The organism is Pseudomonas sp. LAM2023 (assembly GCF_016620375.1).
GTDB classification, from domain to species: Bacteria; Pseudomonadota; Gammaproteobacteria; order Pseudomonadales; family Pseudomonadaceae; genus Aquipseudomonas; species Aquipseudomonas anuradhapurensis.
This window is the reverse complement of sequence record NZ_JAENHV010000017.1, coordinates 1-57,671: the sequence shown is the minus strand read 5'-3', so window position 1 is coordinate 57,671 and position 57,671 is coordinate 1. Positions and strand designations below refer to the sequence as shown.

The window sequence follows — 57,671 nt, the reverse complement described above, 5'->3', positions numbered from 1 at the left end:
CCAGTGCTTTGCTCCGGCGCTGGCAGGGCTGCCACGGGAAGTCCCCAAGGACTTTCGCTTGGCCCCGGGCGTGTTCCCCAGCGTCCGGGGTTTCTTTTTGGGTGGCCGCAGCAGCCCTGTCAGCGGTCTTTGAAGAAGCGCTTGCTGTCTTCCAGGTAGCCTTCCTGTAGTGCCGGGTCCAGCCAGCGCGCATAGTGTGCCGGCAGTACCTCCTGGCGCAGGGCAGGCAGCAACTGGTCGATATGCGCAATGGCGGTGCGCCCCAGCTCGGTGTCCGAGCACCCTACATGCAGAAACTGGTAGCGGGGCACTCCCTGCACCGGATAGAACCGATAGTCAGCCAGTGACCCGCCTTGCTGCTGGACCAGATAGCGCACTTCGTGCCAATAGCCAAGCACCAGGCGCAAGCGCCCCAGTTGCTGCATCTGCAGCAGGTTGGCAGTGGCGTCGTTGCCGTAGTGGCGGCTGAGGGCGCTGTCGGGCAGCTGGCGCAGGATGGCGTCGATCTGCGTGCCGTAGCTGCGTTCGGCAACCACGCCCAGCTGCAGCGTGGTCTTGCTCAACAGGCCATGCAGGTCCACCTGCTGGCCATCAAGGTAGGGAGCCACCAGCGCCTGGCTGTCCTTGCGCAGCACCAGGCCGCCGCTGAGCACGCCCAGAGCAGGCATGGAAAAGCGTACATACCCGGCGCGCTCCGGTGTCCACAGCAAGGTCGGATCGCAGGTGAAGCTGTTGGGGTCTTGCAGCATCTGGATACCGCGGGCGCGGTTGACCCGCACGATGCTGTGGTCGTATTCGGGCATCTGGCCGATGAGCAGTGGCAACAGCTGGTCGATCACCCCCTGGCCTTTTTCCGGCCCTTCGAAAATGGTGAACGGTGGCAGGTCGCGCACCAGCCAGAACAGGCGCTCCTTGGCGCTGGCCGGTTGCCACAGCAAGGCCGGCAGCAGCCCGCACAGCAGGACCAGGTGACGTAGGCGGCGGGCAGCGCGCATGGGGGGCAGGGCCAGGTCAGACCGTGCCGGCTGAACGCAGGCTGGCGATGGCGGCTGCGTCGTAGCCCAGGGCGCCGAGCAATGCCTCGGTGTGTTCGCCCAGTGCCGGGCCAACCCACTCGGCCGAGCCGGGGGTATCCGACAGTTTGGGGACAATGCCGGGCATGCGGAACGGCTTGCCGTCCGGCAGTCTGGCGTGCAGGAACATTTCCCGCGCCAGGTACTGCGGGTCGTTGAACATGTCTTCGGCCGAATAGATGCGGCTGGCCGGCACTTCGGCGGTGGTCAGCACCTGCATCAGTTGCTCCAGCGGCAGGCTGTTGGCCCAGCGGTCGATCACCCCGTACAGCTCGTCGCGGCGCAGGTCGCGGCCATCATTGGTGGCCAGGCTCGGGTCGTCGGCCAGGTCGGTGCGGCCAATGGCCTGCATGAAACGCTTGAAGATGGCATCGCCATTGGCGCCGATCTGCACATGCTTGCCGTCGGCGCTGGTATGGATGGAGGAGGGCGTGATGCCCGGCATGATGTTGCCGGTACGTTCGCGGATGAAGCCGAACACATCGAATTCCGGGACCATGCTTTCCATCATGGCGAAGATCGCCTCGTACAGCGCCACATCCACCACCTGGCCGTCACCGCCGTTGACCTCTCGGTGGCGCAGGGCCATCAGCGCGCCGATCACGCCCCACAAGGCAGCAATCGAGTCACCGATGGAAATGCCGGTGCGCACCGGTGGGCGATCGTCGAAACCGGTTATATAGCGCAGGCCGCCCATCGACTCGCCGACGGCGCCGAAGCCTGGCTGGTCCTTCATCGGCCCGGTCTGGCCAAAACCCGACAGGCGCACCATCACCAGGCGCGGGTTGAGAGCATGCAGCACGTCCCAGCCCAGGCCGAGTTTTTCCAGCACGCCCGGGCGGAAGTTCTCGATCAGGATGTCAGCCTCGGCCAGCAGCCGCTTGAGAATCTCGCGGCCCTCGGGGTGCTTGAGGTTGAGGGTGAGCGACTGCTTGTTGCGGGCCTGTACGAACCACCACAGCGAGGTGCCCTCGTACAACTTGCGCCATTTGCGCAGCGGGTCGCCGCCATCGGGCGATTCGACCTTGATCACCTCGGCGCCGAATTCGGCGCAGATGCGCGAGGCGAACGGCCCGGCGATCAGGGTGCCAAGTTCGATGACTTTGAGGCCGGCGAGGGGTTTGCTGGGCGTAGGCATGGGGCATCCGTGGCAACTGGGCAGAGCCGTGGTTTTATCATAGGTCGCAAGCGGCAGATACTGCCGCGGCGCAACCAAGGGCAGGATCGGTTAGACTGTGCCACTTTTCTTGCGCAAGAAGCCCGTCGACCATGGCCCAGCCGTCCACCACCTACAAATTCGAACTGAACCTGACCGACCTCGATCGTGGCGTGTACGAGAACGTCCGCCAGACTATCGCCCGCCACCCTTCGGAAACTGAAGAGCGCATGGCCGTGCGCCTGCTGGCCTATGCGCTGTGGTACAACGAGAACCTGGCCTTCGGCCGCGGCCTGTCCGACGTCGACGAAGCGGCCCTGTGGGAGAAGAGCCTGGACGATCGCATCCTGCACTGGATCGAAGTGGGCCAGCCGGATGCCGAGCGCCTGACCTGGTGCTCGCGCCGCACCGAGCGTACCAGCCTGCTGGCCTATGGCAGCCTGCGGGTGTGGCAGAACAAGGTGGTGGACGCGGTCAAGGGCTTGAAGAACCTGAGCATCGCCGCCGTTCCGCAGGAGGTGTTGGCAACCCTCGCTACCGATATGCCGCGTACCATCAAGTGGGACGTGATGATCAGCGAGGGCACGGTATTCGTCACCGATGACCGCGGCCAGCACGAAGTGCAGCTGGAGTGGCTGCTGGGTGAGCGTGGCTGAAGCACTCCATGCGTATCGAACCTCGCCCGCTGCCGCCGACCCTGCCATTTCTCGGTAACCTGCCACCCTTGCTGACCCGCCTGTACGCTGCCCGCGGCGTGCAGAGCGAAGCCGAACTGGACAAAAGCCTGGCGCGCCTGCTGCCGTTCCAGCAGCTCAAGGGTATTGAAGCCGGTGTCGATCTGCTGGTCGAGGCCATCGACCAGCGCCAGCGCATTCTGATCGTTGGCGACTTCGATGCCGATGGCGCCACCGCCAGTACGGTCGGCGTGCTGGGCCTGCGCCTGCTGGGCGCGGCGCATGTCGATTACCTGGTACCCAACCGCTTCGAGTATGGCTACGGCCTGACCCCGGAAATCGTCGCGGTGGCGCTGCAACGCCAGCCGCAACTGCTGATTACCGTGGACAACGGCATTTCCAGTGTCGATGGGGTGGCGGCGGCCAAGGCGGCGGGGCTCAAGGTGCTGGTCACCGACCATCACCTGCCGGGCGAGCAGTTGCCCGCGGCCGACGCCATCATCAATCCCAACCAGCCGGGCTGCAGCTTCCCGAGCAAGGCGCTGGCCGGGGTCGGGGTGATCTTCTATGTGCTGATGGCCCTGCGTGCACGCCTGCGCAGCCTTGGGCGCTACGAGACGCAGCCACAGCCGAACATCGGCGAACTGCTCGACCTGGTCGCCCTGGGCAGCGTCGCCGACGTGGTGCCGCTGGACGCCAACAACCGCATCCTGGTGCACCAGGGCCTCGAGCGTATCCGCGCCGGCCGTGCCCGCCCGGGGCTCAAGGCCATTCTCGAAGTGGCCCGCCGCGACCACCGGCGTATCACCTCGACCGACCTCGGCTTCATCCTCGGCCCACGGCTCAACGCTGCCGGGCGCCTGGACGACATGAGCCTGGGCATCGAATGCCTGCTGTGCGAGGACGCCGCCCTGGCCAAGGACATGGCCCAGCAGCTGGACGACCTGAATCAGGACCGCAAGTCCATCGAGCAGGGCATGCAGCGTGAGGCACTGGCCCAGCTCAAGGACCTGCCGATCGAGTCGATGCCCTACGGTCTGTGCCTGTTCGATGCGGACTGGCACCAGGGGGTGATCGGTATCCTGGCCTCGCGCCTGAAGGAGCGTTACCACCGGCCGACCATTGCTTTCGCCGATGCCGGCGAGGGCATGCTCAAGGGCTCGGCGCGTTCGGTGCCGGGCTTCCATATTCGCGATGCGCTGGATGCCGTGGCCGCGCGCCATCCGCAATTGATCAGCAAGTTCGGCGGCCACGCCATGGCCGCCGGGTTGTCGTTGCCCGAGGCTAATTTCCCGGCATTTGCCCAGGCGTTCGACGAAGAAGTGCGGCGTCACCTGGTTGAAGACGACCTGACCGGCCGCCTGTTGTCGGATGGCAGCCTGGCAGTGGAGGAATTCCACCTCGACCTGGCCAAGGCCCTGCGCCATGCCGGCCCTTGGGGCCAGCATTTCCCCGAGCCGCTGTTCCATGGCGTGTTCCAGCTGGTGGAGCAGCGCGTGGTGGGCGAGCGGCACCTGAAGGTGGTGCTCAAGAGCGAGTGCGGCTCGGTGCGGCTGGATGGCATCGCCTTTGGTATCGACCGCGAAGTGTGGCCGAACCCGACGGTGCGTTGGGTTGAACTAGCGTACAAGCTGGACGTGAACGAGTTTCGTGGCAATGAAAGCGTGCAGTTGATGATTGCCCACATGGAGCCGCGCTGACCGTACCGACGCTATCGTCCCTCGAATTTTCAGGGAACCTTCCCCCCAAGCATTCTGGTCTAGTCTGAATATTGACCGGACCCGGGCCAGGGACTTGCAATTGAGTGTCCGGGCCGGATCACCATTGGAGTCCTTGGGAGGTGCCCTCATGAGCCTGCTGCTCGAGCCTTACACCCTGCGTCAGCTGACCCTGCCCAACCGCATCGCCGTTTCGCCGATGTGCCAGTATTCCGCTGTCGATGGCCTGGCCAACGATTGGCACCTTGTTCATCTTGGCAGCCGCGCCGTGGGTGGCGCAGGCTTGGTCATCACCGAAGCGGTGGCGGTGACCGCCGATGGCCGCATCACCGCCGAAGACCTCGGCCTGTGGGACGATGCACAGATCGCCCCGTTGCAGCGCATCACCCGCTTCATCACGGCCCAGGGCGTTGTGCCCGGCATCCAGTTGGCCCATGCCGGGCGCAAGGCCAGTACCTATCGGCCTTGGCTGGGCAAACAAGGCAGCGTCAAGCCGGAAGAGGGTGGCTGGCAGCCGGTAGGGCCATCAAGGATCGCCTTCGACCCGCAGCACACCACGCCTCGCGAGTTGAACCACGACGAAATCCAGGGCGTGATCGACGCTTTCGTCGCCTCGACCGAGCGTGCCCTGAAAGCCGGATTCAAGGTCGTGGAAATCCACGCCGCGCATGGCTACCTGCTGCATCAGTTCCTGTCACCACTGAGCAACCAGCGCCGTGACGAGTACGGCAGCTGTTTCGAAAACCGCATCCGCCTGACCTTGCAGGTGGTCGAGGCCGTGCGCAAGGTGTGGCCGGCCGAGCTGCCGCTGTTCGTGCGGGTGTCGGCGACCGATTGGGTCGAGGATGGCTGGAACCCGGATGAAACCGTCGAACTGGCGCGCCGCCTGCGTGGCCTGGGTGTCGACCTGATCGACGTGTCCTCCGGCGGCACCTCGGTCAATGCCGAGATCCCCACCGGCCCCGGCTACCAGACCCGTTTCGCCGAGCGTGTGCGCAAGGAGTCGGAAATCGCCACCGGCACCGTGGGCATGATCACCGAACCGGCCCAGGCCGAGCACATTCTGCGCACTGGCCAGGCCGACATCATCTTCCTTGCCCGCGAACTGCTGCGCGACCCGTATTGGCCGTTGCATGCCGATGATGACCTGGGCGGCAACAAGGCCACCTGGCCCGCTCAATATCAGCGCGCGACCAGCCGGGCCAACCCGATTCACGAGTCGGATTTACGGGATTAGCATCGTCGGAGTGTGGTGGTGGGCGGAAATAATCGGTAGGGCTGATATCGAGCGCCGCGCGGGCGGCGCTCGATCTCGCAGGCGCCAAGAATCCAGCGACCTACCCCAAAGTTCCCTCAATGCTTGATCATCACATGCCGCACGCAGGTGTAGTCTTCCAGCCCATACATCGACATGTCCTTGCCATACCCCGAATGCTTCTGCCCGCCATGGGGCATTTCGCTGACCAGCATGAAGTGGGTGTTCACCCAGGTGCAGCCATACTGCAGGCGCGCCGCCAGGCGGTGGGCGCGGCCGGTGTCGCGGGTCCATACCGATGAGGCCAGGCCGTAGTCGGAGTCGTTGGCCCATTCCAGCGCCTGCGCTTCGTCGCTGAAGCGGGTGACCGAGACCACCGGGCCGAACACCTCGTTACGCACGATCTCGTCGTCCTGCAGGGCATCGGCCAACACCGTCGGCTCGAAGAAGAAACCGTCACCCTCGATCGCCTTGCCGCCGGTCACCAGGCGAATATGCGGCTGGGCGATGGCCCGCTGTACCAGGCCAGCGACCTTGTCGCGGTGCTGGGCGCTGATCAATGGCCCCAGCTCGGTATCTTCGGCTTCCTGCAGGCCGGGCTTGAGGCTGGCCACCGCTTCACCCAGGCGCTCGACGAAGCGCTCGTAGATGCCGTCCTGCACATACAACCGGCACGCGGCCGTGCAGTCCTGGCCGGCGTTGTAGAAACCGAAGGTGCGGATGCCGTCGACGGCCGCGTCGAGGTCGGCATCGTCGAACACCAGTACCGGCGCCTTGCCGCCCAGTTCCATGTGCATGCGTTTCACGCTGTCGGCGGTGGCACTGATGATGCGCGCGCCGGTGGGAATCGAGCCGGTCAGCGATACCATGCGTACCTTGGGGTGGGTGACCAACGGGGTGCCGACGGTCTGGCCGCGGCCGAAGAGGATGTTCAGCACCCCGGGCGGCAACAGGTCCCGGGCCAGTTGGCCCAGGCGCAGGGCGGTCAGCGGGGTCATCTCGGAGGGCTTGATCACCACCGTGTTGCCCGCGGCCAGGGCCGGGGCGATCTTCCATGCCAGCATCATCAACGGGTAATTCCACGGCGCGATCGAGGCGACCACGCCCAGTGGGTCACGGCGGATCATCGAGGTGTGCCCCGGCAGGTATTCGCCAGCTGCCGAACCGCCCAGGCAACGCGCGGCACCGGCGAAATAGCGAAACACATCGGCGATTGCCGGGATCTCGTCATTCAGCGCCGCGCTCAACGGCTTGCCGCAGTTCTGCGATTCCAGCCGGGCCAGTTCATCGCCATGCGCTTCGATCGCGTCGGCCAGCGCCAGCAACGCCTGCGAACGCTCCTTGGGGCTGGTTTGCGACCAACTGTCGAAGGCCTGGTCGGCGGCGCGTACGGCGCTGTCCACCTGCGCCTCGGTGGCTTCGTTGATCTGCGCCAGGGCGCTGCCCAGCGCCGGGTTGAGTACGGTCCAGGCCGGGCCTTCGCCAGCGACCAGCTGGCCATTGATCAGCATCTGCGTTTGCATCGGGGGACTCCTCCAGGGTCATTTGCCGCTGCCCGCGACGCTTTCGCCGCCACGGGTCAGGTAATAGGCGCCAAGGATTGGCAGCATGGTCACCAGCATCACCAGCATGGCGACCACGTTGGTCACCGGCACGTCACGCGGGCGGCTGAGCTGGTTGAGCAGCCAGATCGGCAGGGTGCGTTCGTGGCCGGCGGTAAAGGTGGTGACGATGATCTCGTCGAACGACAGGGCAAAGGCCAGCATGCCGCCGGCCAACAGCGCCGAGCCGAGGTTGGGCAGGATGATGTAGCGGAAGGTCTGCCAGCCATCGGCGCCCAGGTCCATCGAGGCTTCGATCAGGCTCTGCGAAGTGCGCCGCAGGCGGGCGATGACGTTGTTGTAGACGATCACCACGCAAAAGGTGGCGTGGCCGACCACGATGGTGAACACCCCGGGTTCCAGGCCCAGGCTCTTGAACGCCGAGAGCAGGGCGATACCGGTGATGATGCCGGGCAGGGCGATGGGCAGGATCAGCAGCAGCGAAATGCTCTCCTTGCCGAAAAAGCTGCGCCGATACAGCGCCGCCGAGGCCAGGGTACCCAGTACCAGGGCGATCAGCGTGGCCAGGCAGGCTACCTGCAGCGACAGCTGGATCGCCTCCAGCACATCGGGCCGGGCGAACGCCACGGCGAACCACTTCAGGGTAAAGCCCTTGGGCGGGAAGCTGAACGCCGCATCTTCGGTGTTGAAGGCGTACAGGAAGATGATCAGGATCGGAAAGTGCAGGAACAGCAGGCCGCCCCAGGCGGCCAGGCGCAGCCCGATCGAAGCTTTGTCAGAGTGCATCGAAGGCTCCCAGGCGCTTGACCAAGGACAGGTATACCGCGATCAGCACGATCGGCACCAGGGTGAAGGCGGCGGCCATCGGCATGTTGCCGATCGCCCCTTGCTGGGCATAGACCATGCTGCCGATGAAGTAGCCAGGCGGGCCGACCAGCTGCGGCACGATGAAGTCGCCCAGGGTTAGCGAGAAGGTAAAGATCGAGCCGGCGGCAATACCCGGGATCGACAGCGGCAGGATCACCTGCACGAAGGTTTGCCGAGGCCGCGCGCCGAGGTCTGCCGAGGCCTGCAGCAGGGAAGGTGGCAAGCGTTCCAGCGAGGCCTGGATGGGCAGGATCATGAATGGCAGCCAGATATAGACGAACACCATGAAGCGCCCCAGGTGTGATGTCGACAGGGTACTGCCGCCCACCCCCGGCACCGCCAGCACGGTTTGCAACAGGGCATCCAGGTGCAACTGCTGGACGAACCACTGGGCCACGCCACCCTTGGCCAGCAGCAGGGTCCAGGCGTAGGTCTTGACGATGTAGCTGGCCCACATCGGCATCATCACCGCGATGTAGAAAAATGCCTTGGTCTTGCCGCTGGTGTAGCGCGCCATGTAATAGGCGATGGGGAAGGCCAGCACCGCGCTGGCCAGCGACACCGCCAGCGCCATGCCCAGGGTGCGCAGGATGATGTCGAAGTTCGACGGGTTGAACAGGGCGGCGAAATTGCCCAGGGTCAGCTCCGGGCTCACCGCCATGGTGAAGTCGTCGAAGGTATAGAAACCCTGCCACAGCAGGTTGAGCAGCGAACCCAGGTAGATCGCGCCGAACCAGGTCAGTGGCGGCACCAGCAGCAACGCCAGGTACAGGTTGGGGCGCCGGTACAGCAGGTTGGACAGCTCGCGTAGCGTACCCATGTCAGCGGCTCCCGCTTTCCTGCAGCACGGTCATGGCTTGCCGTGGCCAGTGCGCCTGTAGCCGTTGCCCGGGTTGCCAGGCCTGTGCCTGCACCTGCCAGCGGTCATTGGCCTGGCTGACCGCCAACAGCTGGCCACTGTCGAGCTGCAGTTCGTAACGGGTGGCGCTGCCCTGGTACTGGATATCGCGCAGCACGCCACTGACCTGCACCGCCTGCTCGCCTGCAACCGGGTCACCCAGGCGGATGTGCTCGGGACGGATGGAGAACGGCGCCGGGCTGCCGTTGAGCGCCATCGCCAGTTCGCCGCGCAGCACGTTGGAGGAACCGACGAATTCGGCGACGAAGGGCGTGGCCGGTTGCATGTACAGGTTGCGCGGTGTGTCGACCTGCTCGATGCGGCCGCGGTTGAACACCGCCACCCGGTCGGACATCGACAGCGCCTCGGTCTGGTCGTGGGTGACGAAGATGAAGGTGATGCCCAGCTGGCGCTGCAGCTTTTTCAGTTCGCCCTGCATCTGCTCGCGCAGTTTCAGGTCCAGCGCACCCAGGGGTTCGTCCAGCAGCAACACCCGTGGCCGGTTGACCAGGGCGCGGGCCAGGGCCACGCGCTGGCGTTGCCCGCCGGACAGTTGTGCCGGCTTGCGTGCGCCGTAGCCGGCCAGGGCTACCATCGCCAGCGCTTGTTCGGCGCGAGCGTGGCGTTCGGCCTTGGCCATGCCTTTCACCTTCAGGCCGTAGGCGACGTTGTCCAGTACGTTCATGTGCGGGAACAGGGCATAGTCCTGGAACACCGTGTTGACATCACGCACGTACGGCGGCACGCCAGCGGCTTCGACGCCGTGGATGCGGATCGAGCCGCTGGTGGGCTGCTCGAAACCGGCGATCAGGCGCAGGCAGGTGGTCTTGCCCGAGCCTGACGGGCCGAGCATGGAGAAGAACTCGCCATCGATGATGTCGATGTTGACCTGGTCGACGGCCTTGACCTCGCCGAAGGTACGGGAAACCTGGGTGAACTGGACGGCTAGGGGCATGCGTGGGCTCCAGGCATCAAAGTTTCTCCTGTGCCGGCCTCTTCGCGGGCACGCCCGCTCCCACAGGTATTACACAGCCTTCAAGGCCGGTGCCCTACCTGTGGGAGCGGGCATGCCCGCGAAGAGGTCGGCCCTGACATTCAGACAACTTCAGCGGCCACCCATGATCGCGATGTAATCCTGGGTCCAGCGGCTGTAAGGCACGAACTTGCCGCCCTGGGCCTGCGGGGTTTTCCAGAAGGCGATCTTGTCGAAGTTGTCGAAGCCGTTGGTCTTGCAACCGTCCGCCCCCAGCAGTTCGTTGCCACTGCAGGCGGCCGGTACCGCCGGCAACGAGCCGAACCAGGCCGCCACGTCACCCTGCACCTTCGGTTGCAGCGACCAGTCCATCCACTTGTAGGCACAATTGGGGTGCTTGGCCTCGCTGTGCAGCATGGTGGTATCCGCCCAGCCGGTCGCCCCTTCCTTGGGAATGGTCGACGCCACCGGCTGTTTCTCGGCCTTCAGGCCATTGACCATGTAGCCCCAGGAGCTGGTCGCGACCACGCCTTCGTTCTTCACGTCGCTCATCTGCACCGTTGCGTCATGCCAGTAGCGGTGTACTAACGGTTGCTGCTGGCGCAGCAGCTCGAGCACGGCCTTGTACTGGGCTTCGTTCAGTTCGTACGGGTCGTGGATGCCCAGCTCCGGCTTGGCGGTTTTCAGGTACAGCGCCGCATCGGCGATGTAGATCGGCCCGTCGTAGGCCTGCACGCGCCCCTTGTTCGGCTTGCCGTCGGGCAGGTTCTGCGGCTCGAACAGCACCCCCCAGCTGGTGGGCGCCTGCTTGAACACCTCGGTGTTGTACAGCAGCACGTTCGGCCCCCACTGGTATGGCGTGCCGTAGACCTGCTTGTCGACCACGTACCAGCCTCCGTTCTGCAAGCGCGGGTCGATGTGCTTCCAGTTGGGGATCAACGCGGTATTGATCGGCTGTACCCGCTTGCCTGCGATCAGCCGGAGCGAGGCATCACCGGAAGCGGTGACCAGGTCATAGCCGCCCTTGGTCATCAGGCTGACCATCTCATCCGACGTAGCGGCGGTCTTGACGCTGACCTTGCAGCCGGTTTCCTTCTCGAAACCGCTGACCCAGTCGTAGGCCTTGTCGCTTTCACCGCGCTCGATGTAGCCCGGCCAGGCGACGATGTCCAGGCGCCCTTCGCCAGGGCCCAGGGCCTTGGGCGGTTCGGCAGCCTGCAGGCTGGCGCTGGCGAGCACGGCACCGGTGATGGCGCCGAGCAATGCGGTCTTGTGCACTGACATGGTGTTCCCTCTTCTTGGAGATCTTGTTCGGGGCAGTCATCAAGCAAGCCGTGAAGCATTTGTTATAAGCGTAGTGCGCGTGCGCGGGGTATTGGCGATATCGAGTCTAGTTGGCTTTTTGCCAGCCAATGCAACATCCGGAAGCAAATCCACGGTGGCGTACGTTTGCCCAAGCCTTACTCTGGCGTATGAATTTTCTTGCGTGGAGAGCCGCGAATGAACACCCGCAACCTGCTCGATCAGCTCCTCAAGTCCGGCCAGCAACTGCTCGACAAACAGGGCGCTACCGCTAAGCCCGGCAGCGCTGCCGGTGGGCTTGGCGGGCTGTTGTCCGGTGCCGGTGGTGGCTTGTTGGGCGGCGGTGCCCTGGGGCTGTTGCTGGGTAGCAAGAAGGCCCGCAAGTACGGCGGCAAGGCGCTGACCTACGGTGGCCTGGCCGCGCTGGGCGTGCTGGCCTACAAAGCCTATGGCAACTGGCAGGCCAACCAGCGGCTGGCCGCCAGCGAGCCCCGTACCGTCGACCGCCTGCCGCCGGCCCAGGCCGAACAGCACAGCCAGGCCGTGCTGCGGGCGCTGGTGGCGGCGGCCAAGTCCGATGGCCATATCGACGAGCGCGAGCGGGCCCTGATCGAGGGCGAGTTCAGCCGCCTGGACAGCGACCGCGAACTGCAGCACTGGCTGCACGATGAATTGAACAAGCCGCTGGACCCGGCCGAAGTGGCCCGAGCCGCGCAAACGCCGGAAATGGCGGCCGAGATGTACCTGGCCAGCGTGATGATGGTCGACCAGCAGAACTTCATGGAGCGCGCCTACCTGGACGAGCTGGCCCGCCAGCTGCGCCTGGACCCGAGCCTGCGTCAGGAGCTGGAAAGCCAGGCAAGGCTTGCAGCAGGCTGATATCGAGTGGATGGGGCTGCATGCACGCCCCGCCAACGGCCGGTCTACCGCACGCCTTCCATTCAGCCGCAAAAGCATCGGACGCCTGAGCTATACTTCGGCGATTTTTCCCGCTCGTTGCGAATTCCTGAGGGCTGAATGTGAAGAACTGGACCTTGCGCCAACGGATCCTGGCAAGTTTCGCCGTGATCATCGCCATCATGCTGCTGATGATCGTGGCCGCCTACTCGCGGTTGGGGGCCATCGAAACCGCCGAAGAAGCGGTGGGCAGCGACAGCATTCCAGGGGTTTACTACAGCTCGATGATCCGCAGCGCCTGGGTCGACAGCTATGTCACCAGCCAACAACTGGTGGGCCTGTCCAACCACCGCGCGATCACCTCGGCCGACATGGAGCTGTTCAGAGGTTTCGAGGAGCGTCTGAAGCAGCACATGGCGAGTTACCAGGCCACGATCCAGACCAAGGACGACCAGACTCGCTTCGATTCCTTCGTGCAACTCGAAGAAAACTACATGAAGATCGTCGGCCAGGTACTGGACGCCTATCGTCAGCATGACTACGACGGCGCCCAACGGCTGATCAACGAGGTGCTCACCCCGACCTGGGTCGATGGGCGCAAGCACCTGACCGAAGTCATCGAGGAGAATCGGGCTGCGGCCGAATCCGCCACCAACGACATCGTCAATGCCGTGAGCACGGCCAAGGGCAGCATGGTGGTTTCGCTGTTGCTGGCCATCATCGCCGCGGGCGTGTGCGGCTTGCTGCTGATGCGTGCCATCTCGGCGCCCATGCAGCGTATTGTGCATGCCCTGGACAAGCTGCGCTCAGGCGACCTGAGCATGCGCCTGAGCCTGGAGCGCAAGGACGAATTCGGCGCCATCGAAGGCGGCTTCAACGAAATGGCCGAGGCCCTGGCCAACCTGGTGGCCCAGGCGCAGCGCTCGTCGGTACAGGTGACCACTTCGGTGACCGAAATTGCCGCCACCTCCAAGCAACAACAGGCCACTGCCACCGAAACGGCCGCCACCACCACCGAAATCGGTGCCACTTCGCGGGAAATCGCCGCCACCTCGCGTGACTTGGTGCGCACCATGACCGAAGTGACCTCGGCGGCCGACCAGGCCTCCAGCCTGGCCGGTTCCGGTCAGCAGGGCCTGGCGCGGATGGAAGAAACCATGCACCAGGTGATGGGCGCCGCCGACCTGGTCAACGCCAAGCTGGCCATCCTCAATGAAAAGGCCAGCAACATCACCCAGATGGTGGTGACCATCGTCAAGGTCGCCGACCAGACCAACCTGCTGTCGCTGAACGCGGCCATCGAGGCGGAAAAGGCCGGTGAATACGGCCGTGGCTTCGCCGTGGTCGCCACCGAAGTGCGTCGCCTGGCCGACCAGACCGCCGTGGCCACCTACGACATCGAGCAGATGGTGCGCGAGATCCAGTCGGCCGTGTCGGCTGGGGTCATGGGCATGGACAAGTTCTCCGAAGAAGTGCGCCGTGGCATGTTCGAGGTGCAGCAGGTGGGCGAGCAGCTGAGCCAGATCATCCACCAGGTGCAGGCCCTGGCGCCGCGCGTGCTGATGGTCAACGAAGGCATGCAGGCCCAGGCCACCGGTGCCGAGCAGATCAACCAGGCGTTGGCCCAGCTCAGCGATGCCAGCACCCAGACGGTCGAGTCGCTGCGCCAGGCCAGTTTCGCCATCGATGAGCTGAGCCAGGTGGCCGCTGGCCTGCGTGGCGGCGTGTCGCGCTTCAAAGTCTGACGGCGATGATCGACATGCAACCGCGCGCTGCGCGGGAGGACAACGCCAAGGGGGTGTTGTACCTGCAGTTTCGCATTCAGGAACAGCGCTTTGCCCTGAGCGTGCACGAGGTGATCGAAGTGCTGCCGCGCCAGCCGCTGAAACCGATAGCCCAGGCGCCTGGCTGGGTCGCGGGCGTGCTTGCCCACCGTGGCCAGCTGGTGCCGGTGGTCGACCTGGCGGCATTGAGCTTTGGCCAGCCGGCGGCGCAACGCACCAGTACCCGGCTGGTGCTGGTGCACTATCGAGGCGACCTGCAGCTTGGCCTGATCTTGGAGCAGGCGACCGAAACCCTGCGCTGCCACCCCGACGAGTTCCAGCCCTATGGCGTGGACAGTGGCGAAGCGCCGTACCTGGGGCCGGTACGCCAGGATGAGCAGGGCTTGCTGCAGCGCATCGAGGTCAACGACCTGCTGCCCGACGTGGTACACCAGTTGTTGTACCCGGGCGAGCCGACAGGGATGCCGACATGAACGAACAGCATTTCTTCCGTTTCCTGCGCGAACGTATCGGCCTCGACGTGGAGTCGGTAGGGGCGTCCATGGTCGAGCGTGCGCTGCGTCAGCGTTGCGTGGCCGTGAACGCCACCGACCTGGACGACTACTGGCTGCGCCTGCAGCAATCGATGGACGAGCAGCAGGCACTGATCGAGGCCGTCATCGTCCCGGAAACCTGGTTCTTTCGTTATCCGGAGTCCTTCAGCGCCTTGGCCAGCCTGGCGCAGAAGCGCCTGGCCGAGCTTGCCGGGGCGCGCCCACTGCGCTTGCTCAGCCTGCCATGCTCGACCGGCGAGGAACCCTATTCGCTGGCCATGGCCTTGCTCGACGCCGGTATCGCACCCGCTGCGTTCCTGATCGACGGCATGGACATCAGCCCCAGTTCGGTGGCCAAGGCCGGGCAGGCGGTATACGGGCGCAATGCCTTCCGTGGCAGCGACCTGAGCTTTCGCGAGCGCTACTTCGATGCCGTCGATGAGGGCCACCAACTGCATCAACGGGTGCGTGAGCAGGTCAGCCTGCAGGTGGGCAACGTGCTCGACCCGGCGCTGAGCAGCCGCGATGGCCTCTATGACTTCGTGTTTTGCCGCAACCTGCTGATCTATTTCGACCTGGCCACCCAGCAACGGGTGTTCGAGGTGCTCAAGCGCCTGCTGCACCCGCAGGGCGTGTTGTTCATCGGCCCGGCCGAAGGCAGCCTGCTGGCGCGCCTGGGTATGCGCCCACTGGGCATTGCCCAGTCATTCGCCTATGTGCGCCAGGACGGCGCTGACTCTGCACCGGTTGCCGCACCGGCGCCGCCGCCGCGCCGCCGGTTGCCAGCGCAGCCGACGCCAGGCTATTCGCTGCCGAGTGCCGCGCTGCCACGGCCCGTGCGCGTGCTGCCCGCAGCGGCCAGGCCCGCGCCGGTGCGCGAGCACCAGGGCGAGCAGGCAAGTGAAGTGCTGGCCAACATTGCCCGCCTGGCCAATGCCGGCGCCAGCGAGCAGGCCCGCGCCGAATGCCAGCGTTACCTTGCCCAGTTCGCGCCGTCGGCGCAGGTTTACTACTGGCTGGGGCTGCTCAGCGATACCGAGGGCGATGCGCAGCAGGCTCTGAGCCACTATCGCAAAGCGCTGTACCTGGAGCCGCAGCACCCCGAGGCGCTGGTGCACCTGGCGGCCTTGCTGGCGGCCCAGGGCGACCTGGCCGGTGCCCGGCGCCTGCAGGAGCGGGCCGCGCGGGCGGGACGGGAGTCTGAACGATGAAAGGTGAGTCCGCGATGCAACTGCTCGCCGAAGATGATGCGCACATCGACGACTGCTGGAACCGCATAGGCGTGCATGGCGACAAGCAATGCCCGCTGCTGGCGCGGCACGTGCACTGCCGAAATTGTGAGGTGTATGCCGCCGCCGCCACACGCCTGCTCGACCGCTACGCGTTGATGGATGAGCAGCATGCCGTGCAGGCAGCGCCGGCCGAGGAAACCTCGGGTTGTTCGATGCTGCTGTTCCGCCTGGGGGAGGAGTGGCTGGCGCTGGCCACTGCCTGCCTGGCCGAGATCGCCCCGTTGCAGGCGGTGCATTCGCTGCCGCACCAGCGCTCGCGGGTGCTGCAGGGCGTGGCCAACGTGCGCGGTGCGCTGGTGCCCTGCCTGTCGCTGGCCGACCTGCTGGGCGTGCAGCCCGGCAGTACCGAGCAACGCAGCGGCCGGGCGATGCCACGCATGCTGATCCTGGCCGCCGATGGCGGGCCGGTGGTGATGGCGGTCGAGGAAATCGACGGTATTCACCGGCTCGACCCGCAGCTGCTCGGCAGCGGCCAGGATGCCACCCGCTTCACCGCTGCGGTCCTGCAATGGCGGGGCCGCAGTGTGCGGGTACTGGACGATCAACATTTACTGTCTGCCGTGCAGCGGAGCCTGTCATGACCCCAGAGCAAATGCGCGACGCATCGTTGCTCGAACTGTTCAGCCTGGAAGCCGAGGCGCAGACCCAGATACTCAGTGCCGGCCTGATGGCGCTGGAGCGCAACCCTAAGCAGGCCGACCAGCTCGAGGCTTGCATGCGTGCGGCGCATTCGCTGAAGGGGGCGGCGCGGATCGTTGGGGTGGACGCAGGCGTCAGCGTCGCCCATGTCATGGAAGACTGCCTGGTAGCCGCGCAGGAGGGCCGCCTGCAACTGAGCGCCGAGCATATCGATGCCTTGCTGCAAGGCACCGACCTGCTGATGCGCATCGCCACGCCTGGGGATACCGGGGCGCAAGCGATCCTGCCGGTGTTCCTGGCGCAAATGGCCTGCCTGCTCGACCCGGGGGGCGCAGCCATGCCTGCCGTAGCGCCCGCCGCCCCGGCACTGCCGCAGGCGCCTGCGCCTGCCCAGCAGAGCGAGCCGCTGCCCGCCGCGCCCCTCGAGCCAGACCTCGAGGCCGAGCCCGAACCGCTGGCGCGGCGCAAGGCGGGCAAGCGTGCCGGCGAAGGTGCGGAGCGGGTGCTGCGGGTCACTGCCGATCGCCTCAACAGCCTGCTCGACCTGTCCAGCAAGTCGCTGGTGGAAACCCAGCGGCTCAAGCCTTACCTGGCCACCCTGCAGCGCCTAAAACGCATGCACGGCCAAGGCATGCAGGCGCTCGACGGCCTGCGCATGCAACTGGAGGACAGTGGCCAGAGCAGCGAGGTGCTCGAAGCCTTGGCGCAGACCCAGCGCCTGCTGGCGGAAACCCAGCAGATCCTGCAGCAGCAGGCTGCCGACCTGGATGAGTTCGGCTGGCAGGCCAGCCAGCGCGCACAACTGCTGTACGACACGGCGCTGGCTTGCCGGATGCGGCCGTTTGCCGATGTATTGGCCGGCCAGAGCCGCATGGTCCGCGACCTTGGACGGTCGCTGGGCAAGCCGGTGCGGTTGCTGGTGGAAGGGGAAAAGACCCAGGTCGACCGTGATGTGCTGGAAAAGCTCGAAGCACCGCTGACCCACCTGTTGCGCAACGCCGTCGACCATGGCATCGAACAGCCCGAGCGGCGCCAGTTGGCGGGCAAGCCGGAGGAGGGCGTGATCCGCCTGCGCGCCTCGCACCAGGCCGGCATGCTCAGCCTGGAGCTGATCGACGATGGCGCCGGCATCGACCTCGAACGCCTGCGCAGCAGCATCGTCGAGCGTGCCCTGTCACCGGCCGACACCGTGGCGCGGATGAGCGAGGCGGAGTTGCTGACGTTCCTGTTCCTGCCCGGGTTCAGCCTGCGCGACACGGTCACCGAGGTGTCCGGGCGCGGGGTCGGCCTGGATGCGGTGCAGCACATGATCCGTGAGCTGCGCGGCTCGATCGAACTGACCCAGACAGCCGGGCAGGGCTGCCGTTTCCACCTGCAGGTACCGTTGACCCTGTCGGTGGTGCGCAGCCTGGTGGTCGAGGTGGGTGGCGAGGCCTACGCCTTCCCGCTCGCCCACATCGAACGCACGCTGGACGTGGCTGCCGACGAGATCGTGCAGATCGAAGGGCGCCAGCACTTCTGGCACGAAGGCCGGCACATCGGCCTGGTCGCAGCCAGCCAGTTGCTCAACCGCCCGGCCGGGCAGGCCGAGGAAAGCCGGCTGCGGGTGGTGGTGATTCGTGAGCGCGAGCAACTGTACGGCGTGGCCGTGGAGCGGCTGGTGGGCGAACGCGTGCTGGTGGTGATGCCACTCGACCCGCGGCTGGGCAAGGTGCAGGACATTTCTTCCGGCGCGCTGCTCGACGATGGCTCGGTGGTGCTGATCATCGATGTCGAGGACTTGTTGCGCTCACTGGACAAACTGCTCAGCACCGGCAGCCTGGAACGCATCGCACGCGGCAGCAGCGGTACCCGGGGCGTAGCCCGCAAGCGCATCTTGGTGGTCGATGATTCGCTGACCGTGCGTGAACTGCAGCGCAAGTTGCTCGGCAACCGTGGCTACGACGTGGCCGTGGCGGTGGATGGCATGGACGGCTGGAACGCCTTGCGTGGCGAGGACTTCGACCTGCTGATCACCGACATCGACATGCCGCGCATGGACGGCATCGAGCTGGTCACCCTGGTGCGTCGCGACCAGCGCCTGCAGTCGCTGCCGGTGATGGTGGTGTCCTACAAGGACCGCGAGGAAGACCGGCGGCGTGGCCTGGACGCCGGCGCCGACTACTATTTGGCAAAGGCCAGTTTCCACGACGATGCGTTGCTGGATGCTGTGGTGGAGCTGATCGGGGGGGCGCAGGGATGAAGATCGCCATCGTCAACGACATGCCCATGGCGGTCGAGGCACTGCGCCGGGCGGTCGCCTTCGAACCGGCGCACGAGGTGATATGGGTGGCCGGCAATGGTGCCGAGGCGGTGCGGCTGTGCGCTGAAGCATTGCCAGACCTGATCCTCATGGACCTGATCATGCCGGTGATGGACGGCGTCGAGGCCACCCGCAGGATCATGGCCGAAACCCCCTGCGCCATCGTCATCGTCACGGTCGACCGCAAGCAGAACATGCACCGGGTGTTCGAGGCCATGGGCCACGGCGCACTCGACGTGGTCGACACGCCGGCGCTGGGGGCGGGCGACCCGCGCGAAGCGGCAGCGCCACTGTTGCGCAAGATCCTCAACATAAGCTGGCTGATCGGCCAGCAGAATGCCCCGGCCGCACGCCCGGTCGCCGCGCCTGTACGGGCGCTGTCGCAGCATCGCGGGCTGGTGGCGATCGGCTCGTCCGCCGGCGGCCCGGCGGCCCTCGAGGTGCTGCTCAAGGGCCTGCCGGCGGCGTTTCCGGCGGCCATCGTGCTGGTCCAGCATGTGGACCAGGTGTTTGCCGCAGGCATGGCCGAATGGCTCAGCAGCGCAGCCGGCTTGCCGGTGCGCCTGGCCCGCGAAGGTGAACCACCGCAGCCCGGCCAAGTGTTGCTGGCCGGCACCAACCACCACATCCGCCTGCTACAGAACGGCCAACTGGCCTACACTGCCGAACCGGTCAATGAGATTTACCGGCCCTCGATTGATGTGTTCTTCGAAAGCGTGGCGCGTTACTGGACTGGCGATGCGGTCGGTGTGCTGCTCACCGGCATGGGCCGCGATGGCGCCCAAGGCCTGAAACTGATGCGCCAGCAGGGCTTCCTGACTATTGCCCAGGACCAGGCCAGCAGTGCGGTGTATGGAATGCCCAAAGCTGCCGTGGCCATCGATGCCGCGGTGGAAGTCCGCCCGCTGGAACGCATCGCCGGGCGCTTGATGGAAATTTTTGCAAAATGACGAAGTGTATTGAATCACGCCGCCAGGTCGGTAGTGATCGGGTGAACAGCCATGAATGACTTACCGATCGAAGGTTTCACCACCACCAACGAAAACGCGGCGATGGTACTGCTGGTCGACGACCAGGCCATGATCGGCGAGGCGGTGCGGCGTGGCCTGGCCAACGAGGACAACATCGACTTCCACTTCTGCGCCGACCCGCACCAGGCGGTGGCCCAGGCGGTGCGCATCAAGCCTACGGTGATTCTCCAGGACCTGATCATGCCTGGCCTGGACGGGCTGACCCTGGTACGCGAATACCGCAACAACCCGGCGACCCAGGACATCCCGATCATCGTCCTGTCGACCAAGGAAGACCCGCTGGTCAAGAGCGCGGCCTTTGCGGCCGGGGCCAACGACTACCTGGTCAAGCTGCCGGACACCATCGAGCTGGTAGCGCGCATTCGCTACCACTCACGTTCCTACCTGACCCTGCTGCAGCGCGACGAGGCCTACCGTGCCTTGCGCGTCAGCCAGCAGCAATTGCTCGATTCCAACCTGATGCTGCAGCGGCTGATGAACTCCGATGGCCTGACCGGGTTGTCCAACCGCCGCCACTTCGACGAATACCTGGAGCTGGAATGGCGCCGCGCCATGCGTGAGCTGCAGCAGTTGTCGCTGCTGATGATCGACGTGGACTTCTTCAAGGCCTACAACGACAGCTTCGGCCACCTGGCCGGGGACGAGGCCTTGCGCCAGGTGGCCGAGGCGATCCGCGGCGTGTGCTCGCGGCCGACCGACCTGCCGGCGCGCTATGGCGGCGAGGAGTTCGTCCTGGTGCTGCCCAACACCTCGCAGGGTGGAGCGCGCCTGGTGGCCGAGAAGCTGCGCCAGACCATATTGGGCCTGGGTATCCCGCACACCGCGCCGACGGCCGACTCCTACCTGACCGTGAGCATCGGCCTGGCAACCCAGACCCCGGCCATCGGCAGCCATAGCCGGCAGTTGATCTCTGCCGCCGACAAGGGCCTGTACCTGGCCAAGAATGGCGGGCGCAACCAGGTGGGTATCGCCTGAGCGGCTCGCCATACCCTGTAGGAGCGGCCTGGTGTCGCGATGGGGCGCGCAGCGGCCCCCTGCGATATCTGCTGCAAAACTGAAATCCTTGGGGCCGCTGCGCGCCCCATCGCGACACCAGGCCGCTGCTGCAACGATATTTGCGCCTATTCGGCTGCCCGGCGGGTCTGCCGCCCTGCGGCGGACTCGGTTATACTCGCAGGCTTTTCACCGAATTCGCACGAGAGCCGCCCGCCCATGGAAATCCAACCGATCCTGAACACCATCAAGGACCTTACCGAGCGTTCCCAGTCCATTCGGGGGTATCTTTGACTACGATCACAAGCATGACCGCCTGATCGAAGTCAACCGCGAGCTGGAAGACCCCAACGTCTGGAACAAGCCCGAGTACGCCCAGGCCCTGGGCCGCGAACGGGCCATGCTGGCCCAGGTCGTCGAGACCCTGGACAAGCTGTCCGGCGGCCTGGCCGACTGCCAGGACCTGCTCGACATGGCCGTCGAGGAAAATGACGAAGGCGCCGTCGGCGACGTCGTGACCGAGCTGGAAGGCCTGGAAGAAAAACTGGCCCAGCTTGAGTTCCGTCGCATGTTCAGCGGCGAGATGGACATGAACAACGCCTACCTGGACATCCAGGCCGGCTCCGGTGGTACCGAGGCGCAGGACTGGGCCAACATCCTGCTGCGCATGTACCTGCGCTGGGCCGACAAGCGTGGTTTCGACGCCACCATCATCGAGCTTTCCGAAGGTGAAGTCGCCGGGATCAAGGGCGCCACCGTGCACGTCAAGGGCGAGTACGCCTTCGGCTGGCTGCGTACCGAAATCGGTGTGCACCGCCTGGTGCGCAAGAGCCCGTTCGACTCCGGTGCCCGTCGCCACACCTCGTTCTCGGCGGTATTCGTGTCGCCCGAGATCGACGACAAGGTCGAGATCGAGATCAACCCGGCCGACCTGCGCATCGACACCTATCGCTCCTCCGGTGCCGGTGGCCAGCACGTGAACACCACCGACTCGGCGGTACGTATCACCCACGTGCCGACCAACACCGTGGTGGCGTGCCAGAACGAACGCTCCCAGCACGCCAACAAGGACACCGCCATGAAAATGCTGCGGGCCAAGCTGTACGAGCTGGAAATGCAAAAGCGCAACGCCGCCTCGCAGGCGCTGGAAGACAGCAAGTCGGACATCGGCTGGGGCCACCAGATCCGCTCCTACGTGCTGGACGACTCGCGTATCAAGGACCTGCGCACCGGTGTCGAGCGCAGCGACTGTCAGAAGGTCCTGGACGGCGACCTCGACCAGTACCTGGAAGCGAGCCTCAAGCAGGGGCTGTAAACCGCACACAACTGCCGCGGTACCCGGCCTGGGGCCTGTACCGCGTGCCCTGCCCGACAGGGGCACCGAACACCTGATGGAAAGAATGACGAAATGAGCGACCTCAAGACCGACGTGCAAGACCTGCAACAGGAAGAAAACGCCCTGATCGCCCTGCGCAAGGAAAAGCTTGCCGCCGAGCGCGCCAAGGGCAATGCCTTCCCCAATGACTTCCGTCGCGACAGCTACTGCAACGACCTGCAGAAACAGTACGCGGACAAGACCAAGGAAGAACTGGAAGCTGCAGCGATTCCGGTCAAGGTCGCTGGTCGCATCATGCTCAACCGTGGCTCGTTCATGGTTATCCAGGACATGACCGGGCGCATCCAGGTCTATGTCAACCGCAAGACCCTGCCCGAAGAAACCCTGGCCGCGGTCAAGACCTGGGACCTGGGCGACATCATCAGCGCCGAAGGCACCCTGGCCCGTTCCGGCAAGGGCGACCTGTACGTCGAAATGACCAACGTGCGCCTGCTGACCAAGTCGCTGCGCCCGCTGCCCGACAAGCACCACGGCCTGACCGACACCGAGCAGCGCTACCGCCAGCGTTACGTCGACCTGATGGTCAACGAAGAAACCCGCCACACCTTCCGTGTGCGTTCGCAGGTGATCTCGCACATCCGCAAGTTCCTCATCGAGCGCGACTTCCTCGAAGTCGAGACGCCGATGCTGCAGACCATCCCTGGCGGTGCCGCGGCCAAGCCGTTCGAAACCCACCACAACGCCCTGGACATGGCCATGTTCCTGCGTATCGCGCCGGAGCTGTACCTCAAGCGACTGGTGGTTGGTGGCTTCGAAAAAGTCTTCGAGATCAACCGCAACTTCCGTAACGAAGGCGTTTCGACCCGGCACAACCCTGAGTTCACCATGCTCGAGTTCTACCAGGCCTACGCCGACTACCGCGACAACATGGACCTCACCGAGGAACTGTTCCGCGAACTGGCCCAGCTGGTACTGGGCAGCACCGACGTGCCGTACGGCGACAAGGTGTTCCACTTCGGCGAGCCGTTCGCCCGCCTGTCGGTGTTCGACTCCATCCTCAAGTACAACCCGGAACTGACCGCTGCCGACCTGCAGGACGTCGACCGTGCCCGCGAGATCGCCAAGAAGGCGGGCGCCAAGGTGCTGGGCCACGAAGGCCTGGGCAAGCTGCAGGTGATGATTTTCGAAGAACTGGTCGAGCACAAGCTGGAGCAGCCGCACTTCATCACCGAGTACCCGTTCGAAGTGTCGCCGCTGGCCCGTCGCAACGACGACAACCCGGCGGTCACCGACCGTTTCGAGCTGTTCATCGGTGGCCGCGAGATCGCCAACGCCTATTCCGAGCTGAACGATGCCGAAGACCAGGCCGAGCGCTTCCTGGCCCAGGTGGCCGAGAAGGACGCCGGTGACGACGAAGCCATGCACTACGACGCCGATTTCGTACGTGCCCTGGAATACGGCATGCCGCCGACCGCAGGTGAAGGCATTGGTATCGACCGCCTGGTGATGTTGCTGACCAACTCGCCATCGATCCGCGACGTGATCCTGTTCCCGCACATGCGTCCGCAAGCCTGAGCCGTTTGAATCAGCCGCCTTTCGAGGCGGCTTTTTCTTGCCTGAAGCTTTATGTTGTCTGTACCGGCCTCTTCGCGGGCGCGCCCGCTCCCACAGCTCCTGACTGTTGTGGGGCCCCTGTGGGAGCGGGCGCGCCCGCGAAGAGGCCGGCACAGACGAAACACTGTCCATGAGGTACCCCCGTGACACCCGCAATGCCTCACCAGGGCGCCGCCGGCATCGCCACCGCCGTCGCCGAAAGCGTGCAATACCAGGGCCGCAAGACTGCCCGCCAAGGCAGCGAACAGCGCCGCCAGCTGATCCTCGACGCCGCCATGCGCATCGTCGTGCGCGATGGCGTGCGCGGGGTGCGCCACCGCGCGGTGGCCGCCGAGGCTGGCGTGCCATTGTCGGCCACCACCTATTACTTCAAGGATATCGAGGACCTGCTCACCGATACCTTCGCCCAATACGTCGAGCGCAGCGCCGCCTACATGGCCAAGCTGTGGGCCAACACCGAGGTCGTGTTGCGCCAGTTGCTCGCCCAGGGCGACGGCAGCCCGCAGGCGCGGGCACGGCTGGCCGACGAAGTGGCGCGCATGACCGCCGACTACGTGCAACGCCAGCTGTTGAATCGCCGCGACTACCTGATCGCCGAGCAGGCCTTCCGCCAGGAGGCGCTGCTGTGCCCGCGACTGGCCGAACTGGTGTGCGCCCACGACCAGATCCTGTTGCATGGCACCCGGCAATTGCTGCAAGTGGTCGGCTCTCGGCAACCGGAACAGGACGCCCAAATGTTGACGGCGATTATCGAGCAGATGGAATATCAGGGCCTGCTCAAGGACGCGAACGCGCAAGCCGATGGGCAGATGCTCGCTATGCTTACCCGATACCTGCAGCTGGTGCTGGCATCGGCGTGAGCCGAGACTGACTTTTCAAGGAGAACCGGATGAAAGCCTGGCGTGTGGTGCTGTTGACTCTGTCATTCCTGCTGCTGGGCGGTTGTCTGGTGACCTTCCACGAGCCGTTGCCCAGCAACCAGGCGGCGCCCAAGGCGCTGCTGGGCAAGTGGAGCAGCAAGGATGCCTGGGGCGAGCCGCTGAAGCTGGTGATCAGCCGCAGTAGCGGCGATGCCTACAAGGCGGTGGCCACGGCCAAGGGCAAGGCCCCCGAGGAATACGTGTTCACCGTGTCGCGCCACGGCAACCGCTGGTACCTGTCGGCTGGCGTGCCCAAGCGCCTGGGTGGCAACTTCCTGATCGGCGGTTTCGATATCGTCGATGGCAAGGAACTGGTGATCTACAACCTGGATGTCGAGCAGGTGCAGCAGGCGGTGGACAACAAGGAGCTGATCGGACGCAGTACCGAAGTGCCGGAAGACAACGGTGACGGCGTGCTGATCGACAGCCCGGCGGCGCGGGTGCTGGCCTACCTGGACGACCCGGCCAACTCCGACCTGTTCGTCGAAGTGGCGCGGTTCCAGCGCTCGGGCAAGTAATTACCTGTGCCGGCCTCTTCGCGGGCTTGCCCGCTCCCACAGGTACAGCGCCGCTCTCGACTGTGGCGCCGTTCCCGTGGGAGCGGGCAAGCCCGCGAAGAGGCCGGCACAGGTTTCTTGTACTAGAAAGGAGTCCCCGGTGGACGAATACCAGCAAACCATCCGTGCCCTGTCCGACCGCATCGTCGCGGCGCAGACCCCGATCCGGGTCCTGGACGCGGTGAAGTGGGACGACAACATTCGCCAGGGCTTCCTCAAGGCCAAGGGCAAGGAGCCGCCGGCGGTCGACCATGCCTACTACCAGTCGCGCCCGCTGTCGTTCGATTCCAGTGCGGTCAAGGCCGAGTTCCAGGGCATCGAGCGCGACATCATCCGCCAGCTTGGCCAGTTCAACCCGGTCGGGCAGATCATGAAGCGCATGTGCCGTGAATACCGCATGGTGATCCGCATGCTCGAGGCGCGCGGCACCGAGGACTTCGGCCTGATTTCCCAGGAGCTGTACGGCGCGGCCTCGGATGCCTTCCACGCCGGTGATCCGACCCTGGCCGACCTGGGCCTGATGCTGTCGGACTACCTGAACAACATCGATGGCCGTGGCGACCTCAAGGACGAACCGAAGAACCTCACTGCCAAGGAGGCCGTGGCCATTCTCCAGCGCCGGCTGAACACAGTGTTCGGCGAAGCGGAGGAAACCATCCGCGTGTTCGAGTCCGACGGTATCGTCGCGGACGCCGCGGCCGGGGCGGACTACATCAAGGTGCGCGCCGACGCCATGTTCAACGCCCGTGACGTACGCGCCCTGGAGGTGCACGAAGGGCTGGTGCACGTGGGCACCACGCTCAATGGCCTGAACCAGCCGATCTGCACCTTCCTGGCCAAGGGCCCACCCTCGTCGACGGTGACCCAGGAAGGCCTGGCCATCCTCATGGAAGTGATCGCCTTCGCTTCGTACCCCAGCCGCCTGCGCAAGCTCACCAACCGCACCCGCGCCATCCACATGGTCGAGGAGGGCGCCGATTTCATGCAGGTGTACGGCTTCTTCCGCGAGCAGGGCTTCGAAATGGCGCAAAGCTACAGCAACGCCAGCCGGGTATTCCGTGGCTCGGTGCCCAACGGCCTGCCATTCACCAAGGACTTGTCCTACCTCAAGGGCTTCATCATGGTTTACAACTACATTCAGTTGGCCGTGAAGAAGGGCAAGCTCGAACAGATCCCGCTGTTGTTCTGCGGCAAGACCACCCTGGAAGACATGCGCACCCTGCGCCAACTGGTCGAGGAGGGCCTGGTCGAGCCGCCCAAGTACCTGCCTGAACAGTTCCGTGACCTCAACGCGCTGTCAGCCTGGATGTGTTTCTCCAACTTCCTCAACCACCTGAGCCTGGACCGTATTGAAGCCGACTACGCGAACATTCTCTGAGCGCTGCCGCCTGCTGGCCCTGGGCTTGGCCGCACTGGCCGTGGCCGGGTGCAGCAGCTTGCTGTTCTATCCCGAGCCTGGCCAGCCGTTCACGCCGGAGCGGGCCAGGCTCGAGTACCGCGATGTCACCCTGACCACGGCCGACGGTATCCGCTTGCACGGTTGGTGGTTGCCGGCCAAGGCCGGGGTCGCGGTCAAGGGCACGGTGCTGCACCTGCATGGCAACGGTGGCAACCTGCCGGGGCACCTGGGCGGCAGCTACTGGCTGCCGGAGCAGGGCTACCAGGTGCTGATGATCGACTATCGCGGCTATGGCCTGTCCCAGGGCGAGCCGAGCCTGCCTGAGGTGTACCAGGACATTGCGGCGGCCATGGCCTGGCTGGACCAGGCGCCTGAGGCCAAGGGCAAGCCGCTGGTGCTGCTGGGGCAGAGCCTTGGCGGGGCGATGGCCATCCACTACCTGGCGGCGCACCCCGAGCAGCGTCAGCGCTTCAGCGCCCTGGTGTTCGACGGGGTGCCGGCCAGCTATCGCGCGGTGGGGCGCTTTGCCCTTGGCACTTCCTGGATGACCTGGCCGTTGCAGGTGCCGCTGTCGTGGCTGGTGCCGGATGGCGACAGCGCGATCCACTCGATCGAGCAGCTGAGCAGCCCGCCCAAGCTGTTCTTCCACAGTATCGACGACACCCTGGTGCCGCTGGACAACGGCATTCGCCTGTACCAGCACGCGCCACCGCCACGGGTGCTGCAGCTGACCCGCGGCGGCCACGTGCAGACCTTCGCCGACCCGACTTGGCGCCAGGTGATGCTGCGTTTCCTCGACGACCCTGCCCATTTCAACGGCCTGCGGCGGCTGGCCGAAGTGCCCAACTACCCTGACGAGAAAAACAAGCAATGAGTGAAGAACGCAACGCCATCCCGCTGATCCTGACCGGCATCGGCAGCATCATCGTGACGGTGGGGGCCTTGTGGTATTACGGTTACCTGCATTTCGCCAAGCCCGAAGATGCCCTGTTGCTGCAGGACTTCACCATGCTCAAGACCGTCCCCGGCGAGGACTACAAGGTTTCGCTGGACCCGGCAGCGCAGGTGGCGCAGTGCGTGGACGGGGTGCTGGTGCTGTTTGACACCCAGCAGAAGGGCCTGACCGGCGTGCTGGTCGACAACCGCAAGCGCGCGGTGCGTTGCATGGGCGAAGAAACCCCGCAGCAGGTGCAGTGATCCTCGATCTTCATTGCCTGTGCTGGCCTCTTCGCGGGCACGCCCGCTCCCACAGGGATCGCGCAAAGCTCGGAACTGGCGCCGTACCTGTGGGAGCGGGCGTGCCCGCGAACAGGCCAGTTCAGGCAAAAGAAAGCCCCGCTTCGATCGCGGGGCTTGTCAGTCCAGCTAGCCAGCCTTACTGCTGTACCTGGCTCACCGAACGCGGGGCCACCGGCTGGTTGTCGTTGGAGATGGTCACCTCCACCCGACGGTTCTGCGCACGCCCCGAGTTGCTCGAGTTGTCCGCTACCGGGTACTCCTTGCCATAACCCTGGGAAACGATGCGTGCCGGGTCGACGCCGGCACGCACCAGCGCCATGCGCACGCTGTTGGCGCGGCGTTCGGACAGGCTCTGGTTATAGCTGGCCGAGCCAACGCTGTCGGTGTACCCCTCGACAATCACCTTGCGCTCCGGGTTTTCCTGGAGGAACTGCGCCAGCTTGGTGATGTTCGGGTAGGCATTGCTCTTGAGTTCGGCCTTGTTGAAGTCGAACAGCACGTCGCCGAAGGTGACCAGGGTGCCGCGATCGGTCTGCTTGGCGTTGAGGCTTTCCTGCAGCTTGGCGATCTGCGCATCGCGGGCATCCAGCTTGGCCTGGGCACGCTGCGCCGAGGCGTTCTTCAGCTCACCTTCGGCAGTACGCAGGGCGATGGTCTGCTTGGCCACTTCGACGCGCTGGTTGGTCAGGTAGGCCAGCTGGTCGACCTTCTGCTCGTCTTCACGCTCCATGTAGGCCTTGTCGGCCTTGTTCAGCCAATCCTGGGCGTCCTTGGTTTCCAGCGCCGCGACCTTGCTCGACTGTGGGTCGCTCTGCAGCGCGGAGAAGTTGCTGCGGGCCGCTTCCAGGTTGGCATTCGGGTCGTGCGAGCAGGCAGCGAGGCCGACGCTCAGGGCCAGCAGGGCGGGAATCATGACGTGGTTGCGCATAGTGTTCATCCTTTGATCGTGTGCGAAGGCAGAGGTTGGCGGGGCAGGGCTCACTGAGCGCTGCGCAGGCCTTCCTCACGTACGTCCTGAACGCCCTGGCGGGCATCCTGCACGGCCTTCTGGGCCTTGGCCGCCTGTGCCTTGCGTTCGGCGAGGCGGGCGTCCCACTCGGCCTGCTCGGCCAGGCGCTTGGCTTCGTCGTACTTCTTGTCGTGCATGGCGATTTCGGCCTGCTTGAACTTGTCCTGGGCCGCCTTCATTTCCACGGCGGCGAACTCGGTGCCGCCAGCGCTGACGGCAGCGTTCACGGCAGACTGGGTCACCGCATACTGCTCGGTCGGCGGGTTGCCTGCACAGCCGGCCAGGACCAGGCTACTGCCCAGGGCCAGCGCGGCCAGCCTGAACCCGCGCACCTGCGTGGATGACGGTTTGCTAATGCGGGATTTGTTGATGGTCAGTTCCATTGGATCACTCCTGTTTACGACGTTGTCCGTAGCAGTCCATCGCTATTCCCTGACCTCCGCGCGCTTCAGCTCAACGGTGCACAACGCCGGTGTGCAGGGTTTTAGCGTGATGGCTATTGGCTGTGACTGAGTCGTTTTTCGGATAGTTCAGAAAAAAGTGCCGTTTCAGGCAACTATTTCTGACTGATCGGTCAGCGCGGGTGTGACCGGAACTTTCTGTTGCGGCCGCAGTATCCCGGGCCTGAGCAGGCCCGGAACAGGCTGCAGGGGTTATTTTTCACTGTCGTCCGCAGGGTTGCTCAGGATGTGCAGATGCTGCCGTGACAGCGAAAGGAAACGCGGGGTAGGGCCGATGTCTTCGGAAAGCGGGACTACAAAGGAAAATTTTTGCGGTCGATGTAAGCCAGCAAAGACCAGCTTAGACCAAGTCTGTGGAGGGCAGTGGTCTCATCAGGGTGACAAGCTCAGCACCGTTTCGTGGTGTGCCTGAGCGTTCGATGTTAAAACGCCTGTATAGGATTCCCCCTGAATGATGGCGAGCTACGAGCGATGGCACCAAGGAAGAGCAAGGCGGTTGAGGTCGTGGGAGAAGGGCCGAGCGTTGGCACCCGTGATGACTTTTCCGAAACCACCAAAATCGAGCTACTGGTAAGAGCTGCAAACCTGTGTTCGCGTTGCCGTGTCTTCACGGTCGGCTCAACTCATGCTGGTGACAGGAAAAACAGCATTGGAGTCGCTGCACATATTTGTGCCGCTGCTTCTGGACCGGGGGCTAAACGGTTTGACCCAAACCAAACCAAAGCCGAAAGAAAACACTTCGATAACGGCATCTGGATGTGTTATTCGTGCTCCAAGCTGATCGATAACGAAGAAACCTTCCATACGGCTGATCGTTTAAGAGAAATGAAGGCTGCTCATCAAGCCTACGTTTCGTCTTTGGTTGGCGTAATTCCGATGGCACCGTTTGAGGCTGAAAACAAAATTCGTGCGGGGATTCTTGAAACAACCATCTCCCTGATTACTAAGGCAGGTAGTCCGGCAAATTTCGATGTCTCGGCGGTCGTTGATGGCTATGAGCAATCAATAAATAGTATCGATCCAAACTTTAAGGTTGTAGTCACTGCTACAAGCGGTTCTGTCGTTCATGAGCTGATACCGATCACTGATCCTGCACCAGAAATCCAGCTAGTTTTTAACGATGATGAGGCCAATGCTTCTGCTGATCGAGCATGGAAAAATATGACTGAGGTGGGTGAGCCTATTCACATACCTACGAAGGATTTCAAATTCGTAGGATCTAAACTATTTGAACACCTAAATGAAAGGATTGCCGGGGGGACGCTGACGCTCATCCCCAGTAAACGCCGACTTGATACATGTATCTATTTTGTCAGTGATGAAGCGGAATTTGAGCTTGCTAGTACTGACTCATTCATGGGGAAAGGGTCAAAAAAATTCGATATTGAGGGTTCTGCATTAGACGGTTTTTTTACCTATCGTTACTTGATTCATAATCGCTACAAGGTAAACGCAACCTATACATTCGATGTGGCTGGTTGGCTGGGGCAGCCAATCAACAATCTCAGACATTATCATAGGATTAAAAAAGCTTATGATTTCGTTATGAGGTATCCGAGTTCTAAAGTCTCTATTGAGATAGTGCTGAATGGAAATCCTATGCGTCTATGGGATGGGGTGTATAGTGATTTTACTGAATTGTTCGCTCGACTGAAAAAAATTGTAGAGGTTGCTGAGTGCTCCAAAGCTATTGCTTCGAAAATTTCAAGTCAGCTCAGATTGAAGACCTTAGATTTAACATTGCAGGATGAGCGATACATTGAGCTATATGCACAGCTTTTCAAAGGTGATGTTATTCGAAAGCTTGATTATGGCGAAAATATATTTACTGCTCGTGTTGATGCTAGAGAAAGTAAGGGTATCAGAACGTTTTGCTCCGAAGACGAGCCTGAAGTTATCATAGCCAAATCACCAACAATAGATTTCTTTGGTAATACTATTAGATTGCCTAAAATGTCGAAAAAAGTATCATGTTTTGATTTGGTTTTCTTCTCAAGCATTAAAGAGGATGACTTTCAATCTCTGTGGTGTATTGGTAGAGCGAATCATTCCAGTGAATCGGTCATTTCAGTTGCTGCCGATGAGAATCCGCTGCTTTGCGATGATGGGTTAGTATTTGATGAATAAGGTCAAGGAGTGATTTAATGTCGGTTAAAAAGGTCAAAACAGCCCTTGTAGATTTTGTTAAAGGCGAAAAGGATAGGGCAATTGTTCTGAAAGGGGATTGGGGAACGGGTAAGACCCACCTTTGGAAACAAGTCGTGCTTGAAAGCCGGGATTCGTTCCGTAAACGTAATTATTCTTATGTTTCTCTCTTTGGGCTGAACAGCCTGAAAGACTTGAAAAGGTCGATCTACGAGAACAAGGTTTATCGGGAACGTGCCCATATCGCTTCTGATGAAAGCTCATTTGAAGAGAATCTTAAAGACATTTCAGGTCGATTTGCGGGGTGGATGCGTAAAGGTTCATCGCTGTTCAATGATGCATCAGCGATGGGCGTTAAAGGAATTGGCCCAATCGTTGAGAGTCTTCAGTTCCTCCGCGTTACTGATACGCTGGTCTGTCTTGATGATTTCGAGCGGAAAGGTTCTGGGCTACACGATAGAGAAGTACTAGGTCTAATCTCCCTGTTGACAGAAAGCAAAAACTGCCGCGTTGTGATGCTGCTAAACGATGGAACGCTAAAATCTGGCGATGATTTTTTCTCATATCATGAGAAAGTCTTTGACTATGAAGTGACATTCAATCCAAGTGTTGACGAAGCGGTTGATTTGGTTTTCGATTTTGATGATGAATTGCATGAGGTGATTGCCAAGAATTCTGCGAAGCTAAAAATCAATAATATTAGGTTGCTCAAGAAGATTGATTACTTTGTTGGGCTGCTCAAGCCAACCTTGAAAGGTGTTAATGCTCAAGTTGTTGAGCAGGCTCTACATGTTTTGCCGCTGGCTATTTTGGCAAAATACGGTGGTGGCTCTACTAAGGTTGATATTGATTTTATATTGGCTTATGAGGGTGGTTATGTTGGTGCTTCTCTGCCCGGAGACGAGGTGGATGAAAGTGAGGTGGAGAAGCGGAAGTCTATTGAGGAGAAAAACAAGTATCTCGAAGAGTATGGGTTTACTCGGTGTGATGAATTTGATGTTGCTGTGATTGACTTGGTGGCAAAAGGTTACGTTGATGAAGAATCTTTACGTAGCGTTATCTCGGCTTTGGAAGCTAAAATAAAGCACGATTTAGAAATTTCTTTGTTGAAGAAAGCTTGGGATGTTTTCCATTCTTCATTTTTTGATAATGAAGGTGAAGTTTTTGCTGCTTTTGAATCGGCGATTGATAAGGCTCTTTTAAAGTTCTCAATCAACGATTTGGATTCGGTTGCGTCAGTGTATTTTGATGTAGGGCGGCATGATAGGCTTAAGGAAATAGTTGACAAATACTTTGAGGGTGTCGCGTTCTCTGATGATGTTCGTGAGAAGAGCGATATTTTCCGCTGGCCTGAGAATGTCTACATTCAGAAAAAACTGGATGAATATTTTGATGGTCTGGTTGTGGAACGCAGTTTGGCAGATTTGATTGAGCACGCTTATAGCGTCACTAGCTTCAACAGTACCGATGTTAGAAATAGCGTTGCCAAAAAAACTGAAGCCGAATTCTATGATTACTTTAGTAATCTTGACGACTATAATTTGACTAATTACGTAAGGATGTGTCTCAAATGTGGTCAGGTAAGCTCACCTGATGATGTTATTCAAGACTCATTTAATGAGATTTTTGTGAAGACCTATCGTTGTTTAATTAAGTTGTCGGAATTGTCTCTGTTGAATAAAGCAAGGATGAGTAAATTCAAAGGATACGAAAAGCTGTATTCTCAAATCGAGGCGGAAATGAGTTCTCGAAACGCTGATGATTGATATTTAGTGGTTAGGGTTGTTCTCGAAGTTTTTTTGAGAGGCTTTGTTCAGCTTCCACGAATGCAGGTGTCTTGCCAGCATCTGCATAAACCTCTTCACCTTCCTCGATTCTGATGACTTGAGAGCCTTTCTCGTAGGGAATAGCTTGCTCTGCTTCCTGTATAGCAGATTGCAAAAGGCTTTCTGTGATGGTGGCCTCATCGAGTCCATACGCCTGAGCGAAAGCCTTGATTTTGACAAGGTCGTGCTTTCTGAGGGTCAGGGTGTATTCCACCCGATCAGCAGCCTCCTGAGATTTGCTTTCCCACCGTTCGAGCATCTTTTTGAAGGTGTCCATGGCTTACCTCTCTATATATGCAGTGATTCCAAAGTCAGATCGACAGAGCGGCTTACGGTTCGGGCCGGCCCCCAGCAAACCCAAGGGGTACGTGGCCTAAGCCGGTTTTCGTATTTTTCCTATTGTGTGCTCGCTTTCCTCGTACAACGGGTCGCCTTCTTCGTCGGTGGCGATGACCTGGCGGCCTTGCACGTAGGGGAAGCTGGCTTCCAGCTCTTCGAGGGCGGCAGCGACCAGTTCACCGAGCAGTTCCTCTGCGGTGCGCTTGGGGTACATGTCGATCAGCGCGGCCAGGCGCGCTTCGGATTCCAGGTCCAGGTGCAGGACATGGCCGGTGCGGCTGAGGGGGCCGGCGGCATTCTGTTCCCAGTGCTGGGCAAGTTCACGGATTTTCATGATGGCCTCTGTTTACGCCTGCTGGTGTGCATGGCATGGGAGTGCTGTGCTTTCACTTTAGTTTGCTTTGCCCGACCACGGCTTGCCATTGCCGCCCGGCTGTGGGCACTCTTCGGCAGAGGTGCCCACAGCTGCGGCGGAGAAAGGCCAATGACCGATATCGATGTGCGTTTGCGAGAAGATGTCCATATGCTGGGTGAGCTGCTTGGCGAAACCATTCGCCAGCAGCATGGCGAGGCGTTCCTGCAGAAGATCGAGGACATCCGCCACAGTGCCAAGGCTGACCGCCGCGGTGCTGCCGAACAACTGAGTTCGACCCTGGCCGACCTGGCCGAAGAAGACCTGTTGCCGGTGGCCAGGGCCTTCAACCAGTTTCTCAACCTGGCCAACATGGCCGAGCAGTACCAGCTGATCCGCCGCCGTGATACCGATCAACCCGAGCCGTTCGAAGCCCGGGTGCTGCCGGAGTTGCTGGCGCGCCTGAAACAGGCGGGCCACAGTGACGATGCCCTGGCCCGGCAGTTGGCCAAGCTTGATATTCAGCTGGTGCTCACCGCGCACCCCACCGAAGTGGCGCGCCGCACCCTGATCCAGAAGTACGACGCCATTGCCGGCCAATTGGCCGCCCAAGACCACCGCGACCTGACCGCAGGCGAACGCCAGCAGGTGCGCGAGCGCCTGCGCCGGCTGATCGCCGAAGCCTGGCACACCGAGGAAATCCGCCGCACCCGGCCGACACCGGTGGACGAGGCCAAGTGGGGCTTCGCGGTGATCGAGCACTCGCTGTGGCACGCCATCCCCAGCCACTTGCGCAAGGTCGACAAGGCCCTGCTGGAGGCCACCGGCCTGCGCCTGCCGCTGGAAGCCGCGCCGATCCGCTTCGCCTCGTGGATGGGCGGCGACCGCGATGGCAACCCCAACGTGACCGCAGCGGTCACCCGCGAAGTGCTGTTGCTGGCGCGCTGGATGGCTGCCGACCTGTTCCTGCGCGACATCGATGCACTGGCCTCGGAGTTGTCCATGCAGCAGGCCAATGCGGCGCTGCGCGAGCGGGTCGGCGACAGCGCCGAACCCTACCGGGCCGTGCTCAAGCAACTGCGCGAGCGCCTGCGGGCAACCCGGGCCTGGGCGCATGCGGCATTGGCCGGCAGCCAGCCGGCCGGTGCCGACGTGCTGGTGGACAACCGCGAGCTGATCGCACCGCTGGAGCTGTGCTACCAGTCCCTGCACGAATGCGGCATGGGCGTGATTGCCGAAGGCCCGCTGCTCGACTGCCTGCGCCGCGCGGTTACCTTCGGCCTGTTCCTCGGCCGCCTGGACGTGCGCCAGGACGCCGCCCGCCACCGTGATGCGCTGAGCGAAATAACCGACTACCTGGGCCTGGGCCGCTATGCCGACTGGGATGAAGAGCAGCGCATCGGGTTTCTCCAGGCCGAGCTGAACAACCGCCGGCCACTGCTGCCGGCACATTTCCGGCCCCAGGCGGATACCGCCGAGGTGTTGGCCACCTGCCGGGAAATCGCCGCTGCGCCGGCGGCCTCGCTGGGCTCCTACGTCATCTCGATGGCGGGTGCCGCCTCGGATGTGCTGGCAGTACAACTGCTGCTCAAGGAGGCCGGCCTCACCCGGCCCATGCGCGTGGTGCCGTTGTTCGAGACCCTGGCCGACCTCGACAACGCCGGCCCGGTGATGCAGCGCCTGCTTGGCCTGCCGGGCTATCGCGCCGGGTTGCGCGGGCCGCAGGAAGTGATGATCGGCTATTCCGACTCGGCCAAGGACGCCGGTACCACCGCCGCGGCCTGGGCGCAGTACCGGGCCCAGGAAGAGCTGGTGCGCATCTGTACCGAGCACCAGGTCGAGCTGTTGCTGTTCCATGGCCGCGGCGGCACGGTTGGCCGCGGCGGTGGCCCGGCCCATGCGGCCATCCTGTCGCAGCCACCGGGGTCGGTGGCGGGGCGTTTCCGCACCACCGAGCAGGGCGAGATGATCCGCTTCAAGTTCGGTTTGCCGGGCATCGCCGAGCAGAACCTCAACCTGTACCTGGCCGCCGTGCTCGAAGCCACCTTGTTGCCACCACCGCCGCCGCAGCCGGCCTGGCGCGAGGTGATGGACCAGCTGGCCGCCGATGGCGTCAAGGCCTATCGCAGCGTGGTGCGTGACAACCCCGACTTCGTCGAATACTTCCGTCAGGCGACGCCGGAGCAGGAACTCGGGCGCCTGCCGCTGGGTAGCCGCCCGGCCAAGCGTCGCGCTGGTGGCATCGAAAGCCTGCGGGCGATCCCGTGGATCTTCGGCTGGACCCAGACCCGCCTGATGCTGCCGGCCTGGCTGGGCTGGGAAACGGCGCTGAGCAACGCCCTGGCCCGCGGGCAGGGCGAACTGCTGGCGCAGATGCGCGAGCAATGGCCGTTCTTCCGCACCCGCATCGACATGCTCGAGATGGTCCTGGCCAAGGCCGATGCGCAGATCGCCGAAGCCTACGACGAACGTCTAGTGCAACCGCACTTGCTGCCGTTGGGCGCGCACCTGCGCGACCTATTGTCGCAGTCGTGCCAGGTGGTGCTCGGCCTGACGGGGCAGCCGGTGCTACTGGCGCACAGCCCCGAGACGCTGGAATTCATCCGCCTGCGCAACACCTACCTGGACCCGCTGCACCGCCTGCAGGCCGAGTTGCTGGCCCGCTCGCGCAGCCGCGAAGCCGCTCTGGACAGCCCGTTGGAGCAGGCCTTGCTGGTCACGGTGGCGGGCATCGCGGCGGGCCTGCGCAATACCGGCTGAGGGCCGGCGCAGGGTATCCCGGGGGCATGCCAGGCATGCCATGCAGCTGCACGAGGAGGGCGGTTGCGCCGGGCGCAACCGCCAGCCAGGCAAGCCGTAGGTGGCGCATTCCTGCAACTTTGGGACGCTTGTCTGGCTGCCGGGCGCTGTGTATCTTGAGCAGCCTTCTGACCGATTTATGGTCATACCCGATTTTCCGGACTTGGCCCTGGTCGCCGAATCCATTGAATTTCATAAAAAAATTTGAGGAGCACGAGATGCGCGTAATTCTGCTGGGAGCTCCCGGGGCCGGTAAAGGTACTCAGGCAAAGTTCATCACCGAAAAGTTCGGTATCCCCCAGATTTCCACCGGTGACATGCTGCGTGCCGCCGTCAAGGCCGGTACCCCGCTGGGCCTGGAACTGAAGAAAGTCATGGATGCCGGTCAGCTGGTCTCCGACGAGTTGATCATCAGCCTGGTCAAGGAGCGCATCGCCCAGCCTGATTGCGCCAAGGGCTGCCTGTTCGACGGCTTCCCACGTACCATCCCGCAGGCCGAAGCCATGGTCGCTGCCGGTGTCGACATCGACGCCGTGGTCGAAATCGCCGTGGACGACGAGGAAATCGTCGGCCGCATGGCTGGCCGTCGCGTGCACCTGGCCTCGGGCCGCACCTACCACATCCAGTACAACCCGCCGAAGGTGGAAGGCAAGGACGACGAGACTGGCGAAGAGCTGATCCAGCGCGACGACGACAAGGAAGAAACCGTTCGCCATCGCCTGTCGGTCTACCACAGCCAGACCAAGCCGCTGGTGGACTTCTACCAGAAGCTGTCGGCTGCCAATGGCGGCAAGCCGAAGTACAGCCACATCGAAGGCGTCGGTTCGGTCGAAGCCATCACCGCCAAGGTCCTGGCAGCCCTGAGCTGATCAGCGCCTGACGCACCCGACCACGGCCCGCTTGCGGGCCGTGGTCGTTTTCGGCTGAGGCCGCACGGCGGCCCTTTAGGGACACGACGCCGCCACTGTTCTATACTGCCGCTCTTTTTTCTTCGCACCTGGATACCTGTTCGATGACCACCCTGCTGGCCCTGGATACCGCCACCGAAGCCTGTTCCGTCGCGCTGCTGCATGACGGCAAGGTAACCAGCCATTACGAGGTGATCCCGCGCATGCATGCGCAGAAGCTGCTGCCGATGATCAAGCAGTTGCTGGCTGACGCTGGCGTGGCCCTGAATGCGCTGGATGCCATCGCCTTTGGCCGCGGCCCGGGTGCGTTCACCGGTGTGCGTATTGCCATTGGCGTGGTCCAGGGCCTGGCCTTCGCCCTGCAGCGCCCGGTGTTGCCGGTATCCAACCTGGCCGCCCTGGCCCAGGGCGCCTTGCGTGAGCAAGGCGTGCAGCAGGTGGCTGCCGCCATCGATGCGCGCATGGACGAGGTGTACTGGGGGTGCTACCAGGCCACGGCGGGCGAAATGCGCCTGGTCGGCCACGAAGCGGTGTTGCCACCCGGACAGGTGGCGCTGCCGGCGGGCAGCACTGGCGAGTGGTTCGGTGCCGGTACCGGCTGGGGCTATGCCGAGCGCCTGGCAGTGCAAGTGGCGGCGAGCAATGCCGGTGCCTTGCCCAATGCCGTGGATATCCTCAGCCTGGCCAGCTTCGCCTGGGCGCGCGGGGAGGCGATCGCCGCCGACCAGGCGCAACCGGTGTACCTGCGCGACAACGTGGCGACGCCAAAAAAATTCTGAGTGCTGTTCGTCGGTTAGCGCCGACAGCCGAAAACCTTTTGCGCGATCTGTGGTCCAGTTATCACTCGAGCATTAGCGATGGATTCCTGATGCTGCTAAATTGCCATCATCGATCCTGAGTGCTGATGCCATGCGTATCGACGGTTTTACCCCGCAGTCCTACCCGCTCAAGCGCACGCCACGCAAGGCTGCAGTGCGTGACGAGGCCATCGAAGACGCCGAGCTGGTCGAGGAGGCAGAAGCCACCCCGCAGGACGCCACTGCACGCCGCCGTAGCGGTGGCCTGCCGGCCCGCCAGCAGGACATGATCTTCCCCCGTGCCCGCGACCGTCGCACCGCCACGGCGCTGGCCAGCTACCTGAGCACTGCCGGTTTTACCGACTGGGACATGGATGTACTGGGGCTGGACCTGTACATTTGAGGGATGACGCCATCCCCCCTGCCTTATTTTCTCGGTTGTCCGTCCTGGAGCGAAAACGCCTGGCGCGACTACCTGTACCCCGCCGACGCCAACAGCAATGAAATGCTTGGCTTCTACAGCCAGGTGTTCAACGCGGTCGAGGGCAATACCACGTTCTATGCACGCCCGGCCCCCGGCACCATCGCCCGCTGGGCGCAGGTCATGCCCGCACATTTTCGCTTCACCGCCAAGTTTCCCCGGGATATCAGCCACGCCAGCGACCTGCGTGAGCAACTTGAGCCTGCCTGCGACTTCACCCGCCTGATGGCCCCGTTGGGCCAGCGTGTATCGCCGTACTGGCTGCAGTTGCCAGCGCAGTTCGGCCCCGCACGGCTGGCTGAGCTTTGCCAGTTTCTCGATCAGGCTGGGGTGCCGGTGGCGGTGGAAGTGCGCAACCAGGCCTTCTTTGCCAAAGGTGAAGAAGAGCGGCTGCTCAACCGCCTGTTGCACGAGCGTGGCGTGGAGCGCATCTGCCTGGACCCGCGTGCGCTGTTCAGTTGCACCTCGCGCGACCCGGCAGTACTGCACGCGCAGGCGAAAAAGCCCAAGGTACCGCCACGCCCCGCAGCGTTCAGCCAGCACCCCCAGGTGCGCTTCATCGGCCATCCGCAGCTGGAGGCCAACGAGGCGTTTCTCACCCCCTGGGTGGCCAAGGTGGCCAGCTGGATCGAGGAGGGCCGCAGCCCCTACGTGTTCCTGCACACGTCGGACAACCGCCTGGCTGCTGCCCTGGCCCAGCATTTTCACCAGCGCCTGATGCGCCGCCTGCCAGGCCTTGCCGCGCTACCGGAATTGCCGCGTGCGCCCGAGGTCGAACAACTGGGGCTACTATGAGCACTCCCTGACTGCCGGAGGTTGAACCATGGATGTGCAAACCCTGCGAGCCGAAGCCTTCAAGGCTTTGCATGAGCGTGACAGCGCTTTCGTCATCCCCAACCCCTGGGATGCCGGCTCTGCCAAGCTGCTGGCCAGCCTGGGCTTCGAAGCGCTGGCGACCACCAGTGCCGGCCTGGCTTTCAGCCTGGGCCGACCCGACGCCGAAGGCGCCTTGAGCCTGGACGATACGCTCGGCAATGCCGGCGAAATCGTCGACGCTACGGCATTGCCAGTGGCGGCGGACCTGGAAAACGGCTTCGGCGACCTGCCGGAAGATTGCGCCCAGGCCATTCTGCGCGCTGCCGAAGTGGGCCTGGTGGGCGGCTCCATCGAAGATGCCAGTGGCCGTGGCGATGTGCCGATCTATGACCTCGGGTTGGCAGTAGAGCGTGTGCGCGCAGCCGTGCAAGCCGCGCGTAGCCTGCCGTTCCCGTTCACCCTGTGCGCCCGCGCCGAGAACCTGTTGCACGGCCGCCTGGACCTGGACGACACCATCCAGCGCCTGCAGGCCTATGCCGAAGCCGGCGCCGATGTGCTCTATGCGCCCGGGCTGCGCACTGTCGAGGAAATCCGTGCGGTGGTGCAAGCCGTTGCGCCACGGCCGGTGAACGTGCTGATGGGCATGCCAGGCGTGCCGCTGAGCGTCAACCAGCTGCAGGACCTGGGCGTGCGCCGTATCAGTGTCGGCTCGTCGCTGGCCCGCGCCGCGCTGGGGGCGTTCCACCGGGCCGCGCTGGAAATTCGCCAAGAGGGCACGTTCGCCTACGCTGAGCAGGCATTGCCGTTCGCCCAGCTCAACGAGCTGTTCCGCCGCTGATGCGGGCAGCGCTGGCGCTGCTGGTCGGCCTGCTGGTGCTGGTCGGGCTGGCCTGGCAGTTGGGCTGGCGGCTACCGTCGGTGTGGAACCCCTGGGCTCCGCTGGACGTGCGCCAGCCGCCCAACCTGCTGACCCCGTACAAGCTGTCACGCCTGCGGGATGACCCGCTGCTGTGTCGCCAGGCGCTGGCAACCAGCCGCCTGCGCTACCGCGCGCAAGCCGACAGCCCACCGTCGGCCGACTGCCCGCTGCATGACGTATGGCGCATCGAAGGCGGCCAGGCGCGGCTCAGTAGCAGCTTCCTCGCCAGTTGCCCGCTGGCAGTGGCCTACGCGCTGTTCGAGCAGCACGGCTTGCAACCGGTGGCGCAGCGGGTGTTGGGCCAGCCGGTGACGCAGGTCGATCACCTGGGCAGTTTCGCCTGCCGCAACCTGTACCATCGCAAGCAGGGCAGCCTGAGCCAGCACGCCACGGCCAACGCCCTGGATATCAGCGGTTTTCGCCTGCAGAACGGTCAGCGTATCGTGCTGGCGCGTGACTGGCAGGCGGGCGGGCGCAAGGCGGACTTCCTCCGCCAGCTACAGCAGGCGGCCTGCGACAGTTTCAGCACGGTATTAGGGCCAGACTACAACGCGGCGCATCGTGACCACTTTCACCTGGACATGGGGCGCTGGCAGGTGTGCCGTTAGCCTCGGGCGCTCAGGCGTGTACGCGCACGTTGTTCAGCACCACCGGGCGCGCCCAGTGCAGGTCGAACGCCAAGTCGGTCTGCTGTTTGGCCAGGGTGCTGTCGTCGAACGGTTCAGGCGCCGGGTCCAGCAGGTCGGTCTCGAATTCGGCGATGGGCAGGAACAACGGCCGCGGGGCAGGGCCCGGGCCTGGTTCGGCAAGCGGCTGGCCCTGGCTCATCACCACCGGGCGTAGCCAGCTGTTGCTGATATCCAGCTGACGCTGCTGCTCGATCAGTTCGACCGCGCTGAATGGCTCGGGAGCGGGCGGCAGCAGGTTGGCTTCGAGTTCGGCCTTGGGCAGGAACAACGGCTCGGGCGGTGCCACCACGGTGTCATGCACCGGGCAGGCCCGCTGGGCGTCGATCAGCGCCAGGGCGCGGGCGCCACCGATGGGTTCGCCGCTGTCCTGGTCGTAGCGGACGAACGACTGGCTGACGCTATCCGCTGGCTCTTCCTGCTGCTCGGCCATGGCCCGGGCAAAAAAATCCTGCCACAGGTGGCTGACGCCCCCGAGTGCCTGGGTATTGTGCTGACTGTAGTTGCCGACAGGCGACAGGTAGGTCAGGCCAATGGGAAGAGTATCTGTCATGGCAGTCGCGCGCGTTGTGCTCTGGCAGAATAGCGGAATATTGCCTGTATCGGCCGTGATGGCCGATACCTTAATGGCTGGGTTCAATTTTCAGGTGTGAATGATGGAAGAGCAGGGCACAGGTATCCGGGTCGAGGCACTGTCGGCGGAATTCGAGGCGCAAGCTGCGGTGTGGGCCGAACGCCTCGGCTTGCCGCTGCACGACGAGGCCGCCGGCTTTGCCGTGCAGGTCGGCGTCGATGGCCTGCAGATCCAGCAGTTGGGCCCGCAGGCCCCGGGCCCGGTACGGGTGGACTTCGTCGAGGGCCAGGCTGCGCACCGGCGCCAGTTTGGCGGTGGCACCGGGCAGATGATCGCCAAGGCCGTGGGTATTGCCCAGGGGGTACGGCCGCAGGTACTCGATGCCACGGCCGGTCTGGGCAAGGACGCCTTCGTGCTGGCCAGCCTGGGTTGCCAGATGACCCTGATCGAACGCCAGCCACTGATTGCCGCGCTGCTGGAGGACGGCCTGGCGCGGGCCCGGGCCGATGAAGAGGTGGCACCGATCGTCGGCCGTATGCGCCTGCTGACCGGTAATGCCATCGAGCGCATGCGTGCCTGGGAAGGGGAGGCGCCGCAGGTGATCTACCTCGACCCGATGTTCCCGCACCGCGACAAGAGCGCCTTGGTGAAGAAGGAAATGCGCGTGTTCCGGCCACTGGTGGGCGACGACCTGGACGCCCCGGCCCTGCTCGAAGCGGCCCTGGCGCTGGCCAGCCACCGGGTGGTGGTGAAGCGCCCGCGCAAGGCGCCGATCATCGACGGGCCGAAGCCGAGCCACAGCCTGGAGGGTAAGTCGAGCCGGTACGACATTTACCCGAAGAAGGCGCTGAAGGCCTGAACCCAAGGGCTGCAATACCCCTGTAGGAGCGGCCTTGCGTCGCGATGGGGCGCGCAGCGGCCCCCGGTCTACAGCTTCGCCACAAACACAGCCGGGGCTGCTTAGCAGCCCTTCGCGACCAGGCCGCTGCGCTGGGTATCAGGGGCGAAACGCCCGCAAGAACACCCCGACCACCTCGCGCACATGGGCCTCGGCCTCGTCGCCCTCCAGCGGCCCCGCACAGCCCAGCAGCAAGCGGTAGTCCGGCGCGCCCTTGACCAGGCAGAAGAAATGCTCCGCCGCGCGCCGCGGGTTGTCGACACGTAGCAGCCCGCGCTCATGCGCCCCGCGCAGCAGCGCTTCCATCCCGGCCAGTACGCGCTTGGGCCCGGCCTCATAGAAATACTCGCCGAAGCTGGGGTCCAGGCTGCCCTGGGCCATGATCAGGCGACACAGCTTCACGGCTTCATCGCTGCTGACCAGCGCCTGGAAACCGCGGGCGATAGTCAACAACACCTCATCCACCGCTGCCCCCTCGGGGTATTCGAACAGCAGGTCGGGCAGCTGCAACTGACAAGTGGCCATGACCGCCGAGCAGAACAAGGTCTGCTTGTCGGTGAAGTGGCTGTACACGGTGAGTTTTGAAACACCTGCCGCCGCAGCGACCGCATCCATGCTGGTGTTGGCATAACCAAGGCTGAGGAACAGCGCCTTGGCTGCCTCGAGAATCGCCTCGCGCTTGGCCAGGTCCTTGGGCCGGCCCGGGCCTATGGGTGCGTCGTGGGACATGGGAACCCGCATTTTTTCAAAAGGTTGCTCATCTTACCGGCTCGAACGGCTTGCGGCTGCAGGTAAAACCCTGGAACAGGAAAGTCATGCCATGCGTCGATGTCTGGTTGATATCAGATTGCAAGCCTAATAGCATCATCGGCCGTTTTTGCCCTACCGCTTTGCTTTCGAAGGATCGAACATGCTTTCCCCCTCCCTGCGCCCGCGTGCCGTTGGCCGGCTCGCATGCGCCCTGTTGGCCATTTTCGTGGGTGCCGCCAGTGCAGCGCCGATGGGCACACCCGGCGACCAGGACCTGATTCGTGAGCGCCAGAACCGCCTGCTGGAAGAGCAGCAACGGCGTCTGGAACAGTTGAAGGAGCTGCCTGGCAAAGGCACCGAAACGGCCGCGCCGGCCAAGCCCGTCGACAGCCGTTGTTTTCCGATCAGCGATATCCTGCTGGACGGCGCCGATGCGCTGTCTTCCTCAGAGCGCGAGCGCCTGCTCAAACCCTATCTCGGCCAGTGCCTGGGTGTCGCGCAGCTGAACGCGCTGCTCAAGGACATCACCGACCTCTACATTGGCAAAGGCCTGGTCACCAGCCGCGCCTACCTGCCCCAGCAGGACCTGTCCAGCGGCCACCTGAGAGTCATCGTGGTGGAGGGCCGCCTGGAAGGCCTGAAACCGGCAGCAGGCAGCAAGCTGTCGGCGCGCGAACTGGGCATGAGCTTTCCTGGCCGGGCTGGCGACCTGCTGGACCTGCGCCAGATCGAGCAAATGGTCGATCAGCTCAACCGCCTGCCTTCCAACCAGGCGCAAATGGAGTTGACCCCGGGCAAAGCGGTGGGTGGCAGCGAGGTGGTCGTGCGCAATAGCCCACAAAAGCCTTGGCGCGTGGGCCTGTCGCGCAGCAACGACGGCCAGCGCAGTACCGGTGAGCAGCAGTGGGGCAGCAGCCTGGAATGGGACAGCCCGTTGGGCCTGGCCGACCAGCTGGTGCTGCGTGGCAGCCACGATGCCATCAGCGACCACCAGAAAACCTCGCACAGCGCCATGCTCTACTACAACCTGCCGTTCGGCTGGTGGAACCTCAGCTACAGCTATAGCCAGAGCGAGTACCGCTCGCTGGGCGAGGCTTCGGGGTTCAATTTCAAGCAGACCGGTGACAGCCAGAACCACCAGCTGCGCCTGGAACGAGTGATCCACCGCGATGCCCAAAGCAAGACCTCGCTCAACACCGGCCTGAGTTACCTGCGCACCAACAACTTCATCGAAGACAGCAAGCTGGACACCAGCAGCAACCGCCTGAGTGAAGCGCAGTTCGGCATCAACCACGGGCGACGTCTCGGCAACGCCTTCGTCAACTTCGACCTGGGCATGCAGGACGGCATCGGCGCCTTCGATGCCCAGCGCGAAGACCAGCGCAGCACCACCGGCAAGCGCCAGCCCAACGCCCGCTACCGCAAGTACACCGCCACGGTCAGCTACCTGCAGCCGTTCACGCTATGGGGTGAGCAGATGGTGTTCAGCAGCCTGGTCACCGGCCAACGCAGCGAAGACCTGCTGTTCAGCCCGCAACGCATGAGCCTGGGCAGCCAGTCGTCGATCCGTGGTTACAAGGACCAGAGCCTCAATGGCGACAGTGGCTACTACTGGCGCAACGATGTGCGCTGGAGCCGGCCGGTGGCCTGGGACTGGTTGCGGCCGGTGCTGACCGAGTATGGCCTGGGCCTGGCCTACGACGTCGGTGCCATTCGCCATGATCGCTACAACAGCGGGCAAAGCGGCCGGCTGTCCAGCGATGCAGTCGAGCTGTTCGCCCGCGGCAAGCACCTGTCCGCCAGCGTGACCTTCGCCCACTCGCTCGAGCGCCCCGCCGCCATCGAGGCGCGGGAAACGCCGGTCTACTTCCGCCTGGACTTCTTCCTTTAACACCGTTTTTCCCGAGTACCGACATGGACGTTCGTCAATTCGCCTTCCTGGCCCGCCAGCCTTCGGCTGCCCTGCAACCACGCCAGACCTTCTGGGGCTTGTCCAAGCGTGGGCTGGCTTTCATGCTGGCCAACATGATGTTCTGGCAGCCGCTGGTGGCCATGGCCGACGGCATCGTGGTCAACGGCAGCGGCACCCAACTCGGCCAGGCCGGCAATGGCGTGCCCATCGTCAATATCGCTGCGCCCAGCGCTGCCGGCCTGTCGCACAACAAGTTCAGTGACTACAACGTCGGCCAGCAAGGCGTCATCCTCAACAACGCCACCGGCCGCACCCAAGCCACCCAGCTGGGCGGGATCATTCTCGGCAACAGCAACCTCGGCGGCCGTGCGGCGAGCACCATCCTCAACGAGGTCAATGGTGGCAACCCGAGCCAGCTCAAGGGCTACACCGAGGTGGCCGGGCGCTCGGCCCATGTCATCGTCGCCAACCCTTATGGCGTCACCTGCAACGGCTGCGGTTTCATCAACACGCCGAAGGCCACGCTGACCACTGGCAAGCCGGTGATCGAAAACGGGCAACTGCAGCGCTACCAGGTGGAACAGGGCAGTGTCGCCATCGAAGGTGCCGGGCTCAACGCCAGCAACGTCGACCAGTTCGAAATCATTACCCGCAGCGCCAGGATCAATGCCGAGATCCAGGCCCGCCAGCTGGCGCTGGTGGCCGGCAGCAACGACGTGGATGCACACAGCCTGGCCGCCACTGCCCGTAGCGCCGACCCGGCTCAGGCCCCGCAGTTGGCCATTGACTCCTCGGCATTGGGCGGCATGTACGCCAACACCATCAAACTGGTGGGCACCGAGGCCGGCGTGGGGGTGAAGCTGGACGGCAAGCTGATTGCCAGCGGCGGCGACATCCAGCTCGATGCCAACGGCCAGCTGCGCCTGGCCGAGGCCACTGCAGCCAACGGCTCGGTGGCGATCAAGGCCGGCCAGCTCGATGCCCAGGGCACGGTGTATGCCGGCAATGCACTGCAGGTGCGCACCCAGGGCGACCTGAACAACCGCCAGGCCCTTGCTGCCGGGCAGCGCATCAGCCTCGACAGCGGTGGCCGCCTGAGCAACCAGGGCATCATCGAAGCGGGCGTCAACGCCGACAATAGCCGCAATACCACCGGCGACGTGCGCCTGAACGCCGCGCAGGTGGACAACCATGGTCACACCGTGGTGGCCAGCCGCGACCTGAATGTCACGGCGCGGCAAAGCCTGAACAACCAGGGTGGCACCCTCGCTGCCCAGCGGCAGCTGAGCGCCAGCGCCGCCACCCTCGACAATCGCAATGCCGGCAGGCTGGCGGCCGGCGGCCAGGCCGACCTCACCGCTACCGGCCTGCTCAATGGTCAGGGCGGGCTGATCGACGGCGTGACCGTGAACGCCAAGGTCGGCCAGCTGGACAATACCGCCGGCACGTTGCGCGCTGGCCAGCACCTTGGCCTGACGGCCAATGCTGCGGTGGATAACCGTGGCGGCCAGCTCACCAGCCTGCAGACCCTCAGCCTCGAGGCTGGCCAGGTGAACAACAGTGATGGCGGACGCATCGCCAGCAACCAGGCGCTGCGCGCCAGTGTCACCGGGCTCGACCAGCGCAATGGCGGCCGCCTGACCAGTGCCAGCGAACTGAGCCTGGACCTGAACAAGGGCCAGCTGAACAACCAGGGCGGCCTGATCAATGCGCCGCGCCTGACCCTGGCGAATCTCGACAGCGTGGATAACCGCCAGGGCGAGATTTCCAGCGCCCAGGCCTTTGCACTGGTGGCCCGCAGCCTCGACAACAGCCTCGGCAAACTGCTCGGCAACCAGAACCTGACCGTGCAGCTGGAACAGGCGCTGAACAATACAGGCGGCCTGGTTTCTGCAAGCGGCGTCGAGGTACGTGCGGCCAGCCTGGACAACCATCAAGGTACCCTGACCAGTCGTGCCAACCTGGCACTGCAGGTGGCAGGTGCCAGCAACAACCAGGCCGGCGAGATTTCCAGCGTCGGCACCACCAGCCTCAAGGGCGGCAGCCTGGACAACCAGGCTGGGCAGGTGAGTGCTGATGGCGCGCTGCAGGTGGCCCTGGACAATGCCTTGGACAATCGCCAGGGCTTGCTCGGCTCTGGCGGGGCGATCGACCTGCAGGCCGGCAGCCTCGACAACCGCCAGGGTGGCAGCCTGGTTGGCGATGCTGGCCTGGCTGCGCGGGTCGCCGGGCTGCTGGACAACCAGCAAGGCGAGATCAACGTCAAGGGTGGCCTCGACCTGCACGCCGGTAAACTCGACAACCGCACCGGCAAGCTGCGCGCCGGCCAGGAGGCGCGGCTGGAGGTCGACCAGCTGGACAATCGCCAGCAAGGGCTGCTGAACAGCCTGGCGGCGTTCAGCTACAAGGGCACGCAGCTGGACAACCGTGGCGGCCTGCTCAGCGCCGCCGGGCCCCTTCGCCTGGAGGGCGCCAGCCTGGACAACAGCGGCGGCAGGGTTTCCAGCCAGCGCGCGCTGGTGGCCCAGCTTGGTCGCATCATCAACCAGGGTGGCGAACTGGTCGCGCAGGGCGACCTGCTGCTCACCGGCACCAGCCTCGACAACCGCAGCAACGGCCTGGTCGGCGGTACCAGCGCGTTGCAGCTGAATGTGGCCGAAATCGACAACCGTGGCGGGGAGATCTCCACCAGCAAAGGCTTGACGCTGCAAGGCAGCCGTCTGGACAACAGCGACAGTGGCAAGGTCCTTGCCGGTAGCAGCCTGCAACTGCAGATGGCCGAGCTGATCAACCGTAACCTGGGCCTGCTGTCTGCTGCAGGCCCGCTGACCCTCGCTGGCCAGCAACTGGACAACAGCCTCGGGCGCCTGGTCAGTGGCGGCGACCTGGACATTGGCTTGGCGGGCGGGCTGGCCAACCAGCAGGGGCTGATCACAGCCGAAGGGCGCCTGGGCGCCACGGTCGGTAGCCTGGACAACAGCAGTGGCAAGCTCTCCAGCGCAGCCGACCTGACCCTGGCCAGCGCAGGCGCACTGCGCAACCGCAGCGGCTCGATCACCACCGACGCCGGGTTGGCCCTCACCAGCGGCAGTCTCGATAACGGCGCGGCCGGCCTGCTCAGCAGCAAGGGCGCGGCCAGGCTCGACACCGGGACCTTCGACAACGGCCAAGGCGCACAGCTGCTCAGCGGTGATCGCCTCGACCTGAAAACCGGCCAGCTCAACAACGGCCAGGGCAGCCGCATCGCCAGTGAAAAGGCCCTGGTCGCCAGCGTTACCGGGCTGGCCCAGGACGGTGGCCAGCTGTTCAGCAAAAGCGCCTTGACCCTCGACCTGAACCACGGCCAGCTGCGCAACCGCCAGGGCCTGATCAACGCCCCCCTGCTGGTGCTGAACAACCTTGCCGAGGTGGATAACCAACAGGGCGAGATCTCCAGCGCCCAGGCCTTCACCGTGGCCGCGCGCAGCCTGGACAACAGCCATGGCCGGCTGATCGCCGAGCAGGGCCTGACCCTGCGCATCGAGCAGTTGCTGAACAACCTCAAGGGCCTGGTATCGGCCGATGGCCTGGGCCTGCACAGCGGCAGCCTGGACAACAGCCAAGGCCTGATCAGCAGCCGTGCCGGCCAGCTCGTGGCGGTGGACGGTGAGCTGCTCAACCAGGGCGGTACGTTGATCGCCGACCAGCAACTGGAGCTGCAGGCCGCCAGCCTGGTCAACCAGCAGGGGCAGGTGTCGGCAGGTGGCGCGTTGCAGGCCCGGTTCGGCAAGCTCGACAACCAGGCGGGCGTGCTGGTTGCCGCCACTACCCTCAAGCTCGGCGGTGAGGTACTGGACAACCGCCAGGCTGGCCTGGTGGGCGCGAGCCAAGGCCTCGAAGTGCAGGTCAAGGCCGTGGACAACCGCGGCGGCGAGCTGTCCAGCAAGGCGAACGTGACCCTGGGCGGCGAACGCCTGGACAACAGTGAGGGCGGCAAGGTGCTGGCCGACGGCAAGCTGCAGATGGCCGTCGCGCAAGTGATCAACCGCAGCAAGGGTGTGCTCTCGGGCAAAGCCGGCCTGGGCTTGACCGGCAACAGCCTGGACAACGCCGGCGGCCTGCTGCTCAGCCACAAGGCCCTCGATGCAACGCTGCAAGGCACGCTGGACAACCGCCAGGGCCTGATCAGCGCCGAGGGCACCCTTGGCCTGGCGAGCAACCAGCTCGACAACCGCGCCGGGAGTGTTACCAGTGCCGGTGACTTGACCCTCAAGCACACCGGCAACGTGCTCAACCAGGCTGGTGAACTGGTCACCGATGCCGCGCTGCACCTCAGCGCGGCCCAGGTTGGCAACAGCGACCAGGGCACCATCAGTGCCAAAGGGCCAGCCACCCTTCGCGCCAACAGCCTCGATAACAGCCGCCAAGGCCGTATCGACAGCGGCGCCAGCCTGGGCCTGGTCACCGGGCAGTTGGACAACCGCGACGCCGGGCGCATCGCCAGTGACGGCGCGCTCGACATCAACGCCAGCGGCCTTGATCAGCAAGGCGGCCAGTTGTTCAGCAACAGCGCGCTGACCCTCGACCTCAACCATGGCCTGCTGGACAACCGCCAGGGCCTGCTCAACGCACCGTTGCTGGTGCTCAAGAACCTTGACGGGGTGAACAACCAGGGCGGCGAAATCTCCTCGGCGCAGGCCTTCACCCTGGCGGCCCGCAGCCTGGACAACAGCAACGGCAAGGTACTGAGCAACCAGTCGCTGATGCTGCGCATCGACCAGGCCCTGGGCAACATCAAGGGCCTGATCGCCGCCGCGTCGCTCGATGCCCGCGCTGCCAGCCTGGACAACAGCGGCGGCACGCTGACCAGCCGTGGCGACCTCGGCCTGCAACTGGCCGATGGCCTGAGCAATGGCCAGCAAGGCCTGATCAGCGCCGCCGGCCTGCTGGCTATCGCCGCCCGTTCCGTAAATAACCAGGCGGGCTCGCTGCTGGGCAACGCCATTCGTGTCGACTTCGGCAGTGCCACGGGCGACCTGAACAACGACAGTGGCCTGATCACCACCGCCGGTGCGCTGACCCTCGATCACCTGCGCGACCTGAGCAACCGCAGTGGTGAGATTTCCACCCGGCAAGACCTCGGCCTGGCCGGCCGCAACCTGGACAACAGCGCCGGCAAACTGATCAGCAGTGGCCAACTGAATGTTACCGCCCGGCACCTGAACAACCAGGGCGGGCTGGTTTCGGGCTGGCAGGGCCTGGGCGTCAACCTGGGCAGCCTGGACAATCGCCAGCAGGGCACCTTGTCCAGCCGCAACGGCGCGCTGGACGCGCAAGTCAGCGGCGACTTGCTGAACAGCGCCGGTGGCGCCTTGGTCAGCCAGCAAGCCTTGAACGTGACAGCGGCGAGCCTGGACAACAGTGGCGCCGGCATCCTTTCCAGTGCGGGTGGGCAGCGCCTGACCGTCAGCGGCCTGCTGAACAACGCCCAGGGTGGCTTGATCGACAGCGCCGCGGCCCTGACCCTGAATGCCATGGCCCTGGGCAATGGCAGCGGCAGCATCAGTGCCGGGCAGGCGCTCGAAGTGAATGCCGGCAGCCTGGACAACAGCGCCGGCAGCCTGATCGGCAACGCCGCCGTTACCCTCAAGCTGCTCGGTGCCCTTGGCAACAACCACGGCAAGCTCGCCAGCGCCGGCCCCCTGCGCATCGACAACGCCACGCAGATCGACAACCAGGCTGGGCAGATCGCCAGCCAGGGCCTGCTGAGCCTGTTCGCCGCCAGCCTGGACAACCGCAACCGTGGCACCCTGGCCGCCAACCAGCAGTTGACCCTGGCCGTTGACGGCCAACTGCTGAACAGCGCCGATGGCCTGATCTACAGCCAGAACGGCGGTGCCGATGTGCGCGCCGCCAGCCTGGACAATGCCAAGGGCACCCTGCAGAGCCAGGGCGCCTTGCGCCTGGCCAGCGGTGATATCGACAACCAGAGTGGCCGCATCCTCGCCGACACTGGCGACCTCGATGTCAGCGCCGGCAACCTGAACAACCGTGGCGGCGTGCTGTCCAGCCTGCACGGCACGTTGGCCGCCGACCTGCGCGGTGTGCTGAGCAACGGTTACGACCAGGCCAACAACCGCCAGGGTGGCATCACCCAGGCCCAGGCCCTCGACCTCAAGGTGCAGGGGGGCATCGACAACTATGGCGGGCGGATTGCGGCACAGGCCGGCGACGCCCTGGTCACCACCGGCGATTTCGACAACCGCAACGGTGGCCTCTACGCCCAAGGGCTGGTCAAGGTCAGCGGTGGCAATTTCGACAACAGCGGCGACAACGATGGGCAGATCGCCGGCCAACGCATCGACCTCGACCTCAGCGGGGCACTGAACAACCGCCTGGGCATCATCGAAAGTGACAGCACCCTGGCGATCAAGGCGGCCAGCCTCGACAACCAGACCGGCCAGCTGCGCGCCCTGGGCAGCGGCGGCGCCACCCGCCTGCAGCTTGGTGGGCAATTCGATAACCGCAACGGCAGCCTGGAAACCGCAAACAGTGACCTCGGCCTCGACGTTGGCAGTTTCCTCAACGCCGGCGGCAGCCTGCTGCACGTCGGCAGTGGCAACTTCGACATCAGCACCGCCAACGTCACCGGCGCCGGCGGCAGTATCGTCACCCGCGGCGGCCTGACCCTCAACGCTGGCAGCTGGAGCAATAGCAACGTCATCCAGGCCGGGCGCCTGACGCTCAATGTCGGCAACTTCAGCCAGACCGCCAACGGCCAGTTGCTGGCCAGCGAAGCGCTGGTCGGCAGCGGCAGCGACTGGCGCAACGACGGCCTGATCGCCAGTGACGGCAGCCTCAGCCTCAACCTTGGCGGGACCTATGCCGGCAATGGCCGCCTGAGCAGCCGTGGCACCCTCGGCCTCAGCGCCGCACAGGTGAACCTGGGCAGCGCCGGCAGCATTGCCGGCGGTAGCGCCACCAGCGTCTCGGTAGCCGGGCAGCTGAACAATGCCGGGCGCCTGACCTCTGCTGGCGGGCTCAACCTCGGCGCGGGCGGCGTCAACAACCAGGGTACCCTGGGTGCTGGCGAAGCACTGAGCGTGACCACTGGCGCCCTGGTCAACAGCGACCACGGCCTGATCTTCAGCGGCAAGGACATGGGCCTGCGGGTCGCCAGCCTGAGCAACAGCTATGCCGACGTCTACAGCCTGGGCAGCCTGACTATCGACCGCGACGGCCAGGGTGGCCTGGCCAGCAGCATCGTCAACCGTTCCGGCTCGCTGCAGAGCGACCTGTCGATGAGCCTGGCGGCGAGCACCATTCACAACGTACGGGCGGTGCTGCAGACCGAGGACAAGGGCATCTACACGGCCCGCGTCGGCGAGGTGGCCTGCATCGAGGGCTATAACGCCGGCGACTGCGGTGGCAAGCGCAACCACGTGTGGGAAATCGTCCAGCGTGACAAGTTCGAGGTGATCGACGCCAGCGCCGCCTCCAGCATCACCACCGGCGGCAACCTGACCATCCACGGCGGCGACTTGCTCAACAGCAGCAGCACCATCGGCGCTGCTGGCAACCTGGTAGCCACGGTCGGCAACCTGACCAACAGCGGTGTGGAAACCGGCGAGACCGAAACCACGCGCATTTTCCGTTCCGAGCGCACCCGCAATGCCGGTGCCTGGTACCAGCTCGCCAGCTCGATCACCAGCAAATACTGGTATGAAAGCCCCGGTTACAACCCTGACAACCTGGGCGGCCTGCAAGCCGACCTGGCCAGGTTCATCGGCATGACCGAAGCGGAGCTGGTGAGCCTGGGCAGCACCCGCAAACTGGCGGCTGGCGACCAGAGCTACGCCGCCGTGATGCAGGCCAATGGCGCAGTGAGCATCAGCGCCGGCAATGGCATCGACAACAGCGTCGTGCGCCCAGGCTACGCCTACATCGGCAGCGGTGCGCGTACCGATACCACGGCACCTGGCACGGCATTCTCCACCCGCATCACCCTCAACCAGCAGTTGCCGCCAGACCTGGCCCAGCAGCAGGTCAACCCGCTGGCGCTGCCCGGTTTCAGCCTGCCCAGCGGGCAGAACGGCCTGTTCCGCCTGAGCAGCGAGGCGGGCAGCACACCCGCCAGCGGCCCGCAAAGCTGGAGCATGGGCGGCGCGAGCCTGAGTGTGGCGCAGCGCCAGCAGCCGTTGCCGCTGGCCCAAGGGCATACGCTCAGCATCGGTGCTGCCGACCAGGCAACCGCTAGCGGCACCACCCTGAACACTGCCGACCGCACGCAGGCGAACGTCGCCGGCAATGCCAGCGTCGTCGACACCAGCCTGCCTGGCAACGTGGGCGGCCCCGCGCTGCCAGGTCGCTCGGCCGTGGACGACGGCATCAGCCAGGCCTCCACGCTCAATGGCCAGGGCCCGCTCACCCTCGAGCGCGTACAAGGCCTGCCCGACAGCAGCGTGCGCAGCAACCCGCACAAGTACCTGATCGAAACCAACCCGGTGCTCACCGACCTCAAGCAGTTCATGAGTTCCGACTACCTGCTGGCGAACCTTGGCTACAACCCGGACGAAAGCGCCAAGCGCCTGGGCGATGGCTTCTACGAGCAGAAACTGATCCAGCAGGCCGTGCTCGCCCGTACCGGGCAACGCTACATCGATGGCCAGAACACTGACGAACAGCTGTTCAAGTACCTGATGGACAATGCCATCCAGAGCAAGCAACAGCTCAACCTGGCAGTGGGCGTGAGCCTCACCTCCGAACAGGTGGCGGCGCTGACCCATGACATCGTCTGGCTGGAAAGCGCCGAGGTGAACGGCGAGCAGGTGCTGGTGCCGGTGCTCTACCTGGCGCACGGCAACAATCGCCTGACCCCCAACGGCGCGCTGATCGCCGGCAACGATGTCAACCTGATCGCCGGCCAGAACCTCGACAACGTCGGCACCCTGCGCGCCAGCAACAACCTCTCGGCCAAGGCCGGCAACAACCTGGTCAACAGCGGCCTGGTCGAGGCTGGCAACCGCCTCGACCTGCTGGCTGGCAACAACCTGGTGAACAAGGCCGGTGGCATCATCGCCGGGCGGGACGTCAGCCTGTCCGCCGTACAGGACGTGATCAACGAACGCACCCTGACCTCGCACCAGAGCAGCAACGGCAGCTACGCCCAGCAGCGCGACTTCGTCGATAACGCCGCCCGCGTGGAGGCCGCGAACAACCTGGCGATCAACGCCGGGCGCGACCTGCGCAACCACGGCGGCGTGCTCAGCAGCGCTGCCGACACCAGCCTGAAGGCTGGTCGCGATGTGAAGCTGACCTCGGTCGAGCAGGTCGTGGTCAACGACCGCGGCGTACGCCACACCGACAGCAGCGTGACCCAGAACGGCTCGAGCGTGCAGGCCGGGCGTGACCTGATTGTCAGCGCCGGGCGCGATATCAGCGCAGTGGCCAGTGCAATCGAGGCCAAGCGGGATGTGGCGATGGCGGCGACGGGCGATCTGCAACTGGCAGCGGCCACCAACGAGCAGCACTCGGCGAGCAAGACCCGGAAAGTCACCAGCCAGGAGGACCATGTCCAGCAGGTGGGCAGCACCGTGGTGGCTGGCGGCAATGTGGCATTGAAGGCCGGAGACGACCTTGCCCTGAGCGCCAGCCGCGTGACTGCAGGCGATGAGGCATACCTTTACGCCGGCGGCGATGTGCAGCTGGTCGCGCAGGAGAACAGCGACTACAGCTACTACCGCAAGACCAAGACCAGCCACTCCGGGCTATCCAGCAGCCAGAAGACCCGCATCGACAGTTCGACGGCCATCACTCAGCAAGGCTCGTCGGTCAGTGGTGACACGGTGGTCGTTCGCGCCGGGCAGGATATCGGCGTGTCGGGCAGCAGCATCGTGTCGACCAACGACACCAGCCTGCTGGCGGGCCGCAACGTGCAGATCGATAGCGCGACCGAAACGTTCGAGCAGAGCCACGCGAGTTCGAAGAAGAAGTCGGGCCTGCTCAGCAGCGGTGGCATCGGCTTCACGTTGGGCTCGACCAGCCTGGAAAAGACCTCGACCAGCACCAGTGAGAATGCCAAGGCCAGCACCATTGGCAGTGTACTGGGCAATGTCACCATCGAGGCGGGCAAGGACCTCGGTATCAAGGGGTCGGAGGTTATCGCCGGCAAGGACATCACCCTGGTCGGGCAGAACGTCGAGATCGTTGCTGCCGAAAACCACAACACCAGCGAGCAGACCTCCAAGAGCAAGAGCAGCGGCTTGACCCTGGCGTTGTCCGGTACGGTTGGCAGTGCCATCGACACCGCTTACCAGATTACCAAGCAAGCGACCCAGGAAGAGGACAGCCGGCTTTCTGCCCTTCAGGGTATCAAGGCCGGCCTGACCGGTGTCCAGGCCTGGCAGGCTGCCCAGCAGAACGGCGGCATGACGGCGGCCAATGCTGGCCAGTTCGTGGGCATCGCCGTATCGCTGGGCGGGCAGAAGTCAAGTTCACGGCAGACCCAGGAACAGACCGTCAGCCAGGGCAGCAGCCTGACCAGTGGCAACAACCTGAGCATTGTGGCCACCGGCAACGGGGCCGGCAGCGGCGGCGACATCCGGGTCCAAGGCAGTCAACTGAAGGCCGGCAACGACCTGCTGTTGTCCGCTGAACGCGACATCCATCTTGAGGCTGCGGCCAATACGCAAAAGCTCGATGGCAAGAACAGCAGCAGCGGCGGCGCTGTTGGCGCCAGCATCGGTGTTGGTCCCAAAGGTGGTGGCCTCAGCATCTTTGCCAACGCCAACAAGGGCGCCGGCAACGAGAAAGGCAACGGCACGACCTGGACCGAAACCACCCTCGATGCCGGTAATGAGGCGACCCTGCGCAGCGGGCGGGATACCGCGCTCAAAGGCGCGCAGGTCAACGCCGCGAAGATCACCGCCGACGTGGGGCGTGACCTGACGCTGCAGAGCCTGCAGGACACCGACAACTACAAGTCCAAGCAGACCAATGTCAGCGGCGGGCTGAGCGTCACCATCATCGGTACTGGCGGGGCGAGCGGCAGTCTCAGCGTCAGCAAGACCAAGCTCGACTCCAAGTACCAGAGCGTGCAGGAGCAGACCGGTCTGTTCGCCGGCAAGGGCGGTTATCAGGTCGATGTCGGCAAGCACACCCAGCTCGACGGCAGCGTCATTGCCAGTACCGCCGATGCCGACAAGAACCGCCTGAGCACCGGCACCTTGGGCTGGAGCGCTATCGCCAACAAGGCGGAGTTCAAGAGCCAGATGGCCAGTGCCAGCATCAGCGGTGGCAATGGTGGTACTGACAGGTTCACCAGCAACATGCCCAGCGGCACGTTGATCGCCTACAACCACAGCGGCAGTGCCAGCGGCACCACGGCTTCGGCCATTTCCGAGGGCACGCTGGAAATCCGAGACCCGGGCCGGCAGCAGCAGGATGTGGCCAGCCTTAGTCACGACGTCGAGCATGCCAACGACAGCATCAGCCCGATCTTCGACAAGGAGAAGGAACAGCGGCGGCTGCAGCAGGTGCAGCTGATTGGTGAAATCGGCACACAGGTATCGGACATCGTCCGTACCGAGGGGCAGCTGAAGGCCGACAAGGAGGCGCGTGCAGAACTTGATGCACGCGGCATCCCGGCGCCGGGTGAAGGGGCAAGCAAGGATGCGGTCAAGGCGTACCAGGAACAACTGGTCGCCACTGAGGCTTACCAGCGCATCATGGGTAAGTACGGCACCAGTGGTGATTACCAGCGCGTGACCCAGGCCGTGACAGCGGCACTGCAAGGTCTGGCGGGCGGTGATATCGGTTCTGCGCTGGCAGGCGCATCGGCACCATACCTCGCGCAGGTAATCAAGAAATCCACTGGCGACAATAAAGCACTCAACGTCATGGCCCATGCGGTTTTGGGTGCCGTTGTCGCCCAGGCGCAGGGCAACTCGGCGGCGGCCGGTGCAGCGGGTGCGGCCGGCGGCGAGCTGGTTGCCCGCCTGATCACTC

43 protein-coding genes and 1 pseudogene are annotated in these 57,671 nt (G+C 64.0%); 30 read left to right on the top strand and 14 right to left on the bottom strand.

Features of this window, described 5'->3' with window-relative positions; all coding sequences use genetic code 11:
* Positions 1-119 precede the first annotated feature (119 nt).
* The gene (locus JKP78_RS10220; protein ID WP_200626628.1) at positions 120-995 is read right to left on the bottom strand and encodes a TIGR02285 family protein; all 876 of its coding nucleotides are present in this window, start codon (positions 993-995) and stop codon (positions 120-122) included.
* A gap of 16 nt (positions 996-1,011) precedes the next feature.
* Complete coding sequence (locus tag JKP78_RS10215; protein WP_186687224.1) at positions 1,012-2,211, bottom strand: CaiB/BaiF CoA transferase family protein; 1,200 nt, start codon at positions 2,209-2,211, stop codon at positions 1,012-1,014.
* Between the two features lie 131 nt (positions 2,212-2,342).
* Here JKP78_RS10215 and JKP78_RS10210 point away from each other — a divergent pair, with 131 nt between their 5' ends.
* The 3 genes from JKP78_RS10210 (at position 2,343) to JKP78_RS10200 (ending at position 5,858) form a co-directional block, all read left to right on the top strand.
* Positions 2,343-2,885, top strand: a complete 543-nt coding sequence (locus JKP78_RS10210) for a YaeQ family protein (RefSeq protein WP_170028531.1) — start codon at positions 2,343-2,345, stop codon at positions 2,883-2,885.
* A gap of 8 nt (positions 2,886-2,893) precedes the next feature.
* Positions 2,894-4,603, top strand: coding sequence for a single-stranded-DNA-specific exonuclease RecJ (gene recJ / locus JKP78_RS10205; protein ID WP_186687221.1), 1,710 nt, complete (start codon positions 2,894-2,896; stop codon positions 4,601-4,603).
* Positions 4,604-4,751: 148 nt separating this feature from the next.
* Positions 4,752-5,858: an NADH:flavin oxidoreductase/NADH oxidase gene (locus JKP78_RS10200; protein WP_186687219.1), complete on the top strand. Its 1,107-nt coding sequence runs from the start codon at positions 4,752-4,754 to the stop codon at positions 5,856-5,858.
* Positions 5,859-5,974: 116 nt separating this feature from the next.
* On the opposite strand, the gene JKP78_RS10195 is transcribed toward JKP78_RS10200, so the two are convergent.
* The 5 genes from JKP78_RS10195 to ydcS form a co-directional block, all read right to left on the bottom strand.
* Positions 5,975-7,399, bottom strand: a complete 1,425-nt coding sequence (locus tag JKP78_RS10195) for a gamma-aminobutyraldehyde dehydrogenase (protein ID WP_186687216.1) — start codon at positions 7,397-7,399, stop codon at positions 5,975-5,977.
* A gap of 18 nt (positions 7,400-7,417) precedes the next feature.
* Positions 7,418-8,224 carry an ABC transporter permease gene (locus JKP78_RS10190; protein ID WP_186687212.1) on the bottom strand — a complete coding sequence of 269 codons (807 nt, stop codon included), beginning with the start codon at positions 8,222-8,224 and terminating at the stop codon, positions 7,418-7,420.
* Positions 8,214-9,125 (bottom strand): ABC transporter permease, encoded by a 912-nt coding sequence (locus JKP78_RS10185; protein WP_186687209.1) that lies wholly within the window; start codon positions 9,123-9,125, stop codon positions 8,214-8,216. The genes JKP78_RS10190 and JKP78_RS10185 overlap by 11 nt, the downstream gene beginning before the upstream one ends.
* Before the next feature lies 1 nt (position 9,126).
* Positions 9,127-10,158, bottom strand: coding sequence for an ABC transporter ATP-binding protein (locus JKP78_RS10180; RefSeq protein WP_200626627.1), 1,032 nt, complete (start codon positions 10,156-10,158; stop codon positions 9,127-9,129).
* 150 nt (positions 10,159-10,308) lie between these two features.
* Positions 10,309-11,460 carry a putative ABC transporter substrate-binding protein YdcS gene (gene ydcS / locus JKP78_RS10175; protein ID WP_170028545.1) on the bottom strand — a complete coding sequence of 384 codons (1,152 nt, stop codon included), beginning with the start codon at positions 11,458-11,460 and terminating at the stop codon, positions 10,309-10,311.
* Positions 11,461-11,676: 216 nt separating this feature from the next.
* Here ydcS and JKP78_RS10170 point away from each other — a divergent pair, with 216 nt between their 5' ends.
* The 15 genes from JKP78_RS10170 (at position 11,677) to JKP78_RS10100 (ending at position 27,972) form a co-directional block, all read left to right on the top strand.
* A complete protein-coding gene (locus JKP78_RS10170) occupies positions 11,677-12,357 on the top strand; it encodes a tellurite resistance TerB family protein (RefSeq protein ID WP_200626626.1) in 681 nt (226 codons plus the stop codon).
* 140 nt (positions 12,358-12,497) lie between these two features.
* Complete coding sequence (locus JKP78_RS10165) at positions 12,498-14,120, top strand: methyl-accepting chemotaxis protein (RefSeq protein WP_186687200.1); 1,623 nt, start codon at positions 12,498-12,500, stop codon at positions 14,118-14,120.
* Positions 14,121-14,125: 5 nt separating this feature from the next.
* Complete coding sequence (locus JKP78_RS10160) at positions 14,126-14,632, top strand: chemotaxis protein CheW (RefSeq protein ID WP_170028551.1); 507 nt, start codon at positions 14,126-14,128, stop codon at positions 14,630-14,632.
* Positions 14,629-15,903: a CheR family methyltransferase gene (locus tag JKP78_RS10155; protein ID WP_170028553.1), complete on the top strand. Its 1,275-nt coding sequence runs from the start codon at positions 14,629-14,631 to the stop codon at positions 15,901-15,903. The genes JKP78_RS10160 and JKP78_RS10155 overlap by 4 nt, the downstream gene beginning before the upstream one ends.
* Positions 15,900-16,565 carry a chemotaxis protein CheW gene (locus JKP78_RS10150; RefSeq protein ID WP_186687198.1) on the top strand — a complete coding sequence of 222 codons (666 nt, stop codon included), beginning with the start codon at positions 15,900-15,902 and terminating at the stop codon, positions 16,563-16,565. Before JKP78_RS10155 ends, JKP78_RS10150 begins: the two co-directional genes overlap by 4 nt.
* The gene (locus JKP78_RS10145) at positions 16,562-18,865 is read left to right on the top strand and encodes a hybrid sensor histidine kinase/response regulator (RefSeq protein WP_200626625.1); all 2,304 of its coding nucleotides are present in this window, start codon (positions 16,562-16,564) and stop codon (positions 18,863-18,865) included. Before JKP78_RS10150 ends, JKP78_RS10145 begins: the two co-directional genes overlap by 4 nt.
* Positions 18,862-19,875 carry a chemotaxis response regulator protein-glutamate methylesterase gene (locus JKP78_RS10140; protein ID WP_170028558.1) on the top strand — a complete coding sequence of 338 codons (1,014 nt, stop codon included), beginning with the start codon at positions 18,862-18,864 and terminating at the stop codon, positions 19,873-19,875. The genes JKP78_RS10145 and JKP78_RS10140 overlap by 4 nt, the downstream gene beginning before the upstream one ends.
* Before the next feature lie 51 nt (positions 19,876-19,926).
* A complete protein-coding gene (wspR, locus tag JKP78_RS10135; RefSeq protein ID WP_170028559.1) occupies positions 19,927-20,931 on the top strand; it encodes a Wsp signal transduction system regulator diguanylate cyclase WspR in 1,005 nt (334 codons plus the stop codon).
* Between the two features lie 237 nt (positions 20,932-21,168).
* Positions 21,169-22,264, top strand: a protein-coding gene (prfB, locus tag JKP78_RS10130; RefSeq protein WP_123084286.1) for a peptide chain release factor 2 whose coding sequence is annotated in 2 segments (ribosomal slippage) — positions 21,169-21,240 and positions 21,242-22,264 — 1,095 coding nt in all. Because the reading frame shifts where the segments join, the coding sequence is not laid out codon by codon here.
* Positions 22,265-22,357: 93 nt separating this feature from the next.
* On the top strand, positions 22,358-23,860 hold the full coding sequence (lysS, locus tag JKP78_RS10125; RefSeq protein WP_170028561.1) for a lysine--tRNA ligase: 1,503 nt from the start codon (positions 22,358-22,360) through the stop codon (positions 23,858-23,860).
* A 194-nt stretch (positions 23,861-24,054) separates the two neighbouring features.
* The gene (locus JKP78_RS10120) at positions 24,055-24,759 is read left to right on the top strand and encodes a TetR/AcrR family transcriptional regulator (protein ID WP_170034060.1); all 705 of its coding nucleotides are present in this window, start codon (positions 24,055-24,057) and stop codon (positions 24,757-24,759) included.
* 29 nt (positions 24,760-24,788) lie between these two features.
* A complete protein-coding gene (locus JKP78_RS10115; RefSeq protein ID WP_186687192.1) occupies positions 24,789-25,337 on the top strand; it encodes a hypothetical protein in 549 nt (182 codons plus the stop codon).
* 139 nt (positions 25,338-25,476) lie between these two features.
* A complete protein-coding gene (locus tag JKP78_RS10110) occupies positions 25,477-26,754 on the top strand; it encodes a flavohemoglobin expression-modulating QEGLA motif protein (protein ID WP_170028565.1) in 1,278 nt (425 codons plus the stop codon).
* Complete coding sequence (locus tag JKP78_RS10105) at positions 26,726-27,649, top strand: alpha/beta hydrolase (RefSeq protein WP_186687190.1); 924 nt, start codon at positions 26,726-26,728, stop codon at positions 27,647-27,649. Before JKP78_RS10110 ends, JKP78_RS10105 begins: the two co-directional genes overlap by 29 nt.
* Complete coding sequence (locus JKP78_RS10100) at positions 27,646-27,972, top strand: hypothetical protein (RefSeq protein ID WP_170028569.1); 327 nt, start codon at positions 27,646-27,648, stop codon at positions 27,970-27,972. The genes JKP78_RS10105 and JKP78_RS10100 overlap by 4 nt, the downstream gene beginning before the upstream one ends.
* A gap of 178 nt (positions 27,973-28,150) precedes the next feature.
* Here JKP78_RS10100 and JKP78_RS10095 read toward each other — a convergent pair whose 3' ends face one another.
* The 3 genes and pseudogenes from JKP78_RS10095 to JKP78_RS25070 all read right to left on the bottom strand — a co-directional run.
* Positions 28,151-28,942: an OmpA family protein gene (locus JKP78_RS10095; protein ID WP_170028571.1), complete on the bottom strand. Its 792-nt coding sequence runs from the start codon at positions 28,940-28,942 to the stop codon at positions 28,151-28,153.
* Positions 28,943-28,992: 50 nt separating this feature from the next.
* Entirely contained in the window at positions 28,993-29,406 is a 414-nt protein-coding gene (locus tag JKP78_RS10090) for a DUF4398 domain-containing protein (protein ID WP_170028573.1), read from the bottom strand.
* Positions 29,407-29,676: 270 nt separating this feature from the next.
* Positions 29,677-29,775 (bottom strand): annotated as a pseudogene (locus JKP78_RS25070) (pilin assembly protein); the annotation flags it as partial.
* A 180-nt stretch (positions 29,776-29,955) separates the two neighbouring features.
* Between JKP78_RS25070 and JKP78_RS10085 the strand changes: the two are divergent.
* Both JKP78_RS10085 and JKP78_RS10080 read left to right on the top strand, forming a co-directional pair.
* Positions 29,956-31,611, top strand: coding sequence for a hypothetical protein (locus tag JKP78_RS10085; protein ID WP_234454590.1), 1,656 nt, complete (start codon positions 29,956-29,958; stop codon positions 31,609-31,611).
* A gap of 17 nt (positions 31,612-31,628) precedes the next feature.
* Positions 31,629-33,395 (top strand): hypothetical protein, encoded by a 1,767-nt coding sequence (locus tag JKP78_RS10080; RefSeq protein WP_200626624.1) that lies wholly within the window; start codon positions 31,629-31,631, stop codon positions 33,393-33,395.
* 10 nt (positions 33,396-33,405) lie between these two features.
* Here JKP78_RS10080 and JKP78_RS10075 read toward each other — a convergent pair whose 3' ends face one another.
* Both JKP78_RS10075 and JKP78_RS10070 read right to left on the bottom strand, forming a co-directional pair.
* The gene (locus tag JKP78_RS10075) at positions 33,406-33,732 is read right to left on the bottom strand and encodes a hypothetical protein (RefSeq protein ID WP_200626623.1); all 327 of its coding nucleotides are present in this window, start codon (positions 33,730-33,732) and stop codon (positions 33,406-33,408) included.
* A 96-nt stretch (positions 33,733-33,828) separates the two neighbouring features.
* Positions 33,829-34,128: a hypothetical protein gene (locus JKP78_RS10070; RefSeq protein WP_200626622.1), complete on the bottom strand. Its 300-nt coding sequence runs from the start codon at positions 34,126-34,128 to the stop codon at positions 33,829-33,831.
* A 150-nt stretch (positions 34,129-34,278) separates the two neighbouring features.
* Between JKP78_RS10070 and ppc the strand changes: the two genes are divergently transcribed.
* The 7 genes from ppc (at position 34,279) to JKP78_RS10035 (ending at position 41,474) form a co-directional block, all read left to right on the top strand.
* The gene (gene ppc / locus JKP78_RS10065; protein ID WP_200626621.1) at positions 34,279-36,906 is read left to right on the top strand and encodes a phosphoenolpyruvate carboxylase; all 2,628 of its coding nucleotides are present in this window, start codon (positions 34,279-34,281) and stop codon (positions 36,904-36,906) included.
* 257 nt (positions 36,907-37,163) lie between these two features.
* Positions 37,164-37,814 carry an adenylate kinase gene (adk, locus tag JKP78_RS10060; RefSeq protein ID WP_170028579.1) on the top strand — a complete coding sequence of 217 codons (651 nt, stop codon included), beginning with the start codon at positions 37,164-37,166 and terminating at the stop codon, positions 37,812-37,814.
* Positions 37,815-37,957: 143 nt separating this feature from the next.
* A complete protein-coding gene (gene tsaB / locus JKP78_RS10055) occupies positions 37,958-38,632 on the top strand; it encodes a tRNA (adenosine(37)-N6)-threonylcarbamoyltransferase complex dimerization subunit type 1 TsaB (RefSeq protein WP_186687186.1) in 675 nt (224 codons plus the stop codon).
* A gap of 130 nt (positions 38,633-38,762) precedes the next feature.
* A complete protein-coding gene (locus JKP78_RS10050) occupies positions 38,763-39,053 on the top strand; it encodes a hypothetical protein (protein ID WP_170028583.1) in 291 nt (96 codons plus the stop codon).
* Positions 39,054-39,056: 3 nt separating this feature from the next.
* Positions 39,057-39,926, top strand: a complete 870-nt coding sequence (locus JKP78_RS10045; RefSeq protein WP_186687183.1) for a DUF72 domain-containing protein — start codon at positions 39,057-39,059, stop codon at positions 39,924-39,926.
* Positions 39,927-39,954: 28 nt separating this feature from the next.
* A complete protein-coding gene (locus JKP78_RS10040) occupies positions 39,955-40,785 on the top strand; it encodes an isocitrate lyase/PEP mutase family protein (protein WP_200626620.1) in 831 nt (276 codons plus the stop codon).
* A complete protein-coding gene (locus tag JKP78_RS10035) occupies positions 40,785-41,474 on the top strand; it encodes an extensin-like domain-containing protein (protein ID WP_200626619.1) in 690 nt (229 codons plus the stop codon). Before JKP78_RS10040 ends, JKP78_RS10035 begins: the two co-directional genes overlap by 1 nt.
* 10 nt (positions 41,475-41,484) lie before the next feature.
* Here JKP78_RS10035 and JKP78_RS10030 read toward each other — a convergent pair whose 3' ends face one another.
* Positions 41,485-42,105, bottom strand: a complete 621-nt coding sequence (locus JKP78_RS10030; RefSeq protein ID WP_170028591.1) for an energy transducer TonB — start codon at positions 42,103-42,105, stop codon at positions 41,485-41,487.
* A 103-nt stretch (positions 42,106-42,208) separates the two neighbouring features.
* Here JKP78_RS10030 and JKP78_RS10025 point away from each other — a divergent pair, with 103 nt between their 5' ends.
* Positions 42,209-42,985 carry a class I SAM-dependent methyltransferase gene (locus JKP78_RS10025; RefSeq protein ID WP_200626752.1) on the top strand — a complete coding sequence of 259 codons (777 nt, stop codon included), beginning with the start codon at positions 42,209-42,211 and terminating at the stop codon, positions 42,983-42,985.
* Positions 42,986-43,123: 138 nt separating this feature from the next.
* Here the strand turns inward: JKP78_RS10025 and JKP78_RS10020 are convergent, their stop codons facing one another.
* Positions 43,124-43,765, bottom strand: a complete 642-nt coding sequence (locus JKP78_RS10020; RefSeq protein WP_200626618.1) for a TetR/AcrR family transcriptional regulator — start codon at positions 43,763-43,765, stop codon at positions 43,124-43,126.
* Positions 43,766-43,934: 169 nt separating this feature from the next.
* Between JKP78_RS10020 and JKP78_RS10015 the strand changes: the two genes are divergently transcribed.
* Both JKP78_RS10015 and JKP78_RS10010 read left to right on the top strand, forming a co-directional pair.
* On the top strand, positions 43,935-45,665 hold the full coding sequence (locus JKP78_RS10015; RefSeq protein WP_200626617.1) for a ShlB/FhaC/HecB family hemolysin secretion/activation protein: 1,731 nt from the start codon (positions 43,935-43,937) through the stop codon (positions 45,663-45,665).
* A 23-nt stretch (positions 45,666-45,688) separates the two neighbouring features.
* A partial coding sequence (locus JKP78_RS10010) for a hemagglutinin repeat-containing protein (RefSeq protein ID WP_200626616.1) occupies positions 45,689-57,671 on the top strand: 11,983 nt, incomplete at its 3' end.

Coding starts and splice junctions, on each gene's coding strand:
- JKP78_RS10150 (WP_186687198.1), top strand. CDS start 15,900: ATGAAAGGTGAGTCCGCGATGCAACTGCTCGCCGAAGATGATGCGCAC.
- JKP78_RS10200 (WP_186687219.1), top strand. CDS start 4,752: ATGAGCCTGCTGCTCGAGCCTTACACCCTGCGTCAGCTGACCCTGCCC.
- JKP78_RS10145 (WP_200626625.1), top strand. CDS start 16,562: ATGACCCCAGAGCAAATGCGCGACGCATCGTTGCTCGAACTGTTCAGC.
- JKP78_RS10115 (WP_186687192.1), top strand. CDS start 24,789: ATGAAAGCCTGGCGTGTGGTGCTGTTGACTCTGTCATTCCTGCTGCTG.
- ydcS (WP_170028545.1), bottom strand. CDS start 11,460: ATGTCAGTGCACAAGACCGCATTGCTCGGCGCCATCACCGGTGCCGTG.
- JKP78_RS10120 (WP_170034060.1), top strand. CDS start 24,055: ATGCCTCACCAGGGCGCCGCCGGCATCGCCACCGCCGTCGCCGAAAGC.
- adk (WP_170028579.1), top strand. CDS start 37,164: ATGCGCGTAATTCTGCTGGGAGCTCCCGGGGCCGGTAAAGGTACTCAG.
- JKP78_RS10190 (WP_186687212.1), bottom strand. CDS start 8,224: ATGCACTCTGACAAAGCTTCGATCGGGCTGCGCCTGGCCGCCTGGGGC.
- JKP78_RS10155 (WP_170028553.1), top strand. CDS start 14,629: ATGAACGAACAGCATTTCTTCCGTTTCCTGCGCGAACGTATCGGCCTC.
- JKP78_RS10210 (WP_170028531.1), top strand. CDS start 2,343: ATGGCCCAGCCGTCCACCACCTACAAATTCGAACTGAACCTGACCGAC.
- recJ (WP_186687221.1), top strand. CDS start 2,894: ATGCGTATCGAACCTCGCCCGCTGCCGCCGACCCTGCCATTTCTCGGT.
- JKP78_RS10040 (WP_200626620.1), top strand. CDS start 39,955: ATGGATGTGCAAACCCTGCGAGCCGAAGCCTTCAAGGCTTTGCATGAG.
- JKP78_RS10025 (WP_200626752.1), top strand. CDS start 42,209: ATGGAAGAGCAGGGCACAGGTATCCGGGTCGAGGCACTGTCGGCGGAA.
- lysS (WP_170028561.1), top strand. CDS start 22,358: ATGAGCGACCTCAAGACCGACGTGCAAGACCTGCAACAGGAAGAAAAC.
- JKP78_RS10070 (WP_200626622.1), bottom strand. CDS start 34,128: ATGAAAATCCGTGAACTTGCCCAGCACTGGGAACAGAATGCCGCCGGC.
- JKP78_RS10160 (WP_170028551.1), top strand. CDS start 14,126: ATGATCGACATGCAACCGCGCGCTGCGCGGGAGGACAACGCCAAGGGG.
- wspR (WP_170028559.1), top strand. CDS start 19,927: ATGAATGACTTACCGATCGAAGGTTTCACCACCACCAACGAAAACGCG.
- JKP78_RS10045 (WP_186687183.1), top strand. CDS start 39,057: ATGACGCCATCCCCCCTGCCTTATTTTCTCGGTTGTCCGTCCTGGAGC.
- JKP78_RS10215 (WP_186687224.1), bottom strand. CDS start 2,211: ATGCCTACGCCCAGCAAACCCCTCGCCGGCCTCAAAGTCATCGAACTT.
- JKP78_RS10180 (WP_200626627.1), bottom strand. CDS start 10,158: ATGCCCCTAGCCGTCCAGTTCACCCAGGTTTCCCGTACCTTCGGCGAG.
- JKP78_RS10170 (WP_200626626.1), top strand. CDS start 11,677: ATGAACACCCGCAACCTGCTCGATCAGCTCCTCAAGTCCGGCCAGCAA.
- JKP78_RS10050 (WP_170028583.1), top strand. CDS start 38,763: ATGCGTATCGACGGTTTTACCCCGCAGTCCTACCCGCTCAAGCGCACG.
- JKP78_RS10020 (WP_200626618.1), bottom strand. CDS start 43,765: ATGCGGGTTCCCATGTCCCACGACGCACCCATAGGCCCGGGCCGGCCC.
- JKP78_RS10140 (WP_170028558.1), top strand. CDS start 18,862: ATGAAGATCGCCATCGTCAACGACATGCCCATGGCGGTCGAGGCACTG.
- JKP78_RS10195 (WP_186687216.1), bottom strand. CDS start 7,399: ATGCAAACGCAGATGCTGATCAATGGCCAGCTGGTCGCTGGCGAAGGC.
- JKP78_RS10035 (WP_200626619.1), top strand. CDS start 40,785: ATGCGGGCAGCGCTGGCGCTGCTGGTCGGCCTGCTGGTGCTGGTCGGG.
- tsaB (WP_186687186.1), top strand. CDS start 37,958: ATGACCACCCTGCTGGCCCTGGATACCGCCACCGAAGCCTGTTCCGTC.
- JKP78_RS10085 (WP_234454590.1), top strand. CDS start 29,956: ATGGCACCAAGGAAGAGCAAGGCGGTTGAGGTCGTGGGAGAAGGGCCG.
- ppc (WP_200626621.1), top strand. CDS start 34,279: ATGACCGATATCGATGTGCGTTTGCGAGAAGATGTCCATATGCTGGGT.
- JKP78_RS10075 (WP_200626623.1), bottom strand. CDS start 33,732: ATGGACACCTTCAAAAAGATGCTCGAACGGTGGGAAAGCAAATCTCAG.
- JKP78_RS10220 (WP_200626628.1), bottom strand. CDS start 995: ATGCGCGCTGCCCGCCGCCTACGTCACCTGGTCCTGCTGTGCGGGCTG.
- JKP78_RS10185 (WP_186687209.1), bottom strand. CDS start 9,125: ATGGGTACGCTACGCGAGCTGTCCAACCTGCTGTACCGGCGCCCCAAC.
- JKP78_RS10080 (WP_200626624.1), top strand. CDS start 31,629: ATGTCGGTTAAAAAGGTCAAAACAGCCCTTGTAGATTTTGTTAAAGGC.
- JKP78_RS10095 (WP_170028571.1), bottom strand. CDS start 28,942: ATGCGCAACCACGTCATGATTCCCGCCCTGCTGGCCCTGAGCGTCGGC.
- JKP78_RS10090 (WP_170028573.1), bottom strand. CDS start 29,406: ATGGAACTGACCATCAACAAATCCCGCATTAGCAAACCGTCATCCACG.
- JKP78_RS10100 (WP_170028569.1), top strand. CDS start 27,646: ATGAGTGAAGAACGCAACGCCATCCCGCTGATCCTGACCGGCATCGGC.
- JKP78_RS10015 (WP_200626617.1), top strand. CDS start 43,935: ATGCTTTCCCCCTCCCTGCGCCCGCGTGCCGTTGGCCGGCTCGCATGC.
- JKP78_RS10030 (WP_170028591.1), bottom strand. CDS start 42,105: ATGACAGATACTCTTCCCATTGGCCTGACCTACCTGTCGCCTGTCGGC.